At 71.3% G+C, this 55,585-nt stretch carries 56 protein-coding genes and 1 rRNA gene (1 of these 57 cut by a window edge); 18 read left to right on the top strand and 39 right to left on the bottom strand.

From position 1 onward, the window contains the following. On the bottom strand, nt 1-79 hold the beginning of the coding sequence (mqnP, locus tag ACZ592_RS04620) for a menaquinone biosynthesis prenyltransferase MqnP (RefSeq protein WP_471580061.1). The gene continues 824 nt to the left of window position 1, outside the view; only the first 79 of its 903 coding nucleotides appear in the window; the start codon lies at nt 77-79; its stop codon lies beyond the left edge, outside the window. Then, nucleotides 76-1,536: a menaquinone biosynthesis decarboxylase gene (locus ACZ592_RS04615; RefSeq protein ID WP_471580060.1), complete on the bottom strand. Its 1,461-nt coding sequence runs from the start codon at nt 1,534-1,536 to the stop codon at nt 76-78. Before ACZ592_RS04615 ends, mqnP begins: the two co-directional genes overlap by 4 nt. An 89-nt stretch (nt 1,537-1,625) precedes the next feature. On the opposite strand from ACZ592_RS04615, the gene ACZ592_RS04610 reads away from it, so the two are divergent. The 3 genes from ACZ592_RS04610 to ACZ592_RS04600 all read left to right on the top strand — a co-directional run bounded on the left by ACZ592_RS04610 (nt 1,626) and on the right by ACZ592_RS04600 (nt 3,838). Then, on the top strand, nt 1,626-1,964 hold the full coding sequence (locus ACZ592_RS04610; protein WP_471580059.1) for a PLD nuclease N-terminal domain-containing protein: 339 nt from the start codon (nt 1,626-1,628) through the stop codon (nt 1,962-1,964). 481 nt (nt 1,965-2,445) lie between these two features. Then, on the top strand, nt 2,446-3,396 hold the full coding sequence (locus ACZ592_RS04605) for an isopenicillin N synthase family dioxygenase (RefSeq protein WP_471580058.1): 951 nt from the start codon (nt 2,446-2,448) through the stop codon (nt 3,394-3,396). After that, nucleotides 3,389-3,838, top strand: a complete 450-nt coding sequence (locus ACZ592_RS04600) for a nucleoside deaminase (protein ID WP_471580057.1) — start codon at nt 3,389-3,391, stop codon at nt 3,836-3,838. The genes ACZ592_RS04605 and ACZ592_RS04600 overlap by 8 nt, the downstream gene beginning before the upstream one ends. A 57-nt stretch (nt 3,839-3,895) precedes the next feature. Here the strand turns inward: ACZ592_RS04600 and ACZ592_RS04595 are convergent, their stop codons facing one another. From ACZ592_RS04595 to hemL, 10 genes are all read right to left on the bottom strand, one after another. Beyond that, nucleotides 3,896-4,402, bottom strand: a complete 507-nt coding sequence (locus tag ACZ592_RS04595) for an SRPBCC domain-containing protein (RefSeq protein ID WP_471580056.1) — start codon at nt 4,400-4,402, stop codon at nt 3,896-3,898. A 76-nt stretch (nt 4,403-4,478) separates the two neighbouring features. After that, entirely contained in the window at nt 4,479-5,399 is a 921-nt protein-coding gene (locus tag ACZ592_RS04590) for a CU044_5270 family protein (protein WP_471580055.1), read from the bottom strand. Further along, on the bottom strand, nt 5,396-6,010 hold the full coding sequence (locus tag ACZ592_RS04585; RefSeq protein ID WP_471580704.1) for an RNA polymerase sigma factor: 615 nt from the start codon (nt 6,008-6,010) through the stop codon (nt 5,396-5,398). Before ACZ592_RS04585 ends, ACZ592_RS04590 begins: the two co-directional genes overlap by 4 nt. 149 nt (nt 6,011-6,159) lie before the next feature. Beyond that, entirely contained in the window at nt 6,160-7,257 is a 1,098-nt protein-coding gene (ccsB, locus tag ACZ592_RS04580) for a c-type cytochrome biogenesis protein CcsB (protein ID WP_471580054.1), read from the bottom strand. Further along, nucleotides 7,254-9,020, bottom strand: coding sequence for a cytochrome c biogenesis protein ResB (gene resB, locus ACZ592_RS04575; protein ID WP_471580053.1), 1,767 nt, complete (start codon nt 9,018-9,020; stop codon nt 7,254-7,256). The genes ccsB and resB overlap by 4 nt, the downstream gene beginning before the upstream one ends. Nucleotides 9,021-9,023: 3 nt before the next feature. Then, nucleotides 9,024-9,788, bottom strand: a complete 765-nt coding sequence (locus tag ACZ592_RS04570; protein ID WP_471580052.1) for a cytochrome c biogenesis CcdA family protein — start codon at nt 9,786-9,788, stop codon at nt 9,024-9,026. Further along, the gene (locus ACZ592_RS04565; protein ID WP_471580051.1) at nt 9,788-10,423 is read right to left on the bottom strand and encodes a TlpA family protein disulfide reductase; all 636 of its coding nucleotides are present in this window, start codon (nt 10,421-10,423) and stop codon (nt 9,788-9,790) included. The genes ACZ592_RS04570 and ACZ592_RS04565 overlap by 1 nt, the downstream gene beginning before the upstream one ends. 109 nt (nt 10,424-10,532) lie before the next feature. Further along, nucleotides 10,533-11,756 (bottom strand): polysaccharide deacetylase family protein, encoded by a 1,224-nt coding sequence (locus tag ACZ592_RS04560; protein WP_471580050.1) that lies wholly within the window; start codon nt 11,754-11,756, stop codon nt 10,533-10,535. A 249-nt stretch (nt 11,757-12,005) separates the two neighbouring features. Next, a complete protein-coding gene (locus ACZ592_RS04555; RefSeq protein WP_471580049.1) occupies nt 12,006-12,698 on the bottom strand; it encodes a histidine phosphatase family protein in 693 nt (230 codons plus the stop codon). After that, nucleotides 12,695-14,020: a glutamate-1-semialdehyde 2,1-aminomutase gene (gene hemL / locus ACZ592_RS04550; protein ID WP_471580048.1), complete on the bottom strand. Its 1,326-nt coding sequence runs from the start codon at nt 14,018-14,020 to the stop codon at nt 12,695-12,697. Before hemL ends, ACZ592_RS04555 begins: the two co-directional genes overlap by 4 nt. Before the next feature lie 164 nt (nt 14,021-14,184). On the opposite strand from hemL, the gene ACZ592_RS04545 reads away from it, so the two are divergent. After that, nucleotides 14,185-14,793, top strand: coding sequence for a hypothetical protein (locus tag ACZ592_RS04545; RefSeq protein WP_471580047.1), 609 nt, complete (start codon nt 14,185-14,187; stop codon nt 14,791-14,793). A gap of 28 nt (nt 14,794-14,821) precedes the next feature. On the opposite strand, the gene ACZ592_RS04540 is transcribed toward ACZ592_RS04545, so the two are convergent. The 3 genes from ACZ592_RS04540 to ACZ592_RS04530 all read right to left on the bottom strand — a co-directional run bounded on the left by ACZ592_RS04540 (nt 14,822) and on the right by ACZ592_RS04530 (nt 17,572). Next, on the bottom strand, nt 14,822-15,412 hold the full coding sequence (locus ACZ592_RS04540) for an FMN reductase (protein WP_471580046.1): 591 nt from the start codon (nt 15,410-15,412) through the stop codon (nt 14,822-14,824). Then, nucleotides 15,409-16,518: an LLM class flavin-dependent oxidoreductase gene (locus ACZ592_RS04535; protein WP_471580045.1), complete on the bottom strand. Its 1,110-nt coding sequence runs from the start codon at nt 16,516-16,518 to the stop codon at nt 15,409-15,411. The genes ACZ592_RS04540 and ACZ592_RS04535 overlap by 4 nt, the downstream gene beginning before the upstream one ends. Nucleotides 16,519-16,912: 394 nt before the next feature. Then, on the bottom strand, nt 16,913-17,572 hold the full coding sequence (locus ACZ592_RS04530) for a TIGR03086 family metal-binding protein (protein ID WP_471580044.1): 660 nt from the start codon (nt 17,570-17,572) through the stop codon (nt 16,913-16,915). Between the two features lie 89 nt (nt 17,573-17,661). Between ACZ592_RS04530 and ACZ592_RS04525 the strand changes: the two genes are divergently transcribed. Both ACZ592_RS04525 and ACZ592_RS04520 read left to right on the top strand, forming a co-directional pair. After that, on the top strand, nt 17,662-18,591 hold the full coding sequence (locus ACZ592_RS04525; protein WP_471580043.1) for a DUF6597 domain-containing transcriptional factor: 930 nt from the start codon (nt 17,662-17,664) through the stop codon (nt 18,589-18,591). 48 nt (nt 18,592-18,639) lie between these two features. Next, on the top strand, nt 18,640-19,152 hold the full coding sequence (locus ACZ592_RS04520) for a GNAT family N-acetyltransferase (protein ID WP_471580042.1): 513 nt from the start codon (nt 18,640-18,642) through the stop codon (nt 19,150-19,152). A gap of 39 nt (nt 19,153-19,191) precedes the next feature. On the opposite strand, the gene ACZ592_RS04515 is transcribed toward ACZ592_RS04520, so the two are convergent. Next, entirely contained in the window at nt 19,192-19,509 is a 318-nt protein-coding gene (locus ACZ592_RS04515) for a hypothetical protein (protein ID WP_471580041.1), read from the bottom strand. 423 nt (nt 19,510-19,932) lie between these two features. On the opposite strand from ACZ592_RS04515, the gene ACZ592_RS04510 reads away from it, so the two are divergent. The 3 genes from ACZ592_RS04510 to ACZ592_RS04500 all read left to right on the top strand — a co-directional run bounded on the left by ACZ592_RS04510 (nt 19,933) and on the right by ACZ592_RS04500 (nt 21,471). Beyond that, nucleotides 19,933-20,268 carry a YnfA family protein gene (locus ACZ592_RS04510; protein ID WP_471580703.1) on the top strand — a complete coding sequence of 112 codons (336 nt, stop codon included), beginning with the start codon at nt 19,933-19,935 and terminating at the stop codon, nt 20,266-20,268. 226 nt (nt 20,269-20,494) lie between these two features. After that, nucleotides 20,495-21,259: an SDR family NAD(P)-dependent oxidoreductase gene (locus ACZ592_RS04505; RefSeq protein WP_471580040.1), complete on the top strand. Its 765-nt coding sequence runs from the start codon at nt 20,495-20,497 to the stop codon at nt 21,257-21,259. 2 nt (nt 21,260-21,261) lie between these two features. Continuing rightward, nucleotides 21,262-21,471, top strand: coding sequence for a hypothetical protein (locus ACZ592_RS04500; protein ID WP_471580702.1), 210 nt, complete (start codon nt 21,262-21,264; stop codon nt 21,469-21,471). A 32-nt stretch (nt 21,472-21,503) separates the two neighbouring features. On the opposite strand, the gene ACZ592_RS04495 is transcribed toward ACZ592_RS04500, so the two are convergent. Next, nucleotides 21,504-22,697, bottom strand: a complete 1,194-nt coding sequence (locus tag ACZ592_RS04495) for an RtcB family protein (protein ID WP_471580039.1) — start codon at nt 22,695-22,697, stop codon at nt 21,504-21,506. 181 nt (nt 22,698-22,878) lie between these two features. Between ACZ592_RS04495 and ACZ592_RS04490 the strand changes: the two genes are divergently transcribed. The 3 genes from ACZ592_RS04490 (at nt 22,879) to ACZ592_RS04480 (ending at nt 26,574) form a co-directional block, all read left to right on the top strand. Beyond that, complete coding sequence (locus ACZ592_RS04490) at nt 22,879-23,823, top strand: DUF3558 domain-containing protein (RefSeq protein ID WP_471580038.1); 945 nt, start codon at nt 22,879-22,881, stop codon at nt 23,821-23,823. A 144-nt stretch (nt 23,824-23,967) separates the two neighbouring features. Then, entirely contained in the window at nt 23,968-24,906 is a 939-nt protein-coding gene (locus ACZ592_RS04485) for a DUF3558 domain-containing protein (RefSeq protein ID WP_471580037.1), read from the top strand. Nucleotides 24,907-25,089: 183 nt separating this feature from the next. Further along, nucleotides 25,090-26,574: a DUF2637 domain-containing protein gene (locus tag ACZ592_RS04480; RefSeq protein WP_471580036.1), complete on the top strand. Its 1,485-nt coding sequence runs from the start codon at nt 25,090-25,092 to the stop codon at nt 26,572-26,574. A 37-nt stretch (nt 26,575-26,611) separates the two neighbouring features. Here the strand turns inward: ACZ592_RS04480 and ACZ592_RS04475 are convergent, their stop codons facing one another. Together ACZ592_RS04475 and lysS are read right to left on the bottom strand one after the other, a co-directional pair. Next, the gene (locus tag ACZ592_RS04475) at nt 26,612-26,824 is read right to left on the bottom strand and encodes a hypothetical protein (RefSeq protein ID WP_471580035.1); all 213 of its coding nucleotides are present in this window, start codon (nt 26,822-26,824) and stop codon (nt 26,612-26,614) included. Nucleotides 26,825-27,016: 192 nt separating this feature from the next. Then, a complete protein-coding gene (gene lysS, locus ACZ592_RS04470; protein ID WP_471580034.1) occupies nt 27,017-28,777 on the bottom strand; it encodes a lysine--tRNA ligase in 1,761 nt (586 codons plus the stop codon). 145 nt (nt 28,778-28,922) lie between these two features. On the opposite strand from lysS, the gene argS reads away from it, so the two are divergent. Then, on the top strand, nt 28,923-30,683 hold the full coding sequence (gene argS, locus ACZ592_RS04465; protein ID WP_471580033.1) for an arginine--tRNA ligase: 1,761 nt from the start codon (nt 28,923-28,925) through the stop codon (nt 30,681-30,683). A gap of 97 nt (nt 30,684-30,780) precedes the next feature. On the opposite strand, the gene ACZ592_RS04460 is transcribed toward argS, so the two are convergent. Both ACZ592_RS04460 and ACZ592_RS04455 read right to left on the bottom strand, forming a co-directional pair. Beyond that, on the bottom strand, nt 30,781-31,998 hold the full coding sequence (locus ACZ592_RS04460; protein WP_471580032.1) for an aminotransferase-like domain-containing protein: 1,218 nt from the start codon (nt 31,996-31,998) through the stop codon (nt 30,781-30,783). A 148-nt stretch (nt 31,999-32,146) separates the two neighbouring features. Continuing rightward, on the bottom strand, nt 32,147-33,499 hold the full coding sequence (locus ACZ592_RS04455; protein WP_471580031.1) for a helix-turn-helix domain-containing protein: 1,353 nt from the start codon (nt 33,497-33,499) through the stop codon (nt 32,147-32,149). Between the two features lie 203 nt (nt 33,500-33,702). On the opposite strand from ACZ592_RS04455, the gene ACZ592_RS04450 reads away from it, so the two are divergent. Then, nucleotides 33,703-34,233: a DUF4232 domain-containing protein gene (locus ACZ592_RS04450; protein WP_471580030.1), complete on the top strand. Its 531-nt coding sequence runs from the start codon at nt 33,703-33,705 to the stop codon at nt 34,231-34,233. 134 nt (nt 34,234-34,367) lie between these two features. On the opposite strand, the gene ACZ592_RS04445 is transcribed toward ACZ592_RS04450, so the two are convergent. After that, complete coding sequence (locus ACZ592_RS04445; protein ID WP_471580029.1) at nt 34,368-34,970, bottom strand: DUF4232 domain-containing protein; 603 nt, start codon at nt 34,968-34,970, stop codon at nt 34,368-34,370. Nucleotides 34,971-35,293: 323 nt separating this feature from the next. Here ACZ592_RS04445 and ACZ592_RS04440 point away from each other — a divergent pair, with 323 nt between their 5' ends. Then, nucleotides 35,294-36,223: an NAD(P)-dependent oxidoreductase gene (locus tag ACZ592_RS04440; RefSeq protein ID WP_471580028.1), complete on the top strand. Its 930-nt coding sequence runs from the start codon at nt 35,294-35,296 to the stop codon at nt 36,221-36,223. Nucleotides 36,224-36,266: 43 nt separating this feature from the next. Here the strand turns inward: ACZ592_RS04440 and ACZ592_RS04435 are convergent, their stop codons facing one another. The 7 genes from ACZ592_RS04435 to ACZ592_RS04405 all read right to left on the bottom strand — a co-directional run bounded on the left by ACZ592_RS04435 (nt 36,267) and on the right by ACZ592_RS04405 (nt 43,823). After that, complete coding sequence (locus ACZ592_RS04435) at nt 36,267-37,244, bottom strand: zinc-binding dehydrogenase (RefSeq protein ID WP_471580027.1); 978 nt, start codon at nt 37,242-37,244, stop codon at nt 36,267-36,269. 98 nt (nt 37,245-37,342) lie between these two features. Continuing rightward, nucleotides 37,343-38,332, bottom strand: coding sequence for a porphobilinogen synthase (hemB, locus tag ACZ592_RS04430; RefSeq protein ID WP_471580026.1), 990 nt, complete (start codon nt 38,330-38,332; stop codon nt 37,343-37,345). 134 nt (nt 38,333-38,466) lie between these two features. Beyond that, the gene (locus tag ACZ592_RS04425) at nt 38,467-40,122 is read right to left on the bottom strand and encodes a bifunctional uroporphyrinogen-III C-methyltransferase/uroporphyrinogen-III synthase (protein ID WP_471580025.1); all 1,656 of its coding nucleotides are present in this window, start codon (nt 40,120-40,122) and stop codon (nt 38,467-38,469) included. Beyond that, a complete protein-coding gene (gene hemC, locus ACZ592_RS04420; RefSeq protein WP_471580024.1) occupies nt 40,119-41,117 on the bottom strand; it encodes a hydroxymethylbilane synthase in 999 nt (332 codons plus the stop codon). The genes ACZ592_RS04425 and hemC overlap by 4 nt, the downstream gene beginning before the upstream one ends. Next, complete coding sequence (locus ACZ592_RS04415) at nt 41,114-42,475, bottom strand: glutamyl-tRNA reductase (RefSeq protein WP_471580023.1); 1,362 nt, start codon at nt 42,473-42,475, stop codon at nt 41,114-41,116. The genes hemC and ACZ592_RS04415 overlap by 4 nt, the downstream gene beginning before the upstream one ends. Beyond that, nucleotides 42,472-43,227: a redox-sensing transcriptional repressor Rex gene (locus tag ACZ592_RS04410; RefSeq protein ID WP_471580022.1), complete on the bottom strand. Its 756-nt coding sequence runs from the start codon at nt 43,225-43,227 to the stop codon at nt 42,472-42,474. The genes ACZ592_RS04415 and ACZ592_RS04410 overlap by 4 nt, the downstream gene beginning before the upstream one ends. A gap of 305 nt (nt 43,228-43,532) precedes the next feature. Beyond that, nucleotides 43,533-43,823 (bottom strand): glutaredoxin family protein, encoded by a 291-nt coding sequence (locus ACZ592_RS04405; protein ID WP_471580021.1) that lies wholly within the window; start codon nt 43,821-43,823, stop codon nt 43,533-43,535. Between the two features lie 148 nt (nt 43,824-43,971). On the opposite strand from ACZ592_RS04405, the gene ACZ592_RS04400 reads away from it, so the two are divergent. From ACZ592_RS04400 to ACZ592_RS04390, 3 genes are all read left to right on the top strand, one after another. Continuing rightward, complete coding sequence (locus ACZ592_RS04400) at nt 43,972-44,925, top strand: HAD family hydrolase (protein ID WP_471580020.1); 954 nt, start codon at nt 43,972-43,974, stop codon at nt 44,923-44,925. A 339-nt stretch (nt 44,926-45,264) separates the two neighbouring features. Then, nucleotides 45,265-46,059 carry an ECF subfamily RNA polymerase sigma factor, BldN family gene (locus ACZ592_RS04395; protein ID WP_471580019.1) on the top strand — a complete coding sequence of 265 codons (795 nt, stop codon included), beginning with the start codon at nt 45,265-45,267 and terminating at the stop codon, nt 46,057-46,059. Between the two features lie 238 nt (nt 46,060-46,297). Next, entirely contained in the window at nt 46,298-47,557 is a 1,260-nt protein-coding gene (locus tag ACZ592_RS04390) for a DUF5667 domain-containing protein (RefSeq protein WP_471580018.1), read from the top strand. Nucleotides 47,558-47,644: 87 nt separating this feature from the next. On the opposite strand, the gene ACZ592_RS04385 is transcribed toward ACZ592_RS04390, so the two are convergent. The 10 genes from ACZ592_RS04385 to rrf form a co-directional block, all read right to left on the bottom strand. Beyond that, nucleotides 47,645-48,706: a lysophospholipid acyltransferase family protein gene (locus ACZ592_RS04385; protein ID WP_471580017.1), complete on the bottom strand. Its 1,062-nt coding sequence runs from the start codon at nt 48,704-48,706 to the stop codon at nt 47,645-47,647. Nucleotides 48,707-48,720: 14 nt separating this feature from the next. Beyond that, a complete protein-coding gene (locus tag ACZ592_RS04380) occupies nt 48,721-49,782 on the bottom strand; it encodes an NAD-dependent epimerase/dehydratase family protein (RefSeq protein WP_471580016.1) in 1,062 nt (353 codons plus the stop codon). Between the two features lie 174 nt (nt 49,783-49,956). After that, entirely contained in the window at nt 49,957-50,055 is a 99-nt protein-coding gene (locus ACZ592_RS04375) for a 30S ribosomal protein bS22 (RefSeq protein WP_003948845.1), read from the bottom strand. A gap of 146 nt (nt 50,056-50,201) precedes the next feature. Beyond that, nucleotides 50,202-50,411, bottom strand: a complete 210-nt coding sequence (locus ACZ592_RS04370) for a helix-turn-helix domain-containing protein (protein WP_157869005.1) — start codon at nt 50,409-50,411, stop codon at nt 50,202-50,204. Between the two features lie 132 nt (nt 50,412-50,543). Further along, a complete protein-coding gene (locus ACZ592_RS04365) occupies nt 50,544-51,359 on the bottom strand; it encodes a phosphatase (RefSeq protein WP_471580015.1) in 816 nt (271 codons plus the stop codon). Between the two features lie 131 nt (nt 51,360-51,490). Further along, nucleotides 51,491-52,666 (bottom strand): acetoin utilization protein AcuC, encoded by a 1,176-nt coding sequence (locus ACZ592_RS04360; RefSeq protein WP_471580014.1) that lies wholly within the window; start codon nt 52,664-52,666, stop codon nt 51,491-51,493. Further along, nucleotides 52,617-53,831 (bottom strand): MFS transporter, encoded by a 1,215-nt coding sequence (locus tag ACZ592_RS04355; protein ID WP_471580013.1) that lies wholly within the window; start codon nt 53,829-53,831, stop codon nt 52,617-52,619. The genes ACZ592_RS04360 and ACZ592_RS04355 overlap by 50 nt, the downstream gene beginning before the upstream one ends. Before the next feature lie 57 nt (nt 53,832-53,888). After that, the gene (locus tag ACZ592_RS04350; protein ID WP_471580012.1) at nt 53,889-54,629 is read right to left on the bottom strand and encodes a VC0807 family protein; all 741 of its coding nucleotides are present in this window, start codon (nt 54,627-54,629) and stop codon (nt 53,889-53,891) included. A gap of 136 nt (nt 54,630-54,765) precedes the next feature. Next, on the bottom strand, nt 54,766-55,410 hold the full coding sequence (locus ACZ592_RS04345) for an HAD family hydrolase (RefSeq protein WP_471580011.1): 645 nt from the start codon (nt 55,408-55,410) through the stop codon (nt 54,766-54,768). An 81-nt stretch (nt 55,411-55,491) separates the two neighbouring features. Continuing rightward, a 5S ribosomal RNA gene (gene rrf, locus ACZ592_RS04340) occupies nt 55,492-55,585 on the bottom strand; the annotation flags it as partial.

Raw genomic sequence — 55,585 nt, 5'->3', positions numbered from 1 at the left:
CCGAGTGCTCGATCATGACGAGCCGCAGGAACGCCTTGGTGCGCCCCGGCTGCGGGATCGCGGCTGATGCTGAACTCACGAGAGTCCGTACTCCTTCCAGCGGCGGTCGACCTTCGCCGCCGTGTCCGGGTCGGACTCGACCATGTTCGGCCAGCCGCCGTCCCGTGTGTATCCCTCCTCGGGCAGCTTCTTCGTCGCGTCGATGCCCGCCTTGCCGCCCCAGAACTGCTGGTAGGAGGCGTGGTCGAGGTGGTCGACGGGACCTTCGGCCACCGTCAGGTCACGCGCGTAGTCCGTGTTGCCGAGCGCGCGCCAGGACACTTCGTGCAGGTCGTGGACGTCGCAATCCTTGTCCACGACCACGATCAGTTTCGTCAGCGACATCATGTGCGCACCCCAGATGGCGTGCATCACCTTCTGCGCGTGCTTCGGGTACTTCTTGTCGATCGAGACGATCGCGCAGTTGTGGAAGCCGCCGGACTCCGGCAGGTGGTAGTCCACGATGTCCGGGACGATCACCTTGAGCAGGGGCAGGAAGAAGCGCTCGGTGGCGCGGCCGAGCGGGCCGTCCTCCGTCGGCGGGCGGCCCACCACGATCGACTGGAGCAGCGGACGCTTCCGCATCGTCACGCAGTCGATCTTCAGCGCGGGGAAGGGCTCCTGCGGGGTGTAGAAGCCGGTGTGGTCGCCGAAGGGGCCCTCCGGGAGCATCTCGCCCGGCTCCAGCCAGCCCTCGATGACGACCTCGGCGTGCGCCGGGACCTGCAGCGGGACCGTCTTGCAGTCGACCATCTCGACGCGCTTGCCCTGGATGAACCCGGCCAGCATGTACTCGTCCATGTCGCCGGGCAGCGGCGCCGTCGAGGCGTACGTCACCGCCGGCGGACAGCCGAAGGCGATCGCGACCGGCAGCTTCTCGCCCCTGCGGGCGGCCACCTGGTAGTGGTTGCGGCTGTCCTTGTGGATCTGCCAGTGCATGCCGATGGTGCGCTTGTCGTGGCGCTGGAGCCGGTACAGACCCAGGTTGCGCACCCCGGTGTCCGGGTCCTTGGTGTGGGTCAGGCCCAGGTTGAAGAAGGAGCCGCCGTCCTCGGGCCAGGTGAAGAGCGCGGGCAGCTGCTCCAGGTCCACGTCGTCGCCGGTGAGGACGACCTCCTGGACGGGCGCGCTGTCGGACTTCACCTTCTTCGGCGGTACGTGCGTCATCGCGCCGAGCTTCCCGAACGCCTCGCGCACCCCGACGAAGCCCTGCGGCAGCTCCGGCTTGAGCAGGCCGCCGATCTTGTCGCTGATCTCGCCGTACGACTTCAGGCCGAGCGCCTTCAGGAGGCGGCGGTCCGTCCCGTACACGTTCATCGCCAGGGGCATCGAGGAGCCCTTGACGTTCTCGAAGAGGAGCGCGGGACCGCCCGACTTCTGGACGCGGTCGGTGATCTCGCCGACCTCCAGGTAGGGGTCGACCTCGGCCTTGATGCGCTTGAGATCGCCCTCGCGGTCCAGTGCCCGGAGCAGGGAGCGAAGATCGTCGTAAGCCATGCGTTCCAGTATCCGGCACCGGCTACCCTGGCCCCGTCACCGGGGGCTCGCACGGCCTCCGCCGCCACCGCTTGGGGGATCGCGCCACCATGCTCAGGTATCTGCCGTTCCTGCTGGTCCTGGCGGTGTGGATCTATGCCTTCATCGATGTCCTGAACACTCCGGAGAAGGAGGTCAGGCATCTGCCCAAGGTGGTGTGGGTCATCATCGTGCTGCTCTTCGGCGAGGTGCTGCTCGGCCCGGTCGCCTGGCTCGTCACGGGCAAGGTGCGCCACGCGCCCGGCGCGGGCGGCGGCATCGCCGGGCGGGGCCGGGGCGGCAGTACCCGGTGGGTGGCCCCCGACGACAACCCCGAGTTCCTGAAGTCCCTCAAGGACGAGGACCCGGACGAGAACCGGCGCGACAAGGGCAACGGCAACGAGAGCTGACGGCCGAGGGAACTGCGGCTCCCGGTGACCTTCGAGAAGGTCACCGCCGTCCTCAGCTGCACCCGGCCGCCACCGGGCCGAAGTACGCCCGGTCCAGCGTGACGAGCCGGATCCGCGCCCTGGAGTCCTCGCTCGGCACCGAGCCCTTCGACCGGCTCGGCAGCCGCATCCGCCTCACCGAGCCAGTCCGCGACCCTCGCGACCGCCGGGCAGGTGAAGGCGGGCGCGGCGATCCTGGCGGTCGGCGGCTTGGCGTACGCGGCGTACATCAGGACGTACGTCAGACCGGTGCGGATCACGCCGAGGCCGGCGAGCCGGCGCGATCAGGGGGCCGTGCCCGTACGGTGCGAGGACGTGGCCGGTGTGGTCATGGCGGTGACGCTACGAACGGGCGTACGCGCTGGTGGGGGCGTCCTCCCGATGGCTCCGTCGGCGCTGTCGATGAGGCCTGACGCGGGGCCGGGACGGGCACGATGGAGACATGAGCGCATCCCGCATTCCCACGGTCGACCTGCGTCCGTGGCTGTCCGGCGACCCCAAGGCCCGCGCGCGCACGGCACGGACCGTCGATACGGCCCTGCGCACCGCCGGGTTCCTCCTGGTGACCGGGCACGGCGTCGATGAGGCCCTGCGCACGGCGATCAGGGAGTCGGCCCGCGGCTTCTTCCACCTGCCCGCCGGGGCGAAGCAGCCCTACGCGGTGCGGGTCGGCGGGCGCGGCTGGCTCGGCCCCGGCGCCGAGGCCAACAGCTACGCGGAGGGCACGGCCGCGCCCCCGGACCTGAAGGAGTCGCTGTCCTTCGCGGCGGACGAGCCGACCGGCGACGCGGCCGTGGACGCCGAGTGGTTCCTGCCGAACACCTGGCCCGCCCGATCGCCGGAGCTGCACGGCCTCGTGACGGACTACCTCGGCCGGATGCGGGCCCTCTGCGACCTGCTCCTGGAGCTGCTCGGTGTGGCGCTCGGCGAGGACGAGGACTTCTTCACCCGCCATACGGGCCACCCCACCTGGGGCTTCAACATCAACTGGTATCCGGGGCGGGAGCGGGTGGGCGAGCCGGAGCCCGGCCAGTTCCGCATCGGCCCGCACACCGACTTCGGCACGGTGACGGTCCTCGACCGGCAGGCGGGCCGGGGCGGGCTCCAGGTGTTCACGGACGAGGGCGGCTGGCAGGACGCGCCGTTCGACCCGGCCGCCCTCACCGTCAACATCGGTGACCTGATGGCCCGTTGGACCGGCGGCCGCTGGCAGTCCGGCCGCCACCGGGTGCTGCCGCCACCCGCCGAGGCGCCCGCCGAGGAGCTGATGTCGCTCGTGTACTTCTACGAGTGCGACCCGGGCACGGACGTCCGCGGCGTCGACTCGCACACATATCTGCGGGGACAGCTGGACGCGATCTCGGTGGCGGAGCCGGGGGCCTGCGATGGATGAGGAGCGGGCCCGCGCCTGGCTCGCGACGGCCGTCGAGGAGGCGAGGGCGGGGCGCGCCGAGGGCGGCATCCCGATCGGCGCCGCGCTCTACGCCGCCGACGGGACGCTGCTCGGGCGCGGGCACAACCGGCGGGTGCAGGACGGTGATCCGTCGGCGCACGCGGAGACGTCCGCGTTCCGCGCCGCCGGGCGCCGGCGCGGCTACCGGGGCACGACGATGGTCACGACGCTCTCGCCCTGCTGGTACTGCAGCGGCCTGGTGCGGCAGTTCGGCATCTCGCGGGTAATCGTGGGCGAGGCGAGGACGCTCCACGGCGGCCACGACTGGCTGGCGGAGCACGGCGTGGAGATCGTGGTGCTCGACGCTCCGGAGTGCGTGACGATGATGCGTGAATTCATCGCGGAGCGGCCGGAGTTGTGGGGCGAGGACATCGGGGGGTGAGGTCGGGAGCGGCCTCGGGGTGCGGCCCCGGCGCGGACGTCGGGGCCGGAGCCCGCGTCAGCCCGTGGCGGCCTCGTACGTCCCGCGCAGCTCCCGCCAGCGGTCCGGACTCCACGCCGGCCAGTCCTGCGGGCGCCCGTCGAGCGCGTCGGCCAGCATCTCGAAGTGGTCGTGCCACCCGGCGAGGCCGTCGAGCCGCAGCGCGTCGTCCCCCGCGAACTCGTTGGTGAAGCGCAGCGTGGTGCCGGACTCCCCCGCGGGTTCGAGGTGGAACCGGCACCGGCCGTGCAGGTCGATCGTGTACTCGGCGATGACGTCCCGGTCCCACGCCGTCACGCGCCCCGAGTGCGTGGCGTCCTCGGAGCCGTTGAGCCAGCGCAGCGTGACGGAGCCGCCGAGCCGGGGCTCGAACACGTCGGCGGCGGCGAGCCACCCCGGCAGTCCCTCGGGGGTGGCCACCGCCGCCCAGACTTTTTCCACAGGGTGGGGAAGAAGGAGTTCCTGGCGCAGGTGCTGGGTGGGGCCCTCGGTCCGGCTGGTGCCCTGTCCGATCGTCACGGTCATGGCACCAGCCTGACCCGGTACGTCCCGTTCCGCACTCCTGACACCCTGGGGCGTCACGTTCCTTACGGGCGCTGTCCTACGGGCGCTGTCCCGCCTTGTCGACGATGACGCGCTCCAGGACGGCCGTGTGGGCGGTCACCGTGCCTTTCTCGAACCCCGTCGGCAGGTCCTCGACCGCCACCTGCCGCTCGCCGAGGAACTGCTTGGTCCTCCTGTCGAAGATCAGCTCCTGCCGTTCGCCGTCGTTCTCGCGGGCGATGGCCACGCCGTGGCGCCCCGCCGCGTCCACCGCGTCCTCGCGCACCTCGACCCCGGGGATCTTCGACGCGGCGAGGTAGAGCGCGGCGGCCTGCTTCGGGGGCATCAGGCCGCCGCAGAGGTCACCGACGAGCACGAAGGCGTTCTGGTCCTTGCTCTCGCCCCCCGAGGCCACCCGGTACAGCCAGTCCCGCATGTTGACCGGGTCGGTCGGCAGCTTCTGCAGGCTGCGGTAGTGGGAGTCGCCCTCCACCAGGGGCAGGTCCGGCGGCATGCGCTCGTGGTCGAAGCCGTCGACCCGGTCGTTCACCACCTCCGTGTGCCTGCCGTCCACCGACTTCCAGTACTCCCTGACGTGCGGGGGCTGGATGCGGGACTTCTCGTCGCTGCCCGTCTCCATGTACCGCTCCTTGGTCCTGACGTACTCGAACTGGTCGTCCCGCAGGTCCTTCGGTCCTGGCTGCTTCTTCGCCGCCGCGGCGATCTCCTCCAGCATCCGCACCGTCTCCTTCGACGGCGGTTCCGCCTGCGCCGCGCGGTCGCCGAACGGCGAGGCGACCAGCACGGCAGCCGCGACGGCCACGGCCACGGCTCCCGCGACCAGTGCGGGCCTGAACCAGATCTGCGCGTTCCGCCGCGGCGCGGGCGCCTTCTCGTGCTGCCGGATCTCGGTCAACAGGTGCTCCTTGAGCAGGTGATGACGGCCCGGCGGAAGGTCGCGCTCGGGAAGTTCGTTCATCGGTTTCCCTCCCTGATGGGCCTGCCCGCGGACGTGCTGGGCCTGACCGCGGACGTGCGGTCCCCTCTCACCTGTCCGCCCCTCTTGGCGGGTTCCACGGCTTTCGCGAGTTTCGCGCGGGCCCGGGAGAGGCGGGAGCGCACCGTGCCGACCGGGATGCCGAGGGCGGCGGCGGCCGAGACGTAGTCGAGCCCCGACCAGACGCACAGGGCGAGCACCTCGCGCTCCGGCCGGCGCAGCTTCGCCAACGCGGCCCGGACGAGGGCCAGCTGGTCCGTGTCGTCGATGCGCGCGGCGAGCTCGTCCGCGAAGTCGGCCACCACCTCGTCCCTCGGCAGCCGGGCGACGGCGGCCGCGTGCCGGCGCGCAGCCCTGCGCGTGTTGCGCGTGACGTTCGTCGCGACGCCGAGCAGCCAGGGCCGCAGCGAGCCGCCCTCCGCGTCGACCCTGCCGCGCAGCCGCCAGGCGTCCAGGAAGGTCAGGGACACGATGTCCTCGGCCTGTGCCCAGTCGCCGGTGAGGCGGTAGGCGTGGTTGTAGACGGAGCGCGCGTACGCGTCGAAGAGCTCGCCGAACGCGTCGGCGTCCCCGTCCCTGATCCGGACCCGCAGCACCCGGTGCCGCTCGCGCCGCTCCTGCCGCTCCGGGCCCCGCTGTTCCCCCTGGTTCGTCTCCACACCCTCTGACTGTCCGTACGACGAAGGCCGGTTCCCGTGACCTGGGTCACGGGAACCGGCCCGACGAGGCGGCGGTACGAGGATCAGACCCCGGCGTACGAGTGCTTGCCGGTGACGAAGATGTTCACGCCGTAGTAGTTGAACAGCCAGCAGCCGAAGGCGATCAGCGCCAGGTAGGCGGCCTTGCGGCCCTTCCACCCGGCGGTCGCGCGGGCGTGCAGGTAGCAGGCGTAGGCGACCCAGGTGATGAAGGACCAGACCTCCTTGGGGTCCCAGCCCCAGTAGCGGCCCCACGCGTCGCCCGCCCAGATCGCGCCCGCGATGATCGTGAACGTCCACAGCGGGAAGATCGCGGCGTTCAGGCGGTAGGAGAACTTGTCGAGCGAGGCCGCCGAGGGCAGCCGCTCCAGGACGGACGTGGCGAACTTGCCGGGCTGTCCGCCGTTCTGCAGCTTGGACTCGTAGCTGTCCCGGAAGAGGTAGAGCAGGGTGCCGACACCGCCGACGTAGAACACGGCACCGCAGAAGATCGCGGTGGAGACGTGGATCCACAGCCAGTACGAGTGCAGGGCGGGGACCAGCTGGTCGCTGGAGGTGTACAGCACGGTGACGGCGAGACCGAGGTCGAGCAGGACCGTCGTGACCAGCGGAAGGCCGAGCCAGGCGATGTTCTTCTTCAGCGCGAGCAGCACCAGGTACACGGCGACGGCGACCGTGGAGAAGGTGATGCTGAACTCGTACATGTTGCCCCACGGCGCACGCTGCACCGACAGGGCGCGGGTGAGCACGCCGCCGAACTCGAGGAGGAAGGCGAGGACGGTGAGCGAGACGGCGATGCGGCCGTACAGGTCGCCCTTCTCGTCGCCGCCGGACGCGCCGGGTCCGTCCGGCACGTCACGCGTACCGGCCACGGACCGGGTGACGACCTGGGGCCGTTCCAGGGTGGCGGTGCCGCCCTTGGCCTTGACGGTGACGTCGGGCGCGGCCGCGGCCGCGCCGGCCTTGCTCGGCGTCAGCGCCGCCGCCGTGCGGGCGACCTTGCTGCGGCTGCCGAAGAGCCACTCCGCCATGTGCGCGAAGAACGCGAGGAGGTAGACGGCCATCGCGGAGTAGATCAGCACGTTGCTGATGTGCGCGAGGTTCTCGTTGGGCTCGGCGGCCAGGGTGGCGGCGAGATTCACTTCTCAGCCCCTTCGGCAGGTACGGCATCGGGCTCGGAGTCGGAGCCGGAGGCGGCTTGCGCGTCCGGGTCTGGCACGGGCGCACTCGGCGCCCGGTCGTGGAGGTGGGCGGCGAGCCGGGAGAGTTCCTCGGGCACCTTCGCGGACTCGCTGCGGCCGAGTCCCGCCATCTCGACGACGGTGACGCCGTCGGCGCCCTTGACCGCCCGCACCCACACGCGGCGGCGCTGGATGAACAGGGAGCCCGCGAGGCCGGCGACGGCCGCGATCGCGCCGCCCAGCGCCCAGCCGGTGCCGGGCTGCTGGGAGATCTGGAAGGTCGCCCACTCCTTGAGGTTCTTCTCGAAGGTGATCGACCCCGCGCCGTCCGGCAGGTTCATGGTCTCGCCGGGCCGCAGCCGCTGCTTGAGCAGCTCACCCTTGGCGTCCTTGAACTTCTGCATCTTGCGGGTGTCCAGCTGGTACACGTTCTGCGGGACACCGGCGTCGACGCCCAGGCTGCCGTGGTACGCGGACAGCGCGAGCACCGGGTACTGGGCGGCGGGGAACTGCGAGAACATCTGCCCCTTGCCCACGCCCGCGAAGGTCGGCACGAAGAAGGCGTTGAACCCGAGCTGGTCCCGCTTGCCGTTCTTGTCGCGGTAGCCGTCCATCACCTTGATGGCCCCGGTCGCGGTGCCGTTCTGGTCGATGGGCAGCACCGGCACGGACGCCTGGTAGACGATCTTTCCCTTGCCGTCGCGGACGGTGACGGCGGGGGCGAAGCCGTGGCCGATGAGGTAGACCTTCGAGCCGTCGACCTCCAGCGGCTTGTTGACCTCGATCGACTTCTTCTTCTCGGCGCCGTCGGGGCCCTCGGAGTAGGTGACGTCCGCCCGGTAGGTGCGGGGGGTGCCGCGGTTGGGGCCCGACTTCTCGTACGTACCGACGAACTTGTCGAGCTGGAAGCTGAACGGCGCCAGGCCCTCGGTGTCGAAGAGGCTGCCGGACTTGAAGTCGTCGTACTGGCTGAGGGTGTTGGCGAAGCCGTCGCCCTCCATGACCAGCTTGCCGCCCTCGGACTTGAAGAGCTGTCCGGCGGCGAAGGCGAGCAGCATCACGATCAGCGCGATGTGGAAGAGCAGGTTGCCGGCCTCGCGCAGATAGCCCTTCTCGCCGGCGACCGAGCCGCCCGCGCCGGAGCCCGCGCCGGAGCCCGCCGTGTGCACGCGGAAGCGGCGCTCCTTGAGCATCGTGAGCGCGGCGTCGTGCACCTGCTCGGGCTCCGCCTCGGTACGCCACGTCGTGTACGCGGGAAGGCGCGTCAGCGACCTGGGGGCGCCCGGCGGGCGGCTGCGCAGCTGGCCGACGAACTGCCAGGTGCGCGGCACGATGCAGCCGATGAGGGAGACGAACAGGAGGATGTAGATCGCGGAGAACCACACCGAGCTGTAGACGTCGAAGAGCTGCAGCTTGTCGTAGAGCGGGCCGAGCGTGGTGTGCCGGTCCATGAAGTCCTGGACCTTGAGCTCGTCGACGTTGTTCTGCGGGATCAGTGAGCCCGGGATCGCGCCGAGGGAGAGCAGCAGGAGCAGGATCAGCGCGACCCGCATCGAGGTGAGCTGCCGCCAGAACCAGCGCGCCCAGCCGATGACGCCGAGCCGGGGCATGTTGGGCGGCTCTTCGCGTTCGCGCGGGGCGGTCGAGAGCTTGGCGCCCGCGGCGCCGAGGTCGTTCTCCGCGCCGGCTCCGGCCGTCTCTTCGGGAGCTTCGGTCTTGCTCATGGATCAGATCCCCACCGTGTAGCCACTGGACCAGACCTGCATCTGCTGCACGATGCTGTCCCACACGCCGGTGACGAGGAGCAGCCCGGTCGCGATCATCATGATGCCGCCGATGCGCATCACCCAGACGTAGTGCCGCTTCACCCAGCCGAACGCGCCGAGCGCCTTGCGGAAGGCGACGGCCGCGAGGATGAACGGGACGCCGAGCCCCAGACAGTACGCGACGCTCAGCAGCGCGCCGCGTCCCGCGCTCGCCTGGTCGAGGGAGAGCACACTGACCGCGGCGAGCGTCGGGCCGACGCAGGGGGCCCAGCCGACGGCGAACAGGGCGCCCAGTATCGGGGCGCCCGCGAGGCCGACGGCGGGCTTCTTGTGGAACCGGAACTCCCGCTGGGAGATCTTCGGCATGAGCCCCATGAAGAAGAAGCCGAGCACGATCATCACCCCGCCGAGCACCCGGGTGACGATCGCCTGGTTGTCCTGGAGGGTCCGCCCGAACTCCCCGAACAGCGCCCCGTACGAGACGAAGACGACGGTGAAGCCGAGGACGAAGAGCCCGGAGCCCGCGACCATCCGGCCCCGCTTGGCCTCGGCCATGTCCTGGCCGCTGACCCCGGTGACGTAGGAGAGGTAGCCCGGCACGAGCGGCAGCACGCACGGCGAGAAGAACGAGACGAGACCGCCGAGCAGGGCGATGGGCAGCGCCAGCAGGAGCGCGCCGCTCATGACGGTCTGGTTCGGTCCGCTGATGGCGGCGAGAGTGGACATCACTTCTCCGCGAGGACCGGGTCGATCATCTTGCGCAGCTTCTCTTCGTTCAGCGGCTGCTGCGAGCGGGCCGCGATCTTCCCGTCCCGGTCGATGACCAGCGTGGAGGGAATGAAGTTCGGGTTGAGCGAGCCCTTGGGGAAACGCAGCATCAGCTTCCCGCTCGGGTCGTGCAGGCTCGGATAGGGAACCTTGTGTTCCTTCTCGAACTGGACCGCGGGGCCCCGCTCGGGGTCACGGGTGTTGATGCCGACGAACTCGACGCCCTTGGACTTCGTCTCGCCGGCGACCTTCACGAAGTTCGGCGCCTCGGCCCGGCACGGGGCGCACCAGGAGCCCCAGACGTTGATGACGACGATCTTGCCCTTGTAGTCCTCGGCGATGTTCAGCTTCTTGCCGTCGAGGGTTTCGCCGTCGAGTGCGGGGCTCGCCTTGCGGTCCGCCTTCTTGACGGTGGCGATGCCGTCGGAACCGGCGACGAAGTTGGTGTTTCCTGAGCCGCCCGAGGTGCCGCCGGAACTACAGGCGGACAGCGCCAGCGCGGCGACCGCGGCTCCTGCGGTGAGCAGGGCAGCACGGCGGCGACGGTGACTGCTGCTATCGGTGCGGTATGGGGCACGGCGGGCAACACTCATGTGAAAAGTTTCGCATGTCCGTATCGGCGATCTTCCGCGCCCCCTCCGCGGGGGGAACAGCCCAGGCGACCGGGCCGGACGCTGGGCCCGGTCGCCTGACCGAAGCGTTCTACCGGCTGAGGCCCTTCCAGCCGCCGGCCGGCTGCTGGCCGACCTCAAGGCCCTGGAGCTGCGTGAGGACCTTCGGGTCCTGCACGTCGAGCCAGTCCACGAACTGCCGGAAGGAGACGAGGCGCACGTCCTTCTTTCCCGCGATGTGCTTCAGGGCCTCTTCCACGGCATCCATGTAGATGCCGCCGTTCCACTCCTCGAAGTGGTTGCCGACGAAGAACGGCGCGCGGTTGCTCTCGTAGGCCCGCTTGAATCCGGCGATGTACGCCTCGGTGGCCTGCTTGCGCCAGCCCGGGTAGTTGGCCGGCGGCGCCTTCGTGGAGTTCTTCGACTGGTTCGCGAGGATGTTGTAGTCCATCGAGAGGACCTCGAAGGAGTGCCCGGGGAAGGGAATGCCCTGCAGCGGCAGGTCCCAGACGCCCATCTTCTTCTGCGGCCACTTCTGGCGGCCGCCGGGCGAGGACGCGTCGTAGCGCCAGCCGAGCTTCTTCGCCGTCGGCAGCAGGTTGTCCTGGCCCAGCAGACAGGGCGTGCGGCCGCCGACGAGTTCCTTCTCGTAGTCGAAGGGCAGCGACGGCAGATCGGTCCAGCCGGTGTTCGTACGCCACTTCTTCACAAAGGACTTGGCCTGGTCGATCTCGTCCTGCCATTGTGCGGACGTCCAGTTGGCCACCGAACCCGTGCCCGCGCAGAAGTGCCCGTTGAAGTGCGTGCCGATTTCATGGCCTTCGAGCCAGGCCTGCCGGACGTACTTCAGGGTGTCCTTGATGTGACCGTCGGTGAGATAGCCGATGTCGGACGCACCGACCGCGTTGTTCGGCGGCCGGTACATGCGCTTCTTCGATTCCGGCAGCAGATAAAGCCCGGAGAGGAAGAACGTCATGTGCGCGTTGTGGTCCTCGGCGAGCTTCAGAAAGCGCGGGAACAGTCCGTTCCCGACCTCGCCCGCGCCGTCCCAGGAGAAGATCACGAACTGCGGCGGCGTCTCGCCCGGCTCCAGCGGAACGGGCTTGCCCGGCTGGTGGGGCTGCTTACCGGTGTAGGCGGTCGACCCGTCACCGATCGGCTTGGCCGGCTGTTTCCCCGCGCCGCCCGCTCCGTCCCCGGCCTTTCCCGCGGACGACGAATCGCCGCCGCCCCCGGTGCCGCATGCCGCAAGTCCGAGAGCGGCGGCCGTACCCGCTCCCAGTCCGAGCATTCCCCTGCGGCTGATGTCGCGCATTCCATCCCCATTCGTCGCGCCCTTGGGTCCGTTCCTGCTCTATTTGCCGTGCAAGAGGGACGACCTGTTAGAGGGCGCGACGAACACCGGGGTTCCGGTAAGTCGCACTTATTTACGGTGCTTTACCTGGGATGGACATACAGTCGCGACGCGATTACGCCTCGTCGACATTCGAGGGAGTGCCCCGAAAAACACAGAGGGTGTTTACCCCGAAACGCAAGGGCCGTTCGGCCAGGAAATCGGAACGCTTCACGCCCCGAATGCCTTGCTCTTGCCCTTCACCGGCTTGGCACCCGCGAGGAGGTGCGCGGGCACCAGATCACGGGCCGGCTCGCTGTACCCCACCGACACGATCTTGTCGCCGCGGTAGGTGAACGTCGTCAGGGAGGCGAGCGTGCACTGCCGCTTGCGCGGGTCGTGCCACAGCCGCCGCTTCTCCACGAAGCTGCGCACGATCCAGATCGGCAGCTGGTGGCTGACGCACACCGCCTCGTGCCCGCGCGCCGCGTCCTTCGCCGCGTCCAGGGCGCCCATCATCCGCACGACCTGCTCCACGTACGGCTCGCCCCAGGACGGCTTGAAGGGGTTGACGAGGTGCTTCCAGTTCTCGGGGTTCTTCAGCGCGCCGTCGCCCACCCCGAAGGTCTTGCCCTCGAAGACGTTGCCCGCCTCGATCAGACGGCCGTCGCTCGCGAGGTCCAGGCCGTGCGCCTTGGCGATCGGCGTGGCCGTCTCCTGGGCGCGGTCCAGCGGCGAGGCCACGACGTGCGTGACGTCGCGCCGGGAGAGGTGCTCGGCGACGCGGTCGGCCATCTGCCGGCCGAGCTCCGAGAGGTGGTAGTCGGGCAGCCGCCCGTACAGGATCCCCTCGGGGTTGTGCACCTCGCCGTGGCGCATCAGATGGACGACGGTCAGCTCGTCGCCCGCCGGGGTGCCGGTCATGCGGTGGCCTCCGTGGCTTCCGCGGCCGCGCGCGCGGCACCCGGCAGGGCGGCGGCGATCCGCTCGATCGCCCGCTCGTCGTGAGCGGTGGACACGAACCAGGACTCGAAGGACGAGGGCGGCAGATAGACGCCCTGCGACAGCATCGAGTGGAAGAACGCGGTGAAGCGGAAGGAGTCCTGCGCCTTCGCCTCCTCGTAGTTGCGCACCTCGCGGTCGGTGAAGAAGACGGTGAACATGTTCGACGCGTTCTGCACCCGGTGGGCGACGCCCTCCTTGGCGAGCGCGTCGGACACCAGCGTGCGCAGCTGTGCGGAGACCGCGTTGACCTTCTCGTAGGCGGCGTCGTCCAGCAGGCGCAGCTGGGCGAGGCCCGCGGCCGTCGCGACCGGGTTCCCGGAGAGCGTGCCCGCCTGGTAGACCGGGCCCGCCGGGGCGAGGTGCGCCATGACGTCGGCGCGGCCGCCGAAGGCCGCGGCCGGGAAGCCGCCGCCCATGACCTTGCCGAAGGTCATCAGGTCGGGCGTCACGCCGTCGACGCCGTACCAGCCGGCCTTCGACGTACGAAAGCCCGTCATCACCTCGTCGGAGATGTACAGCGCGCCGTTCTTGGCGCAGGCCGCCTTGAGGCCCTCGTTGAAGCCCTCCCGCGGCGGTACGACGCCCATGTTGCCCGGCGCCGCCTCGGTGATGACGCACGCGATCTCACCGGGGTGCTTGTGGAACGCCTCGTGCACCGCTTCGAGGTCGTTGTACGGCACGACGATCGTGTCGCCGGCCTGGGCGCCGGTGACGCCCGGCGTGTCCGGAAGCCCGAGCGTGGCGACGCCGGAGCCCGCGGCGGCGAGCAGCGCGTCGACGTGGCCGTGGTAGCAGCCGGCGAACTTGATCACCTTGGCGCGGCCGGTGAAGCCGCGCGCCAGACGGATGGCGGACATGGTCGCCTCGGTGCCGCTGGAGACGAGCCGCACCTGCTCGACGGGGGTGACGCGGGCCACGATCTCCTCGGCGAGCGCGACCTCGCCCTCGCCGGGCGTGCCGAAGGAGGTGCCGCGCGAGACGGCCTCCTGCACGGCGGCGATCACCTCGGGGTGGGAGTGCCCGAGGATCATCGGACCCCACGAGCACACGAGGTCGACGTACTCGCGGCCGTCGGCGTCAGTCAGGTACGGACCGGTACCGGACACCATGAAACGGGGCGTACCACCCACAGCGCGGAACGCGCGCACGGGAGAGTTCACACCGCCGGGCGTCACGGCCGCCGCACGGTCGAAGAGAGTCTGCGAAACTGGGGCGCTATACGGGAAGCTCACACGAGCCATGGTGTCAGAGGGTCCGGACATCCTGCGGACAGGTGTTTCACTCCACGTTTTAGCGGGTGAACGTGGGGGAGGTCACTGACACGATGATCGGGTTGCGTGGCGGGGGCCGCGAGGCCTAGAAAAGACAGGGCCGTGCCGCCCTGGAAAAGCAGTCGGGTGGAGATATGCATCGCGGTGGCGGACTGGGCGAGGGGACCGACGGCCTGGGCCCGCGGCGTGCCCGGCGGGGCAAGCACCGACGCGAGGCGGAAGCGGAACCCGCGCAGGCGCCCGACCAGGCGCGCGGCCGGGCCGGTGAGTCCCGGCAGGACCGGGTGAGCAGCAGAGGTGGCGGGGTGGGGGTGACGTACAAGTACTTCGGCGCCCCGGACGGCGCGACCGCCGCCCGCGTACCGATCTCGATGCGCCCCGAGGAGCTCGGCGGCGACGAGCTCGGCATGGGCGGGATGTTCACGAAGATCAAGCCGGAGACGATGGCCGCGATGGTCCTGACCGGCATCGAGGGCATACCCCTGCACAAAGTGCCCCCACTGGAACTGGTCGTCCTGCACCCCGACTACGCCGTGGTGAAGCTCCCCATGACCGTCGTCGACCCGCTGCGCGGCATCGGCGAGGAGTCGGTGGGCGCCGCGGCCTTCATCTGGTCCACCGTCCCGGACCGCGGCGGCCCGCGCGACGCCTTCAACGTCTACCGGCTCCTCCACGAGTGGCAGGATTTCAGCCACCGTCTGCACGACGCGGGCCACCAGGCGTACTGCCTGGTCTGGCCCTGACCCCGCGCCGCTCCCCGTCCGGCTTCCCTTACTTCCCCCGCAGCGCGGCGAGTTGCCGCTCGAAGGGGACGACCGGGGGCAGCTCGGGACCGGCGTCCGCCGTCGGCCGCATGAGCCGCGCCAGTTCGGCGCCGGCCCGGTCCACCCGCTCCGCGAGGCCCTCCGCGCCCCAGTCCTCGGACGCCGCGTACACGCCGGTCGGGACGACGACGGCCCGCAGGTACGCGAAGAGCGGGCGCAGCGCGTGGTCCAGGACGAGGGAGTGTCGTCCCGTGCCGCCGGTCGCGGCGAGAAGGACCGGCGTCCCCGCGAGCGCGTCCTTGTCGAACCCGCTCACCGCGTCGAAGAACGACTTGAACAGCCCGCTGTAGGACGCGGAGAAGACGGGGGTGACGGCGATCAGGCCGTCGGCGCCGGCCACCGCGTCGATCGCGGCGCCCAGGGCGGGGCCGGGGAACCCGGTGGTCAGGCTGTGCGCGATCTCGACGGCGAGGTCGCGCAGTTCGACGACCTCGATCCGTACGTCGGCGGCGCTCGCGACCGCCGCGGCGAGGCGGTCGGCGAGCAGCCGCGTGGAGGAGGGCACGCTCAGTCCCGCGGACACGACGACGAGCTTCACGCGGACACCTCTTCCCCGGCCTCTTCCCCGGCCTCTTCGGCGGCGGCCACGCGCGCCGCGTGGGTGGGCGCGTCCGGCACCGCGGCCGGGCGGTTCTTCGCGAACTCCTCGCGCAGCACGGGGACGACCTCCTCGCCGAGGATGTCGAGCTGCTCCAGGACGGTCTTCAGGGGCAGCCCCGCGTGGTCCATCAGGAACAGCTGGCGCTGGTAGTCCCCCACACTGTCGCGGAAGGACAGCGTCCGCTCGATGACCTGCTGCGGGGAGCCCACGGTGAGCGGGGTCTGCGCGGTGAACTCCTCCAGCGAGGGACCGTGCCCGTACACCGGCGCGTTGTCGAAGTAGGGGCGGAACTCCCGCACCGCGTCCTGGGAGTTCCTGCGCATGAACACCTGGCCGCCGAGTCCGACGGTCGCCTGCTCGGGCGTGCCGTGCCCGTAGTGCGCGTACCGCGACCGGTACAGGTCGACCATCTTCTTCGTGTGCTCGGCGGGCCAGAAGATGTTGTTGTGGAAGAAGCCGTCGCCGTAGTACGCGGCCTGCTCGGCGATCTCCGGCGACCTGATGGAGCCGTGCCAGACGAAGGGCGCGACACCGTCCAGGGGCCGGGGCGTCGAGGTGAAGGACTGCAGGGGCGTACGGAACGTGCCCTCCCAGGTGACGACGTCCTCGTCCCAGAGGCGGCGCAGGAGCGCGTAGTTCTCGACGGCGAGGTTGATGCCCTGGCGGATGTCCTTGCCGAACCACGGGTAGACCGGGCCGGTGTTGCCCCGCCCCATCATCAGGTCGACGCGCCCGTCCGCGAGGTGCTGGAGCATCGCGAAGTCCTCGGCGATCTTCACCGGGTCGTTGGTGGTGATGAGGGTGGTGGAGGTGGAGAGGACGAGCCGCTCGGTGCGGGCGGCGATGTAGCCGAGCATCGTGGTCGGGGACGACGGCACGAAGGGCGGGTTGTGGTGCTCGCCGGTCGCGAAGACGTCGAGCCCGACCTCCTCGGCCTTGAGCGCGATGGCGACCATCGCCTTGATGCGCTCGCGCTCGGTCGGGGTGCGGCCGGTGGTCGGATCGGCGGTCACGTCACCGACGCTGAAGATCCCGAACTGCATGACTGGCTCACTCTCCACGGCTGTCGACCAGCTGCCGACAATTTGTTGACTGTTCAACTATACCCGTGGAACGAGGATGGGGGGCGGGGTATTCCCGGGGGTGAGGGTGTCCGGTGCCGGGCGGCGAAAGCGGGGACGGGGAGCCGGGTGCCGGGAGGAGGCGCCGGGTGCCGGGGGGGGCGCCGGCGAGCGCCGGGTGCCGGAGGGCAGACGCCGGGTGCCGGAGGGCAGACGCCGGGTGCCGGAGGGCAGACGCCGGGTGCCGGAGGGCAGACGCCGGGTGCCGGGGCGGGCGCCGGGTGCCGGGGCGGGCGCCGGGTGCCGGGGCGGGTGCCGGGTGCCGGGCGCCCCCACCCCGGGGCGCCGCCTCCCCTCTCCCCCCGGCCCCCCGGGCCTACCGCTTCCAGTGCGGGTCGCGGCCCGTCGTCGCGAGGAGGCGGTCGAAGGCGGACGCGTTCTCGTCGGCCAGCGGCACGGCCTCTCCGAAGACGCCCCTCTCGCGGGCCATCGGAGCCATGCCCTCGACCGCTTCGGTCAGCCGCAGCACGACGGCGTCGTCGCTCTCCCCGCCGCCGTTCCCGTCCCCCGGCCGGTACTCCTGGCCGGTCGCGCGGGCCAGGTCCCACGCGTGCACGGTCAGGTCGAGCAACGCCATGCAGCCGACGGTCCCGGCCGGCATGTCCATCGCGCCCGTGGTCCCCTCGTCGGCGCCGGGCTCGCCCCACGCGCGGACGAGCTTCTCCGCCTCCTCGACGAAGCGCTCCCGCCAGCCGTCCCCGATCTCGGCGAGGTGGTCGGGCGTGGCCGAGAAGTCGGAGTTCCGCTTGGCGGCCAGTTCCTGGAACTGGACGACGACATGGAAGAGGTGGTTGACCAGCGCCCGCACGTCGTAGTCGGCACACGGCGTGGGATCGCCGAGGCGGTCGTCGGGAAGGGCACGGACGACGGGGGCGGCGCGCTCGACGGCCAAGGCGAGCAGGTCGCTGATCCGGAGGGCGGAGTCGGAGGCGGGGGCGGAGTCGGAAGCGGGGTCGGGGGTGCGTGAAGTGTCCATGGGACGACCGTACGAAGAGGACCCCGGCCACCTCTTGAACAAACGCGACACTCCCCGCGGACGCACACCGGCGGACCTACGATCCCTCCATGTCGGACGCACCTGCCACGCCGGACCCCGCCGCCACCCCGCAGCCGAACGCGGGCGCGAACTCGGACGCGGACGCGGAGAGCAACGCGACTTCGGACGCGCCGCGCCGCGACACCCGGGGCATCGTGGACGCGTCCGGCCTCCTCTCCAGGGTGCGCTTCCGCCGCCACACCCCCGCCGAGGCGCTGCGCCCCTACCTGGAGCACTACTGGCTGATCGACTGGGACCTCCCGGAGCCCTACGCCACCCACGTGGTCCCGCACCCCTCCGTGAACGTGGTCTTCCAGTCGTACGAGCTCCACGCGCGGTCCGAGGAGCACCCGCACCGCTTCGGCGAGGTCGCGGGCATCGGACTCGGCCTCTTCAGTACGAAGCTGGAGGGGCGCGGTCGGGTGTGCGGGGTGCAGTTCCGCCCCGGCGCCTTCCGTCCGTTCGCACCGGAGCACCCCGTGTCGGACTGGACGGGCCACCGGCTCCCCCTGTCCCGGGTCTTCCCGCACACCCCCGAAGAGGCGGCGGCCGCGACGGCGGCGATCCTCGCCCCCGCCGACGAGCACGCGCGTGTGGCGGCGCTCGACGCCTTCCTGCTGAGCCTCGCCCCCGAGCCCGACCCGCAGGCCGAGCTCGCGGCGGGGCTCGTGGACCGCATCCGCGGGGACCGCGCGATCCGGCGCGTGGACGCGTTCGCGCGGGCGGAGGGCATGTCCGTACGGGCGCTGCAGCGGCTCTTCTCCGCGTTCGTGGGCGTGGGGCCGAAGTGGATCATCCTGAGGTACCGCATCCACGAGGCCCTGGAGCGGGCCGAGTCGGAGTCGGACGTCGACTGGGCGGACCTGGCGGCCACCCTCGGCTACGCCGACCAGGCCCATCTCGTACGGGACTTCACGGCCACGGTGGGCGTGCCGCCGACGGCGTACGGGCCCCACTGAGGGTCGCCGCGAGAGGCCGTTGTCAGACCCTCCTCCTACGGTGGGGACATGGAGCGATCACAGCACCTCGCCATGCGCCTCGAACCCTGGTCGGAAGACGACGGCTTCGCCCTGCTGCTGCGTCTCAACACCCCGGAGATGACCGAGCACTTGGGCGGCCCCGAGGCCCCGGAGAAGGTCGCGGATCGCCACCGCCGCTACCTCGCGCTCGACGGCAAGGGGGAGATGTTCCGCATCATCCTGAACGGCCAGGTCGCGGGCTCGATCGGGTACTGGGAGACGACCTGGCAGGGCGAGCGGGTCTGGGAGACCGGCTGGGGCGTGCTGCCCGAGTTCCAGGGCCTGGGCGTCGCCGCGGGCGCGGCGCGGCTGGTGATCGAGAAGGCGCGGGCCGCGGACGGCCACGCCCACCTGCACGCCTTCCCGGCGACGGAGCACGGCGCGTCGAACGCGGTCTGCCGCAAGGCGGGCTTCACCCTGCGCGGCGAGGCGACGATCGAGTACCCCAAAGGGAACTGGCACGCCTGCAACGACTGGCGCTATGACCTGACCCCGAGCTGAGCGGCCGGATCCTGCCCCCTCCCCGTCACCAGCGGGCGGTCAGAAGTAGTAGGAGTCCCCGGTGTCGAGGACCAGCACGGCGTGGTCGTTGTTGCGCGGGTTCCGGTCGACGGCCCCGCCGTTCCAGTCCGTGCCGATCCGTACGGCCACCTCGCCCGGCCGACCCGCCACCCGCACCACGACCTCGACGGAGTCACCGACGCTGTCGGCGCCCAGCGCGCCCGTACGGCACAGCACGGTGGCCGGGCCCGAGCGCAGACACGCCTCCGGCAGCCGCCGCACCTCGGCGATCGGCAGCGACCAGCGCAGCCGCACGGTGGCGTCGGCGAGGTCGGAGGGCCCGTGATTCCGCGACACGAACCGAACCCGCACGATCCCGCCGCGCACGGACGCCTCCCCATGAAAGGCGAGGTCGGCCTCCCGCTCGTCGGGCACGGGCCGGCCCACCGCCCGGCCGCCGGGCACGGCGCTCCCGCCGTGCCGCACCTGCACGATCCCGGCGACGGCGTCACCCGCACCCGCACCCGCACCCGCAGCGAACCCCACACCCCCGCCGAGCCCCACAACCACGCCGAGCCCCACCCCCAGCCCCGCCGCGGCCACACCCACCCGCCGTACACCCGCTGGACCCGCTACACCCGCACGAGGAACCCGCACAGCAACCTCCACCCTTCGCCCGCCGCCCGCCACACCGACCGGAGCTTTGCGCACCGTGCCCCGATCTATGCCACCGCGCCGCCCGAGAACACCGCGGGCACCCCCCATGCCACCCTGTTGACCATGCTCGTCGCCCGCTCCGCCGCCCTCTTCGTCGTCGCCGCCCTCTTCGAGATCGGCGGCGCCTGGCTCGTCTGGCAGGGCGTGCGCGAGCACCGGGGCTGGGCCTGGATCGGCGCGGGCGTCATCGCGCTCGGCCTCTACGGCTTCGTGGCCACGCTGCAGCCCGACGCGGAGTTCGGGCGGATCCTCGCCGCGTACGGCGGCGTCTTCGTCGCGGGATCGATCGCCTGGGGGATGGTCGCGGACGGCTACCGGCCCGACCGGTGGGACGTCGTCGGGGCGCTGATCTGCCTCGCGGGGATGGCCGTGATCATGTACGCCCCGCGCGGCGACTGACTCGTCCGACGACCGGCCTCGCACGACGGCCGGCCCCACGCCCGTGCCGGCTCCCCGTCCCGGGCCCCCACCCGTACGCGCCGCCGGCCCCGCGAACCGCACGCATATCCTGGCCGGTGGGCCGATCCCACCGGCCGGCCGCGCCCACCGGCCACGCCGGCCCCGTACCGGCGCACCGCACCACCGCACCACCCCAGCCGATCCCGCACCGCCCGAGGAGTGCCCCATGACCGCCGCCGCCACCCGCATCGCGATCATCACCGGCGCGAGCAGCGGTATCGGTGCCGCCACCGCCCGCGGCCTCGCCGCCGCCGGTTACCGCGTCGTCCTGACCGCGCGCCGCAAGGACCGCATCGAGGCGCTCGCCGCCGAGCTCACCGAGGCCGGGCACGACGCGGTCGCGTACGCGCTCGACATCACCGACCGCGCCGCGGTGGACACCTTCGCGACGGCCTTCAAGAAGATCGCCGTCCTGGTGAACAACGCGGGCGGCGCGCTGGGCGCGGACCCGATCGCCACCGGCGACCCGGCCGACTGGCGCCAGATGTTCGAGACGAACGTCATCGGCACGCTGAACGTCACCCAGGCCCTGCTGCCCGCGCTCACCGCGAGCGGCGACGGCACGGTCGTGGTGCTGTCCTCCACGGCGGGCCACGGGACGTACGAGGGAGGCGGCGGCTACGTGGCCGCCAAGCACGCCGAGCACGTCCTCGCCGAGACCCTCCGCCTGGAGATCGTCGGCACCCCGGTCCGGGTCATCGAGGTCGCCCCCGGCATGGTCAAGACGGACGAGTTCGCGCTGACGCGCTTCGGCGGGGACTCCGAGAAGGCCGCGAAGGTCTACGCGGGCGTCGCCGAGCCGCTCACCGCCGACGACGTGGCGGACACGATCACCTGGGCGGTCACCCGCCCGCCGCACGTCAACATCGATCTCCTGGTGGTCCGCCCGCGCGCCCAGGCCTCCAACACCAAGGTCCACCGGGACGCGTGACGATGACGCTCCCCGGCGACGACCCCGGCACACCGGCGTACACGGCCGACTCCCCCGACCCGCTCGAACGCCTCACGCACGAACACGAGTCGCGCCGCCTCGCCGAGGAGAAGAAGAACGAGCGGATGGTGTGGTGGTACCTGGCGTACTTCCTCTTCGGCATCCACCTCGTGGCGTTCGTCATGATCTACGCGGTCCGCCACGCGAAGTAGGCGTCCCGCCGCACGCCGGACCTGACCCCGGCTCAGCCCTTCACGCAGATGACCTGCTTCAGCTTCGCCACGACCTCCACGAGGTCGCGCTGCTGGTCGATCACCTGCTCGATCGGCTTGTACGCGCCGGGGATCTCGTCCACGACGCCCGAGTCCTTGCGGCACTCGACGCCCTGTGTCTGCTCCGCCAGGTCCTTCGTGGAGAAGCGCCGCTTCGCCGCGCCCCGGCTCATGCGCCGTCCCGCGCCGTGCGAGGCCGAGTTGAAGGACGCCGCGTTGCCGAGGCCCTTCACGATGTACGAGCCCGTGCCCATCGAGCCCGGGATGATCCCGTGGTCACCGCTGCCGGCCCGGATCGCGCCCTTCCGGGTGACCAGCAGGTCCATCCCGTCGTAGCGCTCCTCGCTGACGTAGTTGTGGTGGCAGGAGATCACCTCGCCGAAGGTCACCTTCGCCTTCTTGAACTCGCGGCGGATCACGTCCTGGGAGAGCGCCATCATCATGGCCCGGTTGTGCTTCGCGTACTCCTGCGCCCAGAACAGGTCGTGCCGGTACGCGGCCATCTGCGGGGTGTCGGCGATGAAGACGGCGAGATCGCGGTCCACGAGTCCCTGGTTGTGCGGCAGCTTCTGCGCCTGGCCGATGTGGTGGTCCGCCAGCTCCTTGCCGATGTTCCGGGATCCGGAGTGCAGCATGATCCAGACTGAACCGTCCGTATCGAGGCACAGCTCCCAGAAGTGGTTGCCCGCGCCGAGTGTCCCCATCTGCGCGGCAGCCCGCCCGCGGCGGAACTTGACCGCCTCCGCGACCCCCTCGAACCGCCCCCAGAAGTCGTCCCACCCGGACGTCGCCATGCCGTGGAAGCGGCCGGGCCCGACGGGGTCGTCGTGCATGCCGCGGCCCACCGGGATCGCCTGCTCGATCTTCGACCGGAGCCGTGAAAGATCACCCGGAAGGTCATTCGCGGTGAGCGACGTCCTGACCGCCGACATGCCGCAGCCGATGTCGACGCCGACCGCCGCCGGGCAGACCGCGCCGCGCATGGCGATGACCGAGCCGACCGTCGCGCCCTTGCCGAAGTGGACGTCCGGCATGACGGCCAGGCCCTTGATCCAGGGGAGCGTGGACACGTTCTGCAGCTGGCGCATCGCCGCGTCCTCGACCGAGGCCGGGTCCGCCCACATCCGGATCGGTACCTTCGCCCCGGGAACCTCTACATACGACATAACGTCCTCAATCCCCCGTAATCAACCACAAGCCCAGAAGCGCAAATACCGGCGCCAAGGTCAACGAAAGGGGTGACGGACCGGCGTCCACGGCAGCGCGTGCGATACACATTGTCTCCACCGGTCGCCCATCGGCGGCAACCGAATATCCAGGCAGAACCAGGTGAGAGGAGCCACCACGGTGCAGCGGAAGGCCAAGGCCTGTGTCCCCGGTGTCGCCGCACTCCTCGCGGTGGTGCTGGCCGGCTGCAGCGGCGGGTCCGGCCTCGGCGACGAGAGCGACGACTCCAAGCCGGGCGGCGGCGGCAGTTCCACCGCATCGGCGCAGCCCGGCAAGTACCGCACGCTCCCCGAGCCGTGCGGCGAGGTCGATCACGGCACCCTCGACGCGATGCTGCCCGGCATCCCGGAGATCGAGGACGCCGAGCAGCGCGAGAAGGCGTACGAGGGCACGCCCTCGGTGACGTACGACACCGACCGGCGCGTGGGCTGCAATTGGAAGATCCAGTCGTCCGACGCCTCCCACCACCTGCTCGTCGACTTCGAGCGCGTCGTCTCCTACGACGGCACGGTGAGCGACGACGCCCGCGCCGCCGAGGTCTACGCGGGCAAGCTGCGGGACGCGGGCCTGAGCCGGCCGCCCGGCAGCTCCTCCGAGGAGAGCGGCGGCGACGGTGAGTCCGGGACCCCCGAGGAGTCCGAGGGCGACGCGGCCCAGGGCGGCAAGAAGGGCAGGGCGGACGGGAGCGACGACGAGAAGGGCGCCAAGGGGAAGAAGGCGGACGGATACGAAGACGCCAAGGACGGCAAGGGCGGCAAGGGCTCCGGGAGCGCCGACGGCGAGCACGCGGCGGACACCGGCCGGCCCGTCACCCCGCCCCCCGGCCTGGAGCCCCGCACCCTCACCGACCTCGGTGACGAGGCGTTCATCGACGACATCCTCACCACCGCCGCCTCGGCCTCCCGTCACCGCACCGTGACTGTGGTGTTCCGCACGTCGAACGTCGTCGTGACCATCGAGTACGACGAGCAGCCGGGCCGTCGCACGGACGTCCCCGACAGCAAGGAAATGCAGGACAAAGCGCAGGAACTGGCCGACACGCTGGCAGGCGAGTTCGACGAGTGAGGGGCGGCCGGCGCGCTCGCGCAGGGGGGTCCCGCTCCCCTGAAGCGGAGTCGCCCGCCGTCCCATGCGCGTACCGTGGCCCCCCGGACCCGACGACGTCACGAGACGAACTGGACGTCACGAGACGAACAGAGTGAAGGAACCATGCACCGACCTGCACAGCGAAAGCGACAGCTCCGCAGCCGCCTCCTCGTCTGCGCGGCCGCCGTACCGGCCATCCTCGTCGCCGGCTGCTCCTCCGACTCCGGCTCCGACGACGGATCCGACGGCGCCAAGAAGGACTCGGGCGCCAAGGCGTCCGCGTCGGCCAAGGCCGGCGACAAGGCCGCGAGCGTGGAGAAGGCGGCGTACGCGACGCTTCCCGAGCCCTGCAAGGTCCTGTCGAAGAAGACGCTCGAGGACCTGGTGCCGAAGGCGAAGGACGCCTCGGGCAAGGCCGGCACGTCCAGCGACACGGCCCTGCGCGGCAGCTGCTCGTGGGACAGCCTCGACAACAACGGCGTGGACGGCTCCCAGTTCCGCTGGCTGCGCGTCTCGCTGCTGCGTTTCGAGTCGGACTCCTCCCTCGGCAGCGGCGCCAAGCGCGCGCAGGACAGCTTCGCCAAGCAGGTCGAGGACGCCCAGGCGACGAAGGACGCGAAGAACGTCAAGGCGGAGCCGGTCAAGGGCATCGGCCAGCAGGCGACGCTCGTGCGGTACGACCTGAAGAAGGACAAGGACACCTTCAAGCAGCAGACGCTGGTGACCCGCGTGGAGAACGCGATCGTCACCGTCGACTTCAACGGTGCGGGCCTCGCGGGCGACAAGGCCCCCGACACCGGCAAGCTGTCGAAGGACGCGGAGAAGGCGGCGAAGGAGGCCGCCGACTCGGTCGTCAACGCCAACATCGGGGGCGGCAAGGCGTCGGACGACCCGAGCCCGAGCAAGAAGCCGAAGTCGGACGACTCCAAGTCCGGTGACTCCAAGTCCGGTGACTCGAAGTCCGGTGACAAGAGCGACGACTCCAAGTCCACGCCGGACGACAGCAAGTCGAAGGACACGGACAAGGCGAAGGACAAGGACAAGGACACCGCCAAGTCCTGACGCCCGGCGCCTGACACCCTTTCGCCAACTGGGGCCCTGAGCAGGCACGTTGAAGGAGCCCGGTCCCGCGTGGGCCGGGCTCCCGGCGTACCGGCACACGGCTTCCCGCACGCGTGTGCCAGGCTGTCGCTCGCAACAAGCCGACAGAGGCCTTGAACAGGGAGGGGTTCGCGGGTGGCCGCGATGCAGCTGACACGCACGCACCGGATACTGATCGCAGTGGTCGTCGCCGGAGCGGTCGTCATCGCCGGGATCGGCTTCGCGGGGTCGTACGCGGCCGTGCGCGAACTCGCCGAGGAGAAGGGCTTCGGCGGCTTCTCGGTGGTCTTCCCCATCGGTGTCGACGCGGGCATCTGTGTGCTGCTCGCCCTCGACCTCCTGCTGACCTGGCTGCGCATCCCCTTCCCGCTGCTGCGCCAGACCGCGTGGCTGCTCACGGCGGGCACGATCCTCTTCAACGCGGCCTCCAGCTGGGGCGATCCGCTGGGCGTCGCCATGCACGCGGTGATCCCGGTGCTCTTCGTCGTCGCGGTCGAGGCGGCCCGGCACGCGGTGGGCCGCATCGCGGACATCACCGCCGACAAGCACATGGAGGGCGTGCGCCTCACCCGCTGGCTGCTCTCCCCCGTCCCCACCTTCAAGCTGTGGCGCCGCATGAAGCTGTGGGAGCTGCGCAGCTACGAGCAGGTCATCAAGCTCGAACAGGAGCGCCTCGTCTACCAGGCGCGCCTGCAGGCCCGGTTCGGCCGCGCCTGGCGCCGCAAGGCACCGGTCGAGTCGCTGATGCCGCTGCGTCTGGCGCGCTACGGCGTACCCCTGGCGGAGACGGCTCCGGCCGGCCTCGCCGCGGCGGGCATCGAGCCGGTACTGCTGCCGCCCGCGCCCACGACGGTCCCGCAGGTGCAGGGCGAGGGGTCGCGGCAGCCGCAGCTGACGGCGGGGCCCGCCGCGTCACCCACCGAGTCCGCCGAACCCGCCGGGCCCGCAGCTCCCGCGACGGCCGCCGAGGCCGCCGAGACCCCCGCGACCCCGGCGACCCCGGCGACCCCGGCGACCCCGGCGACCGGACAGCCCGCCCAGGACCCGGCCCACCAGGCCCCGCAGGAGCAGCTCCCGGTGGCCAACCACGCGAGCCCGTGGTTCGCCGCGCACACCGCTTCGTACGAGCCGGTGGCGCCCTACGACGAGTGGTACGCCGAACAGCAGCGCCGACAGGCGGCCGGTGAGGACCAGCAGGCTCAGCAGACCTACGAGCAGGCCCAGCAGGCGCAGCTCGCCTACGAGCGGCAGCAGGCCTACGAGCGGCAGCAGGCCTACGAGCAGCAGCAGGCGTACGACCAGCAGCACGGGCAGGTGCCTCAGCCCCACCCGGAGGCGGGTCCCGAGGGTCCCGAGTTCCCCGTGCCGACCGGCGCGGGCGGCACGCGTCCGCTGGGCGAGGGCATCCCGCAGCAGGAGCCGGTACCGGTGCCCGCTCCGTCCGACGAGGACCTGTACCAGGTGTTCCGGCACTCGATAGAGGGCGAGGGCATGCCGACCCCCGGGGCGTTCGCGGCCAACGCGGAGGCGGCCTTCGGGCTGCGCCTGCAGTCGCGCGAGCTGAACAACTACATGGACCGGTTCACGGCCCGCCTCGACAACGAGCTGATGGAAGACCACATCGCGTGACGCGGGACGTGCCGAGGCACGCGTCGGGGCCGGGTGCCTACCGGGCCCCGGCCTTGGCCCGCTTCCTGCCGGCCTCCCCGTAGAGCGCGAGCGCCGCGCCCACCACGAAGAGGACGACGTACAGGGGCGTGGGCACGTCCCACCAGTTCTTCAGCAGTCCCCAGGGCTCGTCGCCGAACGTCCGTCCGACGACACCGAGCGCGCCCTGGATTCCCACGATCCATCCGACGATGGCGATGATTTCTCTCATACGTCGATGATCGGCCCCGGCGCCGGGCCCCGCGTCCTGCCTCCGGCGGAATCCTCGGTAGTCCGAAGGATGCACCGGACGCGCCGGACGCGCCGGCATACGGCAGGGCCCCGCATACGGCAGGGCCCCGCATGCGGCAGGGCCCCGCTCCACCCGGAACGGGGCCCTGTTCGCGTACCGCCGCCGTCGGCGTCAGGCGGCGAGCAGCTTCCTGACGCGGTCGGCGCCGACCGCGAGCAGCAGCGTGGGCAGTCGCGGCCCGGTCTCCCGGGTCACGAGGAGGCGGTACAGGAGCGCGAAGAACGAGCGCTGGGCCCCCTTGATCTCCGCCGGCAGCTCCTTGGCCGTCGCGTCGGCCGAGAAGCCCGCCTGCACCTTCGGCACGCCGTACACGAGGTGCGTGAGGCCGTCCAGGGACCAGTGCGAGTCGAGGCCCTCCAGGAGCAGCCGCAGCGACTCGCGGCCCGCGTCGTCCAGGGAGGCCAGCAGCTCCGTGTCCGGCTCGGAGCGGACGATGGTGCGGGCCTCGGCCGGGACCTGGGTGGTGATCCAGTTCTCGGCGCGGTCCAGGCGCGGGCGGGCCTCGTCGAGCGAGGTGATCGGGTCGGCCGGGTCGAGGTCGCGCAGGATCCGCAGGGTCTGGTCCTCGGCGCCCGCGGTGATGTCGGCGACGGAGGCCAGCGTGCGGTACGGCAGCGGGCGCGGGGTGCGCGGCAGCTCACCGGCCGCGGTGCGCACGGCACGGCTGTGCGCGGCCGCGTCGGCGGGCAGCGCGGATCCGTCGGCGACCTTGGACTCCAGCTTGTCCCACTCGTCGTAGAGCCGCTGGATCTCCTGGTCGAAGGCGATCTTGAAGGACTGGTTGGGCTTGCGGCGGGCGTACAGCCAGCGCAGGAGCGGCGCCTCCATGATCTTCAGCGCGTCGCCGGGGGTCGGCACGCCGCCCTTGGAGGACGACATCTTCGCCATGCCGGAGATGCCCACGAAGGCGTACATGGGGCCGATGGGCTGCACGCCGTCGAAGATCTGGCGCACGATCTGGCCGCCGACGACGAAGGACGAGCCGGGCGACGAGTGGTCGACGCCGGACGGCTCGAAGATCACGCCCTCGTACGCCCAGCGCATCGGCCAGTCGACCTTCCAGACCAGCTTGCCTCGGTTGAACTCGCTGAGCCGGACCGTCTCGCCGAAGCCGCACGCCGTGCAGGTGTAGACGAGCTCGGTGGACTCGTCGTCGTAGGAGACGACGGTGGTCAGGTCCTTCTCGCAGCGCCCGCAGTAGGGCTTGTACGGGAAGTACCCGCCGGTGCCGCCGCTGCCGTCGTCCTCGGCGGCCGCGCCGGAGCCCTCCGCGGCCTCCAGCTCGGCCTCGTCGACGGGCTTCTGCGACTGCTTGCCGCCCTTGCCCGCCTTGGCCGGGTCCTTCTTGGTGCGGTACTGGTCGAGGATCGCGTCGATGTCGCCGCGGTGCTTCATCGCGTGCAGGACCTGCTCGCGGTAGACCCCCGCGGTGTACTGCGCGGTCTGGCTGATCCCGTCGTAGGCGACGCCGAGCTCGTCGAGCGCCTCGGTCATGGCCGCCTTGAAGTGCTCGGCCCAGTTCGGGTACGCGGACCCGGCGGGGGCGGGCACGGACGTGAGCGGCTTGCCGATGTGCTCGGCCCAGGACTCGTCGACGCCGGGGACGCCGGCCGGCACCTTGCGGTAGCGGTCGTAGTCGTCCCAGGAGATCAGGTGGCGGACCTCGTGCCCGCGGCGGCGGACCTCGTCGGCGACCAGGTGCGGGGTCATGACCTCGCGGAGGTTGCCGAGGTGGATCGGGCCCGAGGGGGAGAGTCCGGAGGCGACGACGACCGGTTTGCCCGGGGCACGACGCTCCGACTCGGCGATGACCTCGTCCGCGTAGCGGGAGACCCAGTCGGTGGTATCGGTGCTCTGAGCCACGATCGGCACGCCTTTCTTCTCTACGTGAGTACCGCTTGACGGAGCCATTCTCCCAGGTCGCCCCGTAACCGCGAAAACCGCTTTTCACCGCGTGGGATACTCGGTTTTCGTAGTTGCAGCAAGCCCAGGCACCCGAGCAGAACGGCACCCATTCATGGCCTCGGTCACGTCCCTCACCGCCTCCGTCCACCAGCGCCTCGCGGACGCCCTCTCGGCTGCCCTGCCGGAAGCGGGCGTCGCGGACCCGCTGCTGCGACGCAGCGACCGGGCCGACTTCCAGGCCAACGGCATCCTGGCGCTCGCCAAGAAGCTCAAGGGCAACCCGCGGGAGCTGGCCGCGCGGATCGTGACGGAGATCGACAACGGCGACCTGCTCGCCGACGTCGAGGTCTCGGGCCCCGGCTTCCTGAACGTGACGGTCACGGACAAGGCGATCACCGAGACGCTCGCGGCCCGTGCCGCGGACGGCGACCGGCTCGGCGTGCCGCTGAACCCGGACGCGGGCATCACCGTCATCGACTACGCCCAGCCGAACGTGGCCAAGGAGATGCACGTCGGCCACCTGCGCTCGGCCGTCATCGGCGACGCCCTGCGGCACATGCTGGACTTCACGGGCGAGAAGACGGTCGGCCGCCACCACATCGGCGACTGGGGCACCCAGTTCGGCATGCTCATCCAGTACCTGATCGAGAACCCCGACCAGCTGGCCCCGGCCGCCGACGTCGACGGCGAGCAGGCGATGAGCAACCTGAACCGGGTCTACAAGGCATCGCGCGCGGTCTTCGACGCGGACGAGGAGTTCAAGGAGCGGGCCCGCAGGCGGGTCGTCGCCCTGCAGTCCGGCGACAAGGAGACGCTCGACCTGTGGCAGCGCTTCGTGGACGAGTCGAAGGTCTACTTCTACTCGGTCTTCGAGAAGCTGGACATGGCGGTGCGCGACGAGGAGATCGTCGGCGAGTCCGCGTACAACGACATGATGGCCGAGACGGCGCGGCTCCTGGAGGAGTCGGGCGTCGCGGTCCGCTCCGAGGGCGCGCTCGTCGTGTTCTTCGACGACATCAAGGGCAAGGACGACAAGCCGGTCCCGCTGATCGTGCAGAAGGCGGACGGCGGCTTCGGGTACGCGGCCTCCGACCTCTCCGCGATCCGCGACCGCGTCCTCGGCCTGCACGCCACGACCCTGCTGTACGTGGTGGACGTGCGTCAGTCCCTGCACTTCAAGATGGTCTTCGAGGCGGCCCGCCGGATGGGCTGGCTGAACGACGACGTCACCGCGCACAACATGGGCTACGGCACGGTGCTCGGCGCGGACGGCAAGCCGTTCAAGACGCGTGAGGGCGAGACGGTGCGCCTGGAGGACCTGCTCGACGAGGCGGTGCAGCGCGCGGCCGAGGTCGTGCGGGAGAAGGCACGCGACCTGACCGAGGACGAGATCCAGGAGCGGGCCGCCCAGGTCGGCATCGGCGCGGTGAAGTACGCGGACCTGTCGACGTCGGCGAACCGCGACTACAAGTTCGACCTCGACCAGATGGTGTCGCTGAACGGCGACACGTCCGTCTACCTCCAGTACGCGTACGCCCGGATCCAGTCGATCCTGCGCAAGTCCGAGGGCGACACCGCGACCGCGCACCCGGAGCTCGAACTGGCCCCGGCGGAGCGCGCGTTGGGCCTGCACCTGGACGCGTTCGGCGATCTGGTCCTTGAGGCGTCGGCCGAGTACGCGCCGCACAAGCTGGCCGCGTACCTGTACCAACTGGCGTCGCTGTTCACGACGTTCTACGACCAGTGCCCGGTCATCAAGCCGCGCCCGGCGCAGGAAGTCGTCGAGAACCGGCTGTTCCTGTGCGACCTCACGGCGCGCACGCTGCACCAGGGCATGGAGCTGCTCGGCATCAGGACGCCCGAGCGCCTCTGAGGATCCGGGCGTCTCCGGCGGCCGCACGGCGAGGGCCCCGCACCCCTTTGGTGCGGGGCCCTCGTCCGTGGGGCGTGCCGCGTGACGTGTGCCGCGGTCAGCCCGCCCGCAGGCCTCGTCCGAGTCGCCGCAGGCCCTCCCCGATCTCCTCGGGCGACTGCGTCACGAAGCACATCCGCAGCGTCGAACGGTCCGGCTCCCCGGCGAAGAAGGGGGCGCCCGGCACGTACGCCACGTTGTGGGTGATCACCGTCCGCAGCAGCTCGGTCGTGTCGTACCCCTCGGGGAGCTTCGCCCACACGAACATGCCGCCCTCGGGCCGCAGCCAGCCCGACCCGTCCGGCAGGGCGTCCGCGAGCCCCGCGAGCAGCGCGTCCCTGCGCTCGCGGTAGACGCCCGCGACCCGGGCGACGTGCGCGTCCAGGTCGCGGTCGGCCAAGTACCGTGCCGCGGCGAGCTGGTTGACGGTGGGCGTGTGCAGGTCCGCGGCCTGCTTGGCGACCGCGCAGGCGCGCAGCAGCCCGGCGGGCGCGCGCAGCCAGCCGAGCCGCAGTCCCGGCGCCATGACCTTGGAGAAGCTGCCGAGCAGGACGGTACGGTCCTCGGCCCCCGGGCAGGTGGCGATCCACGGCACGCGCTCGCCCTCGAAGCGCAGTTCCCCGTACGGGTCGTCCTCGACGATCCACAGGCCGCGCCGCCCCGCGACCTCGGCGATGGCCGCGCGCCGGCCGGCCGGCAGGGTGCGTCCTGTCGGGTTCTGGAAGGTGGGGACGGTGTAGAGCAGCTTCGGGCGGTGCGCGGCGACGAGTTCGTCGAGCGCGTGGGGGTCGATGCCGGACGCGTCGCAGGGCACGGGCACCACGCGCGCGCCCGCGAAGGAGAAGGCCTGAAGTGCCGCCAGATAGCAGGGGCTTTCGACGAGGACGGTGTCCCCGGGCTCGACGAGCGCCGTCGCGAGCAGCGAGAGCGCCTGCTGCGACCCGGTGGTGACGAGCAGGTCGTCGGCGGCGGTGGGCAGTCCGCGCGCGGCCGTGCGGGCGGCTATCGCGGTACGGAGAGCGGGCTCGCCCTCCGTCGTGGAGTACTGCAGCGCCGTCCCGGGCGTCGTCGTCAGGACGTCCTGGAAGGCGGCGGCGACCCCTTCCGCGTCGAACAGCTCGGGCGCGGGGAGCCCGCCCGCGAAGTTGATGACCTCGGGACGCGCGGTGACCGCGAGGATGTCCCGTACGGGCGAGCCCCCGACGGCGGCGGCGCGGGCCGCGAGCGGGGGAACGGGGGCCGCGAGCGCGGGGACGGGGACGTCGGTGGCGGTCATCTGGGGCTCCTAGGCTGTCCGGCGGTTCCGTGATGTCCGGAGGTTCCGGCAGCGTAGGGATCCGCGTGCCGCCTACACGCACCATTCCGGGATGCGGACGCGGGCGGCCGTCCCCGGCCCGGGGCTCCCGCGCGACGGCCCCCGCCCGCTACGCCGGCGGGTCCGCCACGTTGTCGTCGTCGTGGTGCGTCTTCGTCCACTTCTTGGTGTCGAGCGAGTACGCGTAGACGGGTCGGCCCTGGTCGCCGCTCGTCGTGAACGGCTTGCCCGTGTCGTCGATGCGCACCGTGCCGTGCCGGTCGCCGCTCGACCACTCCAGCTCCAGGTACCAGCGCACCGAGCGGGTACGGGCGGTCGCGTCGATGTAGAACGTCTCCGGGTCGCTCGAACTCACCTTGTACGGGAAGTCGTCGCCCTTGGCCTGGGGGGCCGGGCGGGGCGCCGACGCGTCCAGGTCGAGGTCGAAGGAGTGCCGGGGCACGTTGCCGCCGCACCCGACGCCGAGGTAGCCCATCTTGTAGGTGGTCCACGCGAGCGGCGCGCCCGTGCCGGCGACGCGGACGTGCAGGGACTCCAGGACGACGGTCCCCTCGCCCTTGCCCTGCACGGTCAGCTGCACCGTCTGCTCCCCGGCGGAGACCGCCCCGTTCGCACCCGCCCAGGAGGAGGCGTCCTGCTCGTTGGGGGGTGGGGAGAGGCTGCCGGGGTCCTTGTCGACGAGGTACGGATGGCCGCAGGGGTTCGCCCAGTAGTGGGGCTGGGTGGAGACGGTCACCGGTACGACGGCCCGGCCGGCGCCCCCGCCCTTGCCGCCGCCCCCGGTGCCGGGGGTCTCGGTCCTGCCGCCGCCCTTGTCCTCGCCCGCCGGCTTCCCGGACTCCTTCGGCTCCTTGCCCGGCTTGCCCTTCGCCGACGCTGTGGCGGAGGGTGACGCGTCCCGCGCCCCGCCCCGGCCGCGGTCCCGGTCGCCGCTGTCGAAGGCGCTCGGGGAATCGGTGGACACCCGGTCGTGGTCACCGCCGCCGGAGGCGGCCTGCACGGCGACGGCGGTGGCCCCGAGCGCGAGCACGACACCGGCGGCGACGAGCACGCGCGCCCTGGGCAGCCGTCGCCGTCCCGCCGCCTCGGGGGCACGGCCGAGCACGATGTCGGGGGCGGCATCGCCTGCATCACCGTCACCGTCACCGTCACCGTCGCCGTCGCGGTCCGTGTTGCTGTCGCTGTCGCTGTCGCTGGAAACCGGCTCGGCCTCCTTGCGGTCGCCCCTCGACGCGTCGGCCAGGATCCACCGCCGGTGGAGCTCGACCATCTCCTCCCGCGAGGCCCCGCACACCCGGCCGAACCGCTCCAGCGGAGCGAACTCCGTGGGCACGGCCGAACCGCTCACATAGCGGTGCAGCGTCGACGTCGACACGTGCAGCCGCTTGGACAGCGCCCCGTAGCTGAGCGCCGACCTCTCCTTCAGCTCCCGCAGCAACTCCGCGAGATCGCCCGCCCCCACGCTCTCTCCATCCCGTACAGCCGTTCCAAGGAACGGCGTTGTCGCAGTTCACAGCCGTACGAACGTCCCACCGTCCCCAACTGCCGTGCCGCGCTGGCCGCCGGGACGAAACCCCGCACAAGCTGTGGGCCATACAAGCACGCCGCGTCCGGGAGCCCTCGGCGCGGCTCACGTCGTCCCCGTCACACCGAAAGAGACCAGCCATGCGATTCACCACCAAGGCCGCCGCCGCTGCCGCGGCGCTCACCGCCGCCCTCTCGCTCACCGCACTCGGCGGTGCCGCGTCCGCCGCGGCTCCCGCCGCGAAGGCGGCGCCGGTCACCTGCACCGCGGCCACCACCAAGGTCACCGTGAAGCAGGTCGAGCGCCCCGTGAACCACCTGCTCCTGAAGGCCAAGAACACGGGCACGAAGGCCTGTTACGCGTACGGCGCGCCGTACCTCCGCTTCGACGAGGGCCAGGCCGCCACGCCGTGGCTGGAGGAGAGCACGCCCCAGGCGGTCGTCACGCTGGCACCGGGCGAGACGGCGTACGCGGCCATCGGCACGTCCTCGCCCGAGGGCACGGACGGCTCGCAGGTCCACACGCTGGACGTCCACTTCGCCAACCGCGCGATGAACGGCAGCGTGGGCGGCCCGGCGGCGGCGAAGCTTCCGCGGGGCGGCGTGTACGTGGACAGCTCGGCGTACGTCACCTACTGGCAGACGACGGAGGCGGCCGCGCTGATGTGGTGACCGCAGCGCCCGACGCCGGCGGAAGGGAACGACAAGAGAGGGAGAACGGCAGAAAGCCCCCGGCCTCGAAGTGGGGGCACGACGAGGCCCGGGGGCTGCCGGGGGAGGCGGGGCGCGCGCACGCACCCCGCCGATCAGGCGGCCTTCTCCACGGGATGCACCTTCACCGGGGAGTCCGCCCCGTCGGTGACGGGAAGCGTGTCGGCACCCGGCCAGTCGAGGGTGACCGTCTCCGTGTCGTTCGGCGGGGTCACCAGGAGCCCGGTGACGTGGGCGCCGGAGCCGTCGGACTCATCGAGCGGGTAGGTGACGGCCGCCTCGGCCGACTCCCCGTCCCTGAGGACGGCCGATGAGGTCTCCGCACCGCTCCGCCGCGCGGACAGGGGGCCCTCGCCGGTCTTCAGGTCGACGCCCGCGTACCCGAAGAACTCGCAGTCCCGGCCGCCGTCGTTCGTGAAGAGCACCGTGACGGTGCCGTCGGGGTCGCCGTCGACCGTGGTGTCCTTCGCGGTGATCTCCAGCTCGTCGGAGCGGCACGTGCCGTCGTCCGCCGTGTCCCCCCTGTCCCCCGTGTCCCCTGTCTGCCCCGCGTCCGACGCGCCCGACGTGTCGGACGCGATCGTCGACGAGGAGTCCCGCACCCCCATGCCGTCGTCGTTGCAGGCGGTGAGGGTGAGCGCGGCGACGACACAGACCCCGGCGAGAGCCGAACGGGTCGTGGTGCGCGTGAACTTCATGGGGAGCCCCCGGGAGCAAGGAAAGGTGGTGGTGCCGGCTGGCGGTCTGCCGCCGCGGCACGGCCATGAGCGAAACAGCCCCGGTCCTACCGGCACAAGGAACCTCGGCCGATCCGGCACGCTGGAACGATTACGCCCCCGTGACCTGCGAGAACATCGCCCCCTGGAACGCTCCCCTGGGACACCGGAACACCCGCCTCCCCGGCTCCCCCACCCACCTCCGGGTACGTACGCACAAAAAAGTGGGTACTTGTCGGCCCGCCCGCGCCCGGAAAGGATCGAAGGCGTTCCCACCCCACGCCTCCGATCGGAGTCCCCCAGCCATGCCCGCACAGCCCGTTGGGCCCGCAGAGCCCGCCCAGTCCGCCCAGTCCGCCCAGGCCGCCCAGTCACCGGTGTCCGTCCTGGGCCTCGGCCTCATGGGCACCGCGCTCGCCACCGCGCTCCGCACGGCGGGCCACCCCGTCACCGTGTGGAACCGCACCGCCGCCAGGACGGCCCCGCTCGTGGCCCGGGGCGCGGTCGCGGCCGGCACGGCGAGGGCAGCCGTCGAGGCGGCCCCGCTGGTCATCGTCTGCCTCACGACCAACACCGCCGTGCGCGGCCTCCTGGAGCCCGAGGCGGACGCCCTCGCAGGCCGCACCGTCGTGAACCTCACCAACGGGACCCCGCGCCAGGCGCGGGAGTTGGCGCGGTGGGCGGCCGAGCACGGCATCACGTACATCGACGGCGGCATCATGGCCGTCCCGCAGATGATCGCCACCCCCGGCGCGTACATCCTCTACAGCGGCGCAGACGAGACGGCCTTCGCCACGCACCGCCCGACGCTCGCCGCGCTCGCCGACACCAAGTGGGTCGGCCAGGACCCGGGCCTCGCCGCCCTCCACGACCTGTCGCTGCTCACCGGCATGTACGGCATGGTGATGGGGGTCGCCCAGGCCTTCGCGCTGATCCGCAGCGAAGGCATCCGGGCCGGCGACTTCGCGCCGCTCCTGAGCGACTTGATCGTCACGATGACGCACGTCGTCGTGCCGGGCGACGCGGCGGCGCTCGACTCCGGGGAGCACCGCACGGACGTCTCCAACCTCGCCATGAACCGCGAGGCGTTCGCCAACTTCACCGAGGCGTTCACCGAACAGGGCCTGCGCACCGACCTGTTCGACCCGCTGCAGGCCCTCCTGGACCGCGCGGTCGAGCAGGGCCACGGCGCCGACGGCCTCTCCCGCCTGTCCCTGCTCGTCGAGAAGGACTGAGCCCGCACGGCCACCGCGCACCGGACGCCGCGCCGCGCCGCGGTCAGGGAACCAGCACCACCTTCCCGGTGGTCTCCCGCCGCTCGATGGCCGCGTGCGCCTCGGCCGCCCGCTCCAGCGGGAACGTCTGGACGTCGGCCGTCCACTGCCCCTCGGCGGCGGCCTCCAAGGCCCGGCGCTCGTGTTCGGGGGCCAGTTCGGGCCCCTCGATCAGCCGGGTCAGCGCGTTGGCGAAGGTGATGTCCCGCTCGGCGAGCAGCGCGGGGTCGGGCCGGAAGTCCTGCTGCGAAGCCCAGCCGATGACGACGTACCGTCCTCCGTCGGCGATCAGCTCGAAGGCCGCCGCGCCCTTTTCGCCGCTGACCCCGTCGAGTACGGCGGTGACGCGCCGCCCGCCGAGCCGCTCGGCGACCTCACGCTCCCAGCCGGGCACGTTGTAGTCGACGGCGAGGTCGGCGCCGAGCCCCCGTACGGCCTCGGCCTTGGCGGGGCCGCCGGCCGCGCCGATGACCGTCGCCCCGAGGGAGTGCGCGTACTGGACGACGAGCCGCCCCACACCGCCGGCCGCGGACGTCACCAGGACCACGTCCTCGGGGCCGATCCTGGCCACCCCGAGCAGGCCCATGGCGGTGGCGCCGGTCATCACCATGGTCACCGCCGCCTCGAAGCCGAGCCCGTCCGGTACGGCGTGCAGGTTCTCCACGTCGGCGACCGTCAGTTCGGCGTATCCGCCGGGGGCCGAGCGCGAGACCGCCACGGGCCGCCCGAGCCAGCCGTGGTCGACGCCGGGCCCCACGGCCTCCACGACACCGGCGACCTCTCCGCCGAAGACGGCGGGGAGGTCGGGCAGCGGTGGCGCCATGTCGGAGGCCTCGCCCTTGCGCAGGACGGTCTCGACGAAGTGGACTCCCGCCGCCCGTACGGCGATCCGCACCTGCCCCGGCCCCGCGACGGGGTCGGGGACGGTCTCGGGGCGCAGGTTCCCGGCGGGACCGAACTCGTGCAGGACGACAGCGCGCATGGTGTGCTCCTCGGAACGTGGAAGAACGTCGATGCACACCACCCTCCGACTTCAACCAAGGTTGAGGTCAAGGGCTGCCGGGCCGGGACTCGCGAGGGTCAGAGCTGCCGCGCGACCTCGGTCGCCCAGTACGTCAGGATCATGTTCGCGCCCGCGCGCTTGATCCCCGTCAGGGACTCCATGATCGCCTTGTCGCGGTCGATCCAGCCCCGCTCGGCGGCGGCCTCGATCATCGCGTACTCGCCGCTGATCTGGTACGCGGCCACCGGTACGTCCACCGCGTCGGCGACCCTCGCCAGGATGTCGAGGTAGGGGCCCGCGGGCTTCACCATCACCATGTCGGCGCCCTCCTCGAGGTCGAGCGCCAGCTCCCGCAGGGACTCCCGTGTGTTGGCCGGGTCCTGCTGGTAGGTCTTGCGGTCGCCCTTGAGGGACGAGCCGACGGCCTCGCGGAAGGGGCCGAAGAAGGCCGAGGAGTACTTCACGGTGTACGCGAGGATCGAGACGTCCTCGTGGCCGACCTGGTCCAACGCGTCGCGGATGACCCCGATCTGACCGTCCATCATGCCGCTCGGACCCACCACGTGGGCGCCCGCGTCGGCCTGCACCTGCGCCATCTCCGCGTACCGCTCGAGCGTCGCGTCGTTGTCGACCCGGCCCTCGGAGTCCAGGACGCCGCAGTGCCCGTGGTCGGTGGTCTCGTCCAGGCACAGGTCCGACATGACGATGAGGTCGTCCCCGACCTCGGCCCGCACGTCACGGAGCGCCACCTGCAGGATGCCGTCCGGGTCCGTGCCCGCCGTGCCCAGGGCGTCCTTCTTCGACTCCTCCGGCACGCCGAACAGCATGATCCCCGAGACCCCGGCCTCCAGCGCCTCGACGGCCGCCTTCTTCAGGCTGTCGCGGGTGTGCTGGAGGACGCCGGGCATGGCCCCGATCTCCACGGGCGCGCCGATCCCCTCGCGCACGAACGCGGGCAGGATCAGATCGGCCGGGTGCAGCCGCGTCTCCGCGACCATGCGCCGCATGGCGGGAGTGGTCCGAAGGCGACGGGGCCGGGCTCCGGGAAACGATCCGTACTTGGTCACTGTCTCTCTCACCTCACGCGATGTCTGGGTCCCGGCCCCGCCCCAACCTCAAACGCCGGACAGGCTGGATATCCAGCCTGTCCGGCGTTTGAGGACGAACTCGGCGAAGCCGGTGATTACGGTACGCCTGCGCGTCAGGGCGCCGTACGCCGCCTACGGGATCCCGGCCGGCGCTCACTGGGCCGGGTGACGGGGTCGCCCGCCTCCAGCGCCGCCGTGCGACGCCGCGTGCCGAACTCCGCGAGCGCCTCGGCGAGCCGGTGCACCGACGGCTCGGGAGCCATCACGTCCACCCGGAGCCCGTGCTCCTCCGCCGTCTTGGCGGTGGCGGGGCCGATGCACGCGATGACGGTCACGTTGTGCGGCTTGCCGGCGATGCCGACGAGGTTGCGCACGGTGGAGGACGAGGTGAACAGGACCGCGTCGAAGCCGCCGCCCTTGATCGCCTCGCGGGTGTCCGCGGGCGGCGGCGACGCGCGCACCGTCCGGTAGGCGGTGACGTCGTCGACCTCCCACCCGAGGTCGATGAGACCGGCGACGAGCGTCTCGGTGGCGATGTCGGCCCGCGGCAGGAACACCCGGTCGATCGGGTCGAAGACCGGGTCGTAGGGCGGCCAGTCCTCCAGGAGACCCGCGGCCGACTGCTCACCGCTGGGCACCAGGTCCGGCTTCACGCCGAAGGCGACCAGCGCGGCGGCGGTCTGCTCGCCGACGGCCGCGACCTTGATCCCGGCGAAGGCACGCGCGTCGAGCCCGTACTCCTCGAACTTCTCCCGGACCGCCTTGACGGCGTTGACGGACGTGAAGGCGATCCACTCGTACCGTCCGGTGACCAGGCCCTTGACCGCGCGCTCCATCTGCTGGGGCGTGCGCGGCGGCTCGACCGCGATGGTCGGGACCTCGTGCGGCACCGCGCCGTAGGACCGCAGCTGGTCGGAGAGCGAGGCCGCCTGCTCCTTCGTGCGCGGCACGAGCACGCGCCACCCGAAGAGCGGCTTCGACTCGAACCACGACAGCTGGTCGCGCTGGGCGGCCGAGGAACGCTCGCCGACCACGGCTATGACCGGCTGGCCGCCGTCCGGCGAAGGCAGCACCTTGGCCTGCTTGAGCACCTGAGCGATGGTGCCGAGCGTCGCGGTCCAGGTGCGCTGGCGCGTCGTCGTGCCGGCCACGGTCACGGTCATCGGGGTGTCCGGCTTGCGGCCCGCGGCCACCAGCTCCCCGGCCGCCGCGGCCACCGAGTCGAGCGCGGTGGAGACGACGACGGTGCCGTCGGAGACGCCGACCTCGCTCCAGCAGCGGTCGGACGCGGTACGGGCGTCGACGAAGCGGACGTCCGTGCCCTGCGCGTCCCGCAGCGGCACACCGGCGTACGCGGGCACGCCCACGGCCGCCGCGATGCCCGGCACGACCTCGAAGGGGATGCCCTCGGCCGCGCAGGCGAGCATCTCCTCGGCCGCGTACGTGTCGAGGCCCGGGTCGCCGCTCACCGCACGCACCACCCGCCTGCCGCCCTTGGCTGCCGCCATGACAAGATTGGCGGCAGCTCGGAACGGCGTCGCGTCGGCGGTCATTGACGTGTCGTCAGGTGTCGGCTGGGTTGTGTCCACACCTCCCCTGGCATGCACACGGACGACGTCGAGCACATCCGGCTCGGCGATCAGCACATCCGCTCGGGCCAGCGCCTCGACGGCGCGGAGGGTCAGCAGTCCCGGATCTCCGGGTCCGGCACCGAGGAAGGTGACGTGCCCGTGTGCGGGAAGGCCGGGAAGGTTCGAGGTGGGGCTCAAAGTGCTCGCTCCCCCATCAGACCGGCCGCGCCCTTGGCGAGCATCTCGGCCGCGAGTTCGCGGCCCAGCGCCATGGCTTGGGTCTCCGTCTCGGGCACGGGACCGGTGGTGGACAGCTGCACCAACGACGAGCCGTCGGTCGTACCGACGACGCCGCGCAGGCGCATTTCCTTGACAATCTGCCCGTCGGCCATGGGGGTCTCCCCTGCTCGAGCGAAGTCGAGAGGTCGGGGAAGGTCGGCCAGCGCTCCCACGGGTGCGCTGCAGCCGGCCTCCAGGGCGGCGAGCAGGGATCGCTCGGCGGTCACGGCGGCCCGGGTGTACGGGTCGTCGAGCTCGGCGAGCATGGCGGCGAGTGACGCGTTGTGCGCGGCACACTCGATCGCCAGTGCCCCCTGGCCGGGGGCGGGCAGAACAGTGTCGACCGACAGGAAGTCGGTCACCTCGTCGGACCTGCCGACGCGGTTGAGTCCGGCGGCGGCGAGCACGACGGCGTCGAGCTCGCCCTGGTGCACGTATCCGATGCGGGTGTCGACGTTCCCGCGGATCGGCACGGTCTGGATGGACATGCCGTGGCTGCGCGCGTAGGCGTTCAGCTGCGCCATGCGGCGCGGCGAACCGGTGCCCACGCGGGCGCCGTCGGGGAGCTCCGCGAAGGTCAGGCCGTCGCGGGCGATCAGCGCGTCCCGCGGGTCCTCGCGCACGGGCACGGCGGCGAGGGTGAGCTCGGCCGGCTGCGCGGTGGGCAGGTCCTTGAGCGAGTGCACGGCGAAGTCGACCTCGTCGCGGGCCAGCGCCTCGCGCAGGGCGGCGACGAAGACGCCGGTGCCACCGATCTGCGCGAGGTGCTCGCGCGAGGTGTCGCCGTACGTCGTGATCTCCACCAGTTCGACGGGGCGCCCCGTCAACTCCCTGACCGCGTCGGCCACGTGGCCGGACTGGGTCATCGCCAGCTTGCTGCGCCTGGTCCCGAGCCGATAAGCCCTCTCGGTCATGCCCGGCCTCTATTCGGGTCGTCGTTCTCGTTGTTCATGTGGTCAGCCCTGCTGACCGCCGCGACCGTCTGCGGGTCGAGGTCGAAGAGCGTGCGCAGCGCGTCCGCGTACCCGGCGCCGCCTGGCTCGCTCGCCAGCTGCTTGACCCGCACCGTCGGCGCGTGCAGCAGCTTGTCGACGACGCGGCGCACGGTCTGCGTGATCTCCGCGCGCTGCTTCTCCTCGAGTCCGGGCAGGCGCCCCTCCAGGCGCGCCATCTCGCCGGCCACCACGTCGGCGGCCATGGTGCGCAGGGCGACCACGGTCGGCGTGATGTGCGCGGCCCGCTGCGCGGCCCCGAAGGCGGCGACCTCGTCGGAGACGAGCCCGCGGACCTTCTCCACGTCGTCGGCCATCGGGGCGTCCGCGGACGCCTCGGCGAGCGACTCGATGTCGACCAGGCGCACCCCGTCGACCCGGTGCACGGCGCCGTCGATGTCGCGCGGCATGGCCAGGTCGAGGAGGGCGAGCGGGGCCGTACGCCCGGACAGCGCGGCCTCCACGGCCGGTGCGGTCAGGACGAGTCCCGTCGCTCCGGTGCAGGAGACGACGATGTCGGCACGTGTCAGTTCGGCGGCCACGTCACCCATGGGTACGGCGCGCGCGAGCACGCCCGTGCCGCCCGGCTCGCCCAGGATGGCCGCGAGCCGCTCGGCCCGTTCCAGGGTGCGGTTGGCGACGACGACCTCTTCGACGCCGGCGCGCGCGAGCGTCGCCGCGGCCAGTGAGGACATGGAGCCCGCGCCGATCACCAGGGCACGCTTGCCCTTGGCCCAGGCCTCCACGGGACCGCGCGCGGCCAGCTGTTCGAGGCCGAAGGTCACGAGCGACTGCCCGGCCCGGTCGATGCCGGTCTCGGAGTGCGCGCGCTTGCCGACCCTCAGGGCCTGCTGGAAGAGATCGTTGAGGAGCTTGCCCGCGGTGTGCAGGTCCTGCGCGCGCGCCAGGGCGTCCTTGATCTGTCCGAGGATCTGGCCCTCGCCGACGACCATCGAGTCGAGCCCGCACGCCACCGAGAACAGGTGGTGGACGGCGCGGTCCTCGTAGTGGACGTACAGATAAGGAGTGAGCTCCTCCAGGCCGACGCCGCAGTGCTGCGCGAGCAGCGTGGACAGCTCGGCGACACCGGCGTGGAACTTGTCCACGTCGGCGTAGAGCTCGATGCGGTTGCAGGTGGCGAGCACGGCCGCCTCGGCGGCGGGCTCGGCGGCCAGCGTGTCCTGCAGCAGCTTGGCCTGTGCGTCGGCGGACAGCGCGGCCCGCTCCAGGACGCTCACCGGGGCGCTGCGGTGACTCAGCCCCACGACCAGGAGACTCATGCCGGCATCACGGCGGGGACGTCCCCGTCGGGTCCCTTGCGCTGCTGCTTGGCCGCCACGGGCGGTACGGGACCCTCGTGGGCCGCGTCCTCACCGGCCTTGCGCTGCTCGTGGAAGGCGAGGATCTGCAGCTCGATGGAGAGGTCGACCTTGCGCACGTCGACGCCGTCCGGCACGGAGAGGACCGTCGGCGCGAAGTTCAGGATGGAGGTCACACCGGCGGCGACGAGCCGCTCGCAGACCTGCTGGGCGGCGCCGGCCGGGGTCGAGATGACACCGATCGAGACGCCGTTCTCCTCGATGATCTTCTCGAGGTCGTCGGTGTGCTGCACGGGCATGCCCGCGACGGGGGTGCCCGCCATGGCCGGATCGGCGTCGATCAGCGCCGCGACCCGGAAGCCGCGGGAGGCGAAGCCGCCGTAATTGGCAAGCGCGGCACCGAGGTTACCGATGCCGACGATGACGACCGGCCAGTCCTGGGTCAGCCCGAGTTCACGGGAGATCTGGTAGACGAGATACTCGACGTCGTACCCGACACCGCGTGTCCCGTAGGAGCCGAGGTAGGAGAAGTCCTTGCGCAGCTTCGCGGAGTTGACCCCCGCGGCGGCCGCGAGCTCCTCGGAGGAGACCGTGGGTACCGAGCGCTCCGACAGTGCGGTGAGGGCTCGGAGGTACAGCGGAAGCCTGGCGACGGTGGCCTCGGGAATCCCTCGGCTGCGGGTCGCCGGTCGGTGAGTTCGGCCAGTTGCCACGGTGCTCCTGCGGGTAGAGCGGGGCTGCAGGCGGTCACTCGTCCCCAGACCGCCCCGTCGAATGCAGGCTATGTCTTTGTGAACGCGTGCACAAAGATGGTGTCCGATTTGCCCGGCCAACGTGACCGGGGTCACGCGCCCCCGGCGCACCATCGTGGAACCGGCGCGCGGGCGACATCGTTGCTCATTTGATGGGGGCAAAACCGCACACTCTCCTCACGATCGTCGCCCCCGAGACCAAAACCGCCCCAAAGCGTAATCGACTTTGCGGGCACTTTGGACTGACCGGTCAGTGCGCGAGGGCCCTACCCGGCCAGCTCGCGACGCAGGCGATCTTCGTCCACGCGCCAGAAAGTGTGCTGCTCCCCGTCCACCAGCACCACGGGGATCTGCTCCCAGTAGGCCCGGTGCAGCTCCTCGTCCCGCGTGATGTCCTTCTTCTCCCAGGGCGTGCCCACCTCCCCGCAGACCTTCTCGATCACGGACTGTGCGTCATCGCACAGATGACACCCCGGCTTGCCGATCAGGGTGACCAGCCGCTGCCGCGGCTCCTTCTTCTCCGTACGACCGCCACTACGGCGAAAAATCGGGCTCATGCCGCCATTCTCGCCCGGCGGGACCACCCGCGGGACCACCCGCCCGACACCCCGGGAGCGCCCTCTTTAACGGTGTGGACGCGGAGAGTTCACAGGCCCGAATCCTCCCGACTCCGGAACCGCCGAACAGACTGGCTATGCTCACGACATGGCCGCTCTCGGATGGCTCACCCCCCGTAGGCGCTCCGCCACGGCGCGGAGCGTGTTGGCAGGCGAGGCCTCGGCTGAGGCAGCGCGCAAAACCTCCCAGGAGCAGGAGGAGCTCGAAAGCCTGGCGGCGCGGACCGCCCCCGCCGACGAGCCGGGGGAACCGGAGTTCCCCGTCGTCGGCGACGACAAGGCCGCCGCCTTCTTCGACCTCGACAACACCGTGATGCAGGGCGCCGCGATCTTCCACTTCGGCCGCGGCCTCTACAAGAGGAAGTTCTTCGAGCGCCAGGAACTGTTCCGATTCGCCTGGCAGCAGGCGTGGTTCAGGCTCGCCGGCGTCGAGGACCCCGAGCACATGCAGGACGCCCGCGACAGCGCCCTGTCCATCGTCAAGGGCCACCGGGTCGCCGAGCTGATGTCCATCGGCGAGGAGATCTACGACGAGTACATGGCCGAGCGCATCTGGCCGGGCACCCGCGCCCTCGCCCAGGCCCACCTCGACGCGGGCCAGAAGGTCTGGCTGGTCACCGCGGCCCCGGTGGAGATCGCCACGGTCATCGCCCGCCGCCTCGGCCTGACCGGCGCACTGGGCACCGTCGCCGAGTCGGTCGGCGGCGTCTACACCGGCAAGCTCGTCGGCGAGCCCCTGCACGGCCCCGCGAAGGCCGAGGCCGTCCGCGCGCTGGCCGCCGGCGAGGGCCTGGACCTCGGCCGCTGCGCCGCGTACAGCGACTCGCACAACGACATCCCGATGCTCTCGCTCGTCGGGCACCCCTACGCGATCAATCCCGACGCCAAACTGCGCAAGCACGCTCGGGAACGCGACTGGCGGCTGCGGGACTACCGCACGGGCCGCAAGGCCGCGAAGGTCGGCATCCCGGCCGCCGCCGGCGTCGGCGCGCTCGCGGGCGGCACGGCCGCGGCCATCGCCCTGCACCGCCGCCGGCACTGAACAGCCGTTCCGGCACCGCCCGCACGGCGTGGCGCCGTGCATTCCGTCGGTTCTACCCCGCCCTGTCTCCCGCCAGTCACGCCGATAGCACTCGGCCACAAGACGCACCGCGCCGAGACTGAATGCGAACCGATTCGATCAACAGTTGGTCACTCTCCGGTGCTTGACCGGGCGTCAATCGGTTACAGAAGCGACGTAATCGATGATTTGAGCAACTGGGTGTAGCGCTGCCTGTACGAAGCGTTATTCTCCTCAGACGCATAAGGGACCCCGCACGTCGCTACGACGGGTGAACGGTCCCGCACTGCACGTGATGGAAGCTCTGCCTCTGGGAGTCCCGTGTACCCACACGTCGGGGTTGACGCCTCGGGCCTGGCTACGCTGCGCGCAACGGTCATCGACCGCTTGCGCGGCTTCGTCCCCACCGCGTACGCCGTCCCCGCCGTCCCCGCATTCGCCGTCCCCGCACCCGCCGGGCCCTGCTACGCCCTGGCGAACGGCGGTGCGGCAGTCAGCAGACGGGCCCGCACCGGCGCCGCTGCCGCCACCTCAGCACCCACCCCCCGCCGTCCCGCCGCGGACAGCGACAGCGCTCGCATGATGGACCTCGTCGAGCGCGCCCAGGCCGGCGAGTCCGACGCCTTCGGCCGCCTCTACGACCAGTACAGCGACACGGTCTACCGCTACATCTACTACCGCGTGGGCGGCAAGGCGACCGCCGAGGACCTCACCAGTGAGACCTTTCTGCGCGCCCTCCGCCGCATCGGCACCTTCACCTGGCAGGGCCGTGACTTCGGCGCCTGGCTGGTCACGATCGCGCGGAACCTGGTCGCCGACCACTTCAAGTCGAGCCGTTTTCGTCTCGAAGTGACCACCGGCGAAATGCTCGACGCCAACGAGGTCGAGCGCAGCCCCGAGGACTCCGTCCTGGAGTCCCTCTCGAACGCCGCCCTGCTCGAAGCGGTGCGCCGTCTCAACCCCCAGCAGCAGGAGTGCGTGACCCTGCGCTTCCTGCAGGGTCTCTCCGTCGCGGAGACCGCGCGGGTCATGGGCAAGAACGAGGGTGCGATCAAGACCCTCCAGTACCGCGCGGTGCGCACGCTCGCCCGGCTGCTGCCCGACGACGTCCGCTAGCACTCCGTAATCCCCAACTCACCTTCCGTGGCGGCCAGATGGTCGCCACGGAATTGTCGCGGTCCGATCATCTTTCGTCCGTAACCCAAGTGCCGCGACGCTCGTTGTGCGGGATGCAGGCTCCCTGTGGTCGCTACCTGGCTGGCTCCGCTCACTCGATCGTGTGGAAATGGTCAGGACACGCAACCCTCAGGACCCCCTGGGGAGTCGACCGTCTTGACGAGAGGAGGTGCCGCCAGTGATCGCGAACGTATCGGCCCACCGGCGGGCGAACGCCTTCGCCCAGGCCCTGGAGGAGCAAGCCGACCAGGGCCCGGCGGCCGAGCAGTCCGAGGACTCCCCACCCGCGGTCACGGCCGCACCCGTGGAGTCCCCCGAATCCGCGGCCCGTTCCGCACCGACCGAACAGAGCCACCTGCTGGCCCTGGCGGACGGTCTCGACGCGCTGCCCAAGCCAGCCCTCGATCCCGAGGTCAAGGTCGTCCAGCGCGCCCAGCTCGTGGCCGCGATGGAAGCCATGTTCCTCGAGGGCACCACACCCTCGGTTCCCGAGCAGCGGAACCGCAAGGGCGCTCACCGGGCGAGCGCCCTCGGGAAGCTGCGGCCGCGCTCCCGCCTGTCCAAGGGCATCGCGGCCGGCGGCCTCACCGTCGGGGTCGCCGCGGGCGCGTTCGGAGGGGTCGCCGCCGCCAGCTCCGACGCCCTCCCCGGCGACTCGCTGTACGGCCTCAAGCGCGGCATGGAGGACTTCAAGCGGGGTCTGGCCGACGGCGACACCGACCGTGGCCAGATCTACCTCGATCAGGCCTCGACACGGCTGAACGAGGCCCGCAGGCTCATGGAGCGGGGGCGCTCCGGCTCCCTCGACCACGAGTCGCTCGGAGAGGTCAGGCGTGCCCTCTCCGGCATGCGGCACGACGCCACGGAAGGCCACCGCCTGCTCCTCGAGGCGTACGAGCGCGACGGCTCCCTCGGCCCCATCCAGGCGCTGTCCGCGTTCTCCCGCTCGCACCGCGAGGCGTGGAGCGACCTCCAGGGCCGTCTCCCCGTCCAGCTGGGCGACGTGGGCGACCAGGTGAACTCCGTCTTCGTCGCCATAGACGAAGAGGTCGACCCGCTGCGCTCCCTGCTGCCGCGCACCCCCGACCAGGGCGGTACGACCGGCCGGACCTCACAGAGCCCCAGCGGCTCCGACAGCTCCGACGGACGTCCCTCCCATCCCTCGGGAAGCGGCGGTTCGCACGGTGGGGGCACGGGCAGCGACAGCAAGCCCAGGCCCTCCACCTCGGACCGCCACGACGACAGCCTCCTCGGCGGCGCGACGGGTGGTCTTCTCGACCCACCGGACGAGAAGAAGAAGAAGACCAGCCCCGCGCCCTCGGAGGGCAAGAGCAAGCCCGGTCAGCACAGCACCCCGGCCAAGCCGGACGTCACGCTGCCCCCGCTCCTGCCCGGTCTGCTCCCTGAGCTCGGCATCGAGGGCGAGGACACCGACTAGTCCTCGGCGGTACGTGAGAGGGCGCCCACCCCGTGAGGTGGGCGCCCTTTCGCGTGCGTACGCCTGGAGGAAGGCCGGAAAGAGGGCCTAGAAGAACACCGACCGCCGCTGGACCAGCAACTTGTACAGCGAGTGCTGGATCTGCTCCCGCACCTGGTCCGTCAGGTTGAACATCAGCATCGGGTCCTCCGCCGCCTCCGGCGGATAGCCGTCCGTCGGGATCGGCTCGCCGAACTGGATCGTCCACTTCGTCGGCAGCGGCACCGCGCCCAGCGGCCCCAGCCACGGGAACGTGGGCGTGATCGGGAAGTACGGGAAGCCGAGCACCCGGGCGAGCGTCTTCGCGTTGCCGATCATCGGGTAGATCTCCTCCGCCCCGACGATCGAGCACGGCACGATCGGCGACCCCGTCCGCAGCGCCGTCGACACGAAGCCGCCGCGGCCGAACCGCTGCAGCTTGTAGCGCTCGCTGAACGGCTTCCCGATGCCCTTGAAGCCCTCCGGCATCACCCCGACGAGCTCGCCCCGCTCCAGGAGCCGCTCCGCGTCCTCCGCGCAGGCCAGCGTGTGGCCGGCCTTGCGGGCCAGCTCGTTGATCACCGGCAGCATGAAGACGAGGTCGGCGGCCAGGAGGCGCAGGTGGCGGCCCTGCGGATGGTTGTCGTGCACCGCGACCTGCATCATCAGGCCGTCCAGCGGCAGCGTCCCGGAGTGGTTGGCGACTATCAGCGCCCCGCCGTCGGCCGGGATGTTCTCGACGCCCTTCACTTCCACCCGGAAGTACTTCTCGTAGAAGGGGCGGAGCATCGACATCAGGACCTGGTCGGTGAGCTCTTCGTCGTAACCGAAGTCGTCGACCTCGTACTCGCCGGTCAGCCGCCGCCGCAGGAACGCCAGGCCGCCCGCGACGCGCCGGTCCCAGCCGCCGCCGGCCTCCGGCTCCCGAGCCTGCCCGGGGGGCTGCGCACGCGCTGCCTGCGGCTCCGGGCCCCGCTGTCCGTCCTGCGGCCCCTCCTGCTGACCCGGCAGGGCCTTGACCCCGGCCACGGGGTCACCCTTGCGCCGGGGCGCCGACCTGCGGCGCGCGGTGCGCGGTGCGCTCCCCCGCGACCGGTCGTCGTCGAACGGAATGACCTTGGCGTCCGCCATCGTTGACGCTCTCCTCAGTTGGCGCTCTGGTCGCCGCCCGCGAGGGGCAGCGCGGCGATCCGGTCGACTGCCCCCGCGAGGGCACCTGGTGGCAGCAGCCCGGGGCCCCGGCTGCGCACGAAGTCCGCGAAGGTCTCCTCGGTCGTGTACTTCGGCCTGAACCCCAGTGTCTCGCGCATCTGCCGGGTGGCGACGACCCTTCCGTGCGTGAGCAGCCTGATCTGCTCCGGCGAGAAGTCCGTCACGCCGACCGTGCGCAGCGCCGAGCCGACCCAGGTGACGGCCGGCAGGAACACGGGCACGGTGGGGCGTCCCAGGCGCCGTGAGCACTGCGAGAGCAGCAGCTGACCGTCGCCGGCGATGTTGAACGTGCCGCTGTTGAGCGTGCCGCGCTCCGGGTCGTGCGAGGCGAGCCGCAGCACCTCCACCGCGTCGTCCTCGTGGACGAACTGCAGCCGCGGGTCGTAGCCGAACACGGTCGGCAGGACCGGCAGCGAGAAGTACTCGGCGAGCGGTGAGTCGGCGGCGGGGCCGAGGATGTTGGCGAAGCGCAGCACGCACACCGCGACGTCCGGGCGGCGCCGCGCGAAGCCGCGCACATAGCCCTCGACCTCGACGGCGTCCTTGGCGAAGCCACCGCTGGGCAACGACTTGGGCGGCGTGGTCTCCGTGAAGACGGCGGGGTCCTTCGGCGCGGAGCCGTACACGCTGGTGCTCGACTTCACCACCAGCCGCTTCACCGTCGGCGACTTCTGGCAGGCGCCGAGGAGCTGCATGGTGCCGATGACGTTGGTCTCCTTGACCGAGCCCCGGCCGCCTCTGCCGCCGCGTCCGCCGAGCGCCGTGGCGGTCACGTCCATGTGGACGACCGTGTCCACGCCGTGCTCGGCGAGCACCCTGGCGATCGCGGGCTGCCTGATGTCGGCCTGGACGAAATCGGCGCCGCCGAGATGGTGCTCGGGCGGTACCGCGTCGACGGCGACCACCCGGTCGACGTCGGGGTCCCGCTGGACTCGCCGGACGAACCGTCCGCCGAGCTGCCGGGCCACTCCGGTCACGAGCACGACCTTGCCCAAGATCCGCGCCTGCCTTTCCCCAACCCGCGCCGCGCCACTGTCGGCTGTGTCCCGGCCCACGCTAGCGGGTGGACGTTGCGCTGTGATGTCCGTGGGTCCAGAGACGGCCGAAAACACCGAAGCCCTCCCGTCGGATGACGGGAGGGCTTCGGAACACGCTGTTGCAGCGGCCGCTTACTTCTTGTTGCGACGCTGAACGCGAGTGCGCTTCAGCAGCTTGCGGTGCTTCTTCTTGGCCATCCGCTTACGCCGCTTCTTGATTACAGAGCCCACGACTACCCTCGCTCACTTCTCTTCACTCGGTGCGGGGCAGCAGACTGGGCCCACACGACCTACGTCGGCCTAGCCTACCCGTCCCCGCGTGAGGGACGTAATCGAGGGGCCATGGACCCCGTACGACGGGCCCTGGGGCCCCTCGCTCAACCTGCTTCGACCCCCACATAGGACTCGCGGAGGTACTCGTGAACCGCCTGCTCCGGAACCCGGAAGGACCTTCCGACCCGGATGGCGGGCAGATGACCGCTGTGCACCAGCCGGTACACGGTCATCTTGGACACTCGCATCACCGAGGCGACTTCCGCCACGGTCAGAAACTGAACCTCGTTCAGCGGCCTCTGGTCTGCAGCCATGACACCCCACCTGAACCTTCCGCACATGACGGGCACCGGCTTCCCCTTCCGGTGACTCTTCGTCTCTGCGCGCTCACTCCCCAGACTAGGGGCGGATGATGCGAGTGGGGAAGAGGAGCAGCGATCGGCCGCCTACTGTGACAGACACGCTCGATTGAGTACATAGCGAGTAAGCGGTCGGTAGTAATCAGACCGCACAGCGTCATCAAGCGGAACGACGACGGACACCTGCCCCTCGGCCTCACCGACGAACAGCGCGGGATCATCCGTATCCGCCAGGCCGATCGCCTCGAACCCCAGCTGACCTGCCCCGCAGACCCACCCGTGGTCCCCGACGACGAGTTCGGGAAGCGGTCCGCCGGCCTCCGCGGCGGCATCCAGAACCGCCCGAACCGGGAGTGGTGAGTGGGTGTGTGCGCCGGTCTCACTCCCGGTGGGACGCACGCCGGGTTCGCGCACCAGCGCGACTCCTTGTGCGTAGTCAAGGTTGTACGTGCGTAGGCCGAACCGGGTCGTTATGTCGACACTGCTGCCCTGCGCGGGGGTGAGGACGGTGCATCCCGCCGCCGACAACGCGTCCGCCAACGCGGCGTAGAAGCCGAGCAGCCGGTGCGGGTGACCGGTCCCGAAGAGCACGGGAAGCCGCCGCCGGGCCGCGTCCGAGAGGCGCTCCGCGAAGGCGTCGAGGGCCGCCAGCGTCCGCTCCGGATCGATGACGTCGCACCCCGCGGTGTCCCGCGGGTCCGCGGACACCCCGCACTTGTCGGCCATCAGCCGCAGCAGATCGCCCGACCCCCAATTCCACTCCGGGTCCAGCCCGAGAAGTATCCGCGGATCCCGGGCCGCGAAGAGCCGGTAGCTCCGCAGGCTCTCTTCCCGCGAGGTGGCCACGGGCCCGGCCAACCGAGCCGCCAACAGATGCGCACGCAGCGCGCCGGTGCTCAACACCCGCCCGATGCTGGCGCATCCACGGGCACGCCACCGCCAAAACCCCGGAAAACACCCACAGTTGGGCTAACGCGGGCATAATCCGACCGGGCGGGAACCTCTCGGGGCGGGAGCCCTCCGGGGCGGGCGCCCTACGCCAGCAACCCCCGCAGCGGGAACGCCGCCCGGCGAGCGGCGAGCACCGCCTGGTCGAGCCGGTCGGCCGGGTCGTACCCCGCATCCCACCCGGCCCAGCCCACCGGCCACCGGCCGTCCGTCATCCGCTGCGGCCCCAACTGCCGTGTCCGCGCGTACACTTCCTGCCGCCACGCCTCGGGGATCAGCGCCGAGGGCTCGACCGGCCGCCCGGCGGCGATGCCCACCAGGTGCGTCCAGGACCGAGGCACCACATCCACCACGGCGTATCCGCCGCCGCCCAGCGCGACCCACCGCCCGTCCGCGTACTCGTGCGCGAGATCGTGACAGGCGACCTGCACGGCCCGCTGCGCGTCCAGCGATACGGCGAGGTGCGCCAGCGGATCCTCGAAGTGGGTGTCGGCCCCGTGCTGCGTCACGAGGACCTGCGGCCGGAACTCGGCGAGCAGCTCGGGCACCACGGAGTGGAACGCCCGCACCCAGCCCGCGTCCCCGGTGCCCGCCGGCAGCGCGACATTCACCGCGGACCCCTCGGCCGCACCGTCCGCGCCCGTCTCCTCGGGCCACCCGGTCTGCGGGAAGAGCGTCCGAGGATGCTCGTGCAGCGAGATCGTCAGGACCCGCGGGTCCTCCCAGAACGCGGCCTGGACGCCGTCGCCGTGGTGCACGTCGACGTCCACGTACGCGACGCGCTCGGCGCCCAGCTCCAGGAGCCTGGCGACGGCCAGCGCCGCGTCGTTGTAGATGCAGAAGCCGGAGGCGCCCCCGGGCATCGCGTGGTGCAGCCCGCCCGCGAAGTTCACCGCGTGCAGCGCCTCACCGCGCCAGACCGCCTCGGCCGCCCCCACGGACTGCCCGGCGATCAGCGCCGACACGTCGTGCATCCCGGCGAAGGCCGGGTCGTCCTCCGTGCCGAGACCGTACTCCCCGCGCGCGGACGCGGGATCCGCGGAAGCGGCCCTGACCGCGTCCACGTAGTCCCCGCGGTGCACGAGCCGCAGCGTCGAGTCACCGGCACGCTTGGCCGCGACCACGTCGATTCCCCGGTCGAGCCCGAAGGCGCGGACCAGACTTCGGGTCAGTCCGAGCCTGACCGGGTCCATGGGGTGACCCGGGCCGAAGTCATAGCCCGTTACTGCCTCGTCCCACATCAGCTGTGCGTGGCCGCTCATGCCCGTCACCGTACCGGTCCGCTCCCGGGGCGAAGGAACGGGCGTACAACAAGGTCAGGAGCACCAACACCAGAGGAACGACCATGGCCCCCCGGTAGTTCCACGCGTCGCCGAGCCCGCCCACCAACGGCGAACCGATCAGGAAACCCACATAGTTGAAGATGTTCAGTCGTGCCACGGCCGCGTCCGAAGCCCCGGGGAACAGCCTCCCCGCCGCCGCGAACGTCTGCGGAACGATCACGCACAACCCGAGCCCCAGCACCGTGAACCCCGCGATCCCGGCCCACGCCCCCGGCGCGGCCGCCACGACCGCGAACCCCAGCGCGGCCACCACCGACCCGGCCCGCACCACCGCCACGGCCCCGAACCGCCGCACCCCCAGATCCCCGAGCCCGCGCCCCACCAGCGTCATGACCATGTAGACGTTGTACGGAACGGTCGAGACCTCCTCCGAACTCCCGAGGACGTCCTGCAGGTACTTGGCGCTCCAGTTCGAGACGGTCGAGTCCCCGATGTATGCGAAGGTCATCACCAGGCAGAGCGGAAGCAGCAGCTTGAAGACGAGTCCGCCGCCCTCCCCCGCAGGCCCGGAACTCCCCGCGTCCACCGCCGCGTCGACGTACCACCGGCTCCCGACCAGCGCGGCCGGCAACAGCACCACCACGACCGGCAGATAGGACACGAAGAGCGGCAGGTCCCAGTGCGCGCCGGCCCACGCGAGCGACGCCCCGACGATCCCGCCCAGGCTGTACGCGGCGTGAAACCCGAGCATGATGCTGCGCCCGTAGGTCCGTTGCAGGCTCACCCCGAGCATGTTCATGGACGCGTCGAGCGCCCCCACCGCAAGCCCGAACGTCCCGAGCGCCACGGCCGCCTGCCACATCGAGTCGCCCGCGCCCACTCCGAGCAGCGCCAGCAGCACCACGGGCTGCGACCACCTCAGCACCGCACTCGGCGGCACCCTCTTGACCAGCTGCTCGGTGCCCACACTGCCGACGCCGGCCAGGATCGGCACCGCCGCGAGGAAGACGGGCAACAGCCCGTCGGATATCCCGTAGCGATCCTGGATCGCCGGGATCCGCGTCACCAGCAGGGCGAAGGTCACTCCCTGCACGAGGAAGGCGAACGCCAGCGAGGCCCTGCCGCGCCGCAGCACATCGGTCATGGCTGCAGAGCGTAAGGCCCCGGGCTACCAGTGGGTAGATGGATCACTCAACCAATTTCAGCAGCCCTTGGCGCAGGCCGTGCCCGCCCTGCCCTCGACCGCCGCGCCGACCATCTTCTCCATCGGCCCCACGGCCAGGGCGCCACTGACGAAGGCGGTCAGCGTCAGCACCGCCGCAGCGATGACCCCGCCCAGCCACACCATGGTGTCGACGGGCAGCGTGTAAGCCCCGATCACCCGCAGCATCGCCTCGCCGAAGAGCGCCGCACCCCACACCACGGAGAACGTCCGCTCCAGCCGCGCGAACCGTCCACGCTCCGCGCCCAGCCGCTCCCACGCCGCGGTCCGCCCGGCGTCCCCCTTGGTCACCCAGGGCTTGAGGGCCACGGTCATCAGCGGCCTGCCCGCGACCACCGACACCAGCACGGCGATCCCCACGGTGGCGGTGATCCCGCTGTCCTTGGCGAGCATCAGCCGCGGGTCACCGGCGACGAGGCCCATCAGGAGCCCGACGACGTTGGCGGTCAGGATCAGCGCCGCGAGCCCGTTGACCCGCCGCTCGCGGACCAGGCCCCACGCCGTCCGCCCGGCGGGCAGCACACTGCTCCAGGCCAGCGCGGCCAGGGTGCCCATCCCGAACTCCTTGCTGAGCAGGTAGTACAGGGCGGTGGGCAGCACCGCGTCCAGCAGCAGCGGCTTCAGCGACTCGATGCGGGCCTTGCGCGACGTACCGGCAGCCGGAGCGGAGACGATCTCGGTGGCGCTCGGGGCGGGTGCCTCGGTGACGAGCTGGCTCATGATCGGGTTCCTCCGTGGTGGTCTGCGTACGGCTTCTTCGCGACCACCTCAGCTTCGCCGCGGGCCCCCACCCGCCGACAGAAACGATCGTCCGGACCTGACCGTGACAAATGTCAGCACCGCATTGAAGCCCTCGTCATACGAGCAGGTCGGGCAACTCCCGCAAGTCCCCGAAGAGTTGGGTCGCCCCCACGAGACGCTCGCCCGGCGTCATGGCGGTGAACCCGAGGACATCCATCCCGGCGGCGTTCGCGGCCCGAACCCCCAGCGGACTGTCCTCCACGACGACACACTTCCCGGGCGCCACCCCCATGCGCTCGGCGGCATGCAGAAACAGATCGGGCGCCGGCTTCCCCCGCCCCACGTCCTGTGCGCTGAAGATCCGGCTGTCGTCGAACCACGAGTCGAGCCCGGCCTTCCGATGCCCCACCCGAATCCGCTCATGGCTCCCGGAGGAGGCCAGACAGTAGGCGACCCCGTCCCCCGCCAGCTTCTCCAGCACTTCCACGGCCCCGTCCATGGGCTGCAGCTCCCGCTCGAAGGCCGCGAACACACGCGCGTGAAAGACCTCGTCGAAATCGGCGGGCAGCCGCTGCCCGCTCCGCTCAAGCACCAGATCGTGTACGCGATGGACCGCGGCGCCCATGTAGTCGCGCAGGGAGTCCTCGTAGGAGGTGGGGTGCCCGAGCTCGGTCAGATAGCCGGCCAGGATGGTGTTGGAGATCGGCTCGCTGTCCACGAGGACGCCGTCGTTGTCGAAGATGACCAGGTCGTAGCGCATATCCCGACCCTAAGCCTTCGCAACAACCCCAGAACGCAGAAAACCCCCGCACCAGAGGTGCGGGGGTTTTCCTTAAAAGGAGTTCGGCGGCGTCCTACTCTCCCACAGGGTCCCCCCTGCAGTACCATCGGCGCTATGAGGCTTAGCTTCCGGGTTCGGAATGTAACCGGGCGTT

The sequence above is a fragment of the Streptomyces sp. NPDC040622 genome (assembly GCF_055593965.1).
This window is presented reverse-complemented; position numbering and strand designations above follow the sequence as displayed.

Coding starts and splice junctions, on each gene's coding strand:
- ACZ592_RS04510 (WP_471580703.1), top strand. CDS start 19,933: ATGCTCGTCGCCCGCTCCGCCGCCCTCTTCGTCGTCGCCGCCCTCTTC.
- ACZ592_RS04525 (WP_471580043.1), top strand. CDS start 17,662: ATGTCGGACGCACCTGCCACGCCGGACCCCGCCGCCACCCCGCAGCCG.
- ACZ592_RS04570 (WP_471580052.1), bottom strand. CDS start 9,788: ATGTCCACTCTCGCCGCCATCAGCGGACCGAACCAGACCGTCATGAGC.
- ACZ592_RS04530 (WP_471580044.1), bottom strand. CDS start 17,572: ATGGACACTTCACGCACCCCCGACCCCGCTTCCGACTCCGCCCCCGCC.
- ACZ592_RS04460 (WP_471580032.1), bottom strand. CDS start 31,998: ATGACCGCCACCGACGTCCCCGTCCCCGCGCTCGCGGCCCCCGTTCCC.
- resB (WP_471580053.1), bottom strand. CDS start 9,020: ATGAGCAAGACCGAAGCTCCCGAAGAGACGGCCGGAGCCGGCGCGGAG.
- ACZ592_RS04505 (WP_471580040.1), top strand. CDS start 20,495: ATGACCGCCGCCGCCACCCGCATCGCGATCATCACCGGCGCGAGCAGC.
- ACZ592_RS04545 (WP_471580047.1), top strand. CDS start 14,185: ATGCATCGCGGTGGCGGACTGGGCGAGGGGACCGACGGCCTGGGCCCG.
- ACZ592_RS04610 (WP_471580059.1), top strand. CDS start 1,626: ATGCTCAGGTATCTGCCGTTCCTGCTGGTCCTGGCGGTGTGGATCTAT.
- ACZ592_RS04440 (WP_471580028.1), top strand. CDS start 35,294: ATGCCCGCACAGCCCGTTGGGCCCGCAGAGCCCGCCCAGTCCGCCCAG.
- ACZ592_RS04400 (WP_471580020.1), top strand. CDS start 43,972: ATGGCCGCTCTCGGATGGCTCACCCCCCGTAGGCGCTCCGCCACGGCG.
- ACZ592_RS04595 (WP_471580056.1), bottom strand. CDS start 4,402: ATGACCGTGACGATCGGACAGGGCACCAGCCGGACCGAGGGCCCCACC.
- ACZ592_RS04355 (WP_471580013.1), bottom strand. CDS start 53,831: ATGACCGATGTGCTGCGGCGCGGCAGGGCCTCGCTGGCGTTCGCCTTC.
- ACZ592_RS04605 (WP_471580058.1), top strand. CDS start 2,446: ATGAGCGCATCCCGCATTCCCACGGTCGACCTGCGTCCGTGGCTGTCC.
- ACZ592_RS04520 (WP_471580042.1), top strand. CDS start 18,640: ATGGAGCGATCACAGCACCTCGCCATGCGCCTCGAACCCTGGTCGGAA.
- ACZ592_RS04590 (WP_471580055.1), bottom strand. CDS start 5,399: ATGAACGAACTTCCCGAGCGCGACCTTCCGCCGGGCCGTCATCACCTG.
- ACZ592_RS04495 (WP_471580039.1), bottom strand. CDS start 22,697: ATGTCGTATGTAGAGGTTCCCGGGGCGAAGGTACCGATCCGGATGTGG.
- ACZ592_RS04535 (WP_471580045.1), bottom strand. CDS start 16,518: ATGCAGTTCGGGATCTTCAGCGTCGGTGACGTGACCGCCGATCCGACC.
- argS (WP_471580033.1), top strand. CDS start 28,923: ATGGCCTCGGTCACGTCCCTCACCGCCTCCGTCCACCAGCGCCTCGCG.
- ACZ592_RS04500 (WP_471580702.1), top strand. CDS start 21,262: ATGACGCTCCCCGGCGACGACCCCGGCACACCGGCGTACACGGCCGAC.
- ACZ592_RS04615 (WP_471580060.1), bottom strand. CDS start 1,536: ATGGCTTACGACGATCTTCGCTCCCTGCTCCGGGCACTGGACCGCGAG.
- ACZ592_RS04360 (WP_471580014.1), bottom strand. CDS start 52,666: ATGAGCGGCCACGCACAGCTGATGTGGGACGAGGCAGTAACGGGCTAT.
- ACZ592_RS04480 (WP_471580036.1), top strand. CDS start 25,090: ATGCAGCTGACACGCACGCACCGGATACTGATCGCAGTGGTCGTCGCC.
- ACZ592_RS04450 (WP_471580030.1), top strand. CDS start 33,703: ATGCGATTCACCACCAAGGCCGCCGCCGCTGCCGCGGCGCTCACCGCC.
- ACZ592_RS04370 (WP_157869005.1), bottom strand. CDS start 50,411: ATGGCTGCAGACCAGAGGCCGCTGAACGAGGTTCAGTTTCTGACCGTG.
- hemC (WP_471580024.1), bottom strand. CDS start 41,117: ATGACCGAGAGGGCTTATCGGCTCGGGACCAGGCGCAGCAAGCTGGCG.
- ACZ592_RS04475 (WP_471580035.1), bottom strand. CDS start 26,824: ATGAGAGAAATCATCGCCATCGTCGGATGGATCGTGGGAATCCAGGGC.
- ACZ592_RS04445 (WP_471580029.1), bottom strand. CDS start 34,970: ATGAAGTTCACGCGCACCACGACCCGTTCGGCTCTCGCCGGGGTCTGT.
- ACZ592_RS04405 (WP_471580021.1), bottom strand. CDS start 43,823: ATGAGCCCGATTTTTCGCCGTAGTGGCGGTCGTACGGAGAAGAAGGAG.
- ACZ592_RS04600 (WP_471580057.1), top strand. CDS start 3,389: ATGGATGAGGAGCGGGCCCGCGCCTGGCTCGCGACGGCCGTCGAGGAG.
- ACZ592_RS04345 (WP_471580011.1), bottom strand. CDS start 55,410: ATGCGCTACGACCTGGTCATCTTCGACAACGACGGCGTCCTCGTGGAC.
- ACZ592_RS04350 (WP_471580012.1), bottom strand. CDS start 54,629: ATGAGCCAGCTCGTCACCGAGGCACCCGCCCCGAGCGCCACCGAGATC.
- ACZ592_RS04485 (WP_471580037.1), top strand. CDS start 23,968: ATGCACCGACCTGCACAGCGAAAGCGACAGCTCCGCAGCCGCCTCCTC.
- ACZ592_RS04385 (WP_471580017.1), bottom strand. CDS start 48,706: ATGGCGGACGCCAAGGTCATTCCGTTCGACGACGACCGGTCGCGGGGG.
- ACZ592_RS04415 (WP_471580023.1), bottom strand. CDS start 42,475: ATGAGTCTCCTGGTCGTGGGGCTGAGTCACCGCAGCGCCCCGGTGAGC.
- ACZ592_RS04435 (WP_471580027.1), bottom strand. CDS start 37,244: ATGCGCGCTGTCGTCCTGCACGAGTTCGGTCCCGCCGGGAACCTGCGC.
- ACZ592_RS04565 (WP_471580051.1), bottom strand. CDS start 10,423: ATGAGTGTTGCCCGCCGTGCCCCATACCGCACCGATAGCAGCAGTCAC.
- hemL (WP_471580048.1), bottom strand. CDS start 14,020: ATGGCTCGTGTGAGCTTCCCGTATAGCGCCCCAGTTTCGCAGACTCTC.
- ACZ592_RS04555 (WP_471580049.1), bottom strand. CDS start 12,698: ATGACCGGCACCCCGGCGGGCGACGAGCTGACCGTCGTCCATCTGATG.
- ACZ592_RS04560 (WP_471580050.1), bottom strand. CDS start 11,756: ATGCGCGACATCAGCCGCAGGGGAATGCTCGGACTGGGAGCGGGTACG.